62 protein-coding genes and 6 pseudogenes (2 of these 68 cut by a window edge) are annotated in these 57671 nt (G+C 36.6%); 23 read left to right on the top strand and 45 right to left on the bottom strand.

Going from position 1 to position 57671, the window contains the following annotated elements:
- The 3 genes from FA727_RS19660 to FA727_RS19650 all read left to right on the top strand — a co-directional run.
- Positions 1-550 carry the 3' end of a tyrosine-type recombinase/integrase gene (locus tag FA727_RS19660; RefSeq protein ID WP_246010485.1) on the top strand. It extends 1313 nt beyond the left edge of the window, so the window shows 550 of its 1863 coding nt (coding positions 1314-1863); its start codon lies beyond the left edge, outside the window; it ends in the stop codon at positions 548-550.
- A complete protein-coding gene (locus tag FA727_RS19655) occupies positions 543-926 on the top strand; it encodes a DUF6262 family protein (RefSeq protein WP_061794293.1) in 384 nt (127 codons plus the stop codon). The genes FA727_RS19660 and FA727_RS19655 overlap by 8 nt, the downstream gene beginning before the upstream one ends.
- Before the next feature lie 196 nt (positions 927-1122).
- Positions 1123-1575: a YrvL family regulatory protein gene (locus FA727_RS19650; RefSeq protein WP_061794294.1), complete on the top strand. Its 453-nt coding sequence runs from the start codon at positions 1123-1125 to the stop codon at positions 1573-1575.
- 193 nt (positions 1576-1768) lie between these two features.
- On the opposite strand, the pseudogene FA727_RS19645 reads toward FA727_RS19650, so the two are convergent.
- Positions 1769-4051, bottom strand: a pseudogene (locus tag FA727_RS19645) (Tn3 family transposase); the annotation flags it as partial.
- Positions 4052-4197: 146 nt separating this feature from the next.
- On the opposite strand from FA727_RS19645, the gene FA727_RS19640 reads away from it, so the two are divergent.
- Complete coding sequence (locus tag FA727_RS19640) at positions 4198-4773, top strand: recombinase family protein (protein WP_001169292.1); 576 nt, start codon at positions 4198-4200, stop codon at positions 4771-4773.
- Positions 4774-5027: 254 nt separating this feature from the next.
- On the opposite strand, the gene FA727_RS19635 is transcribed toward FA727_RS19640, so the two are convergent.
- Entirely contained in the window at positions 5028-5480 is a 453-nt protein-coding gene (locus FA727_RS19635; protein ID WP_126411083.1) for a hypothetical protein, read from the bottom strand.
- Positions 5481-5991: 511 nt separating this feature from the next.
- On the opposite strand from FA727_RS19635, the gene FA727_RS24820 reads away from it, so the two are divergent.
- From FA727_RS24820 to FA727_RS19620, 3 genes are read left to right on the top strand one after another with little or no spacing between them, the layout of a single operon-like run.
- Positions 5992-6147: a hypothetical protein gene (locus tag FA727_RS24820; RefSeq protein WP_246041973.1), complete on the top strand. Its 156-nt coding sequence runs from the start codon at positions 5992-5994 to the stop codon at positions 6145-6147.
- Positions 6080-7114, top strand: coding sequence for a spore germination protein (locus tag FA727_RS19625; protein WP_231120556.1), 1035 nt, complete (start codon positions 6080-6082; stop codon positions 7112-7114). The genes FA727_RS24820 and FA727_RS19625 overlap by 68 nt, the downstream gene beginning before the upstream one ends.
- Positions 7115-7128: 14 nt before the next feature.
- Entirely contained in the window at positions 7129-8274 is a 1146-nt protein-coding gene (locus FA727_RS19620; protein ID WP_126410777.1) for a Ger(x)C family spore germination protein, read from the top strand.
- 120 nt (positions 8275-8394) lie between these two features.
- On the opposite strand, the pseudogene FA727_RS19615 reads toward FA727_RS19620, so the two are convergent.
- The 3 genes and pseudogenes from FA727_RS19615 to FA727_RS19605 all read right to left on the bottom strand — a co-directional run.
- Positions 8395-9219, bottom strand: a pseudogene (locus FA727_RS19615) (LTA synthase family protein); the annotation flags it as partial.
- Positions 9220-9349: 130 nt separating this feature from the next.
- A complete protein-coding gene (locus FA727_RS19610; protein ID WP_126410715.1) occupies positions 9350-9769 on the bottom strand; it encodes a universal stress protein in 420 nt (139 codons plus the stop codon).
- Between the two features lie 20 nt (positions 9770-9789).
- A complete protein-coding gene (locus FA727_RS19605) occupies positions 9790-11253 on the bottom strand; it encodes a SulP family inorganic anion transporter (protein WP_126410716.1) in 1464 nt (487 codons plus the stop codon).
- Between the two features lie 182 nt (positions 11254-11435).
- Between FA727_RS19605 and FA727_RS19600 the strand changes: the two genes are divergently transcribed.
- A complete protein-coding gene (locus tag FA727_RS19600) occupies positions 11436-11978 on the top strand; it encodes a recombinase family protein (RefSeq protein WP_126410717.1) in 543 nt (180 codons plus the stop codon).
- A gap of 191 nt (positions 11979-12169) precedes the next feature.
- On the opposite strand, the gene FA727_RS19595 is transcribed toward FA727_RS19600, so the two are convergent.
- From FA727_RS19595 to FA727_RS19570, 6 genes are all read right to left on the bottom strand, one after another.
- Positions 12170-13000, bottom strand: coding sequence for an ATP-dependent DNA ligase (locus FA727_RS19595; protein WP_126410718.1), 831 nt, complete (start codon positions 12998-13000; stop codon positions 12170-12172).
- A 127-nt stretch (positions 13001-13127) separates the two neighbouring features.
- Positions 13128-13307, bottom strand: a complete 180-nt coding sequence (locus FA727_RS19590) for a hypothetical protein (protein WP_126410719.1) — start codon at positions 13305-13307, stop codon at positions 13128-13130.
- A gap of 143 nt (positions 13308-13450) precedes the next feature.
- On the bottom strand, positions 13451-14587 hold the full coding sequence (locus FA727_RS19585) for a cation:proton antiporter (RefSeq protein ID WP_136833194.1): 1137 nt from the start codon (positions 14585-14587) through the stop codon (positions 13451-13453).
- Positions 14588-14897: 310 nt separating this feature from the next.
- On the bottom strand, positions 14898-15485 hold the full coding sequence (locus tag FA727_RS19580; RefSeq protein ID WP_126410721.1) for a hypothetical protein: 588 nt from the start codon (positions 15483-15485) through the stop codon (positions 14898-14900).
- Between the two features lie 332 nt (positions 15486-15817).
- The gene (locus FA727_RS19575) at positions 15818-16312 is read right to left on the bottom strand and encodes a toxin-antitoxin system TumE family protein (RefSeq protein ID WP_126410722.1); all 495 of its coding nucleotides are present in this window, start codon (positions 16310-16312) and stop codon (positions 15818-15820) included.
- Positions 16305-17045, bottom strand: coding sequence for a hypothetical protein (locus tag FA727_RS19570; protein WP_126410723.1), 741 nt, complete (start codon positions 17043-17045; stop codon positions 16305-16307). The genes FA727_RS19575 and FA727_RS19570 overlap by 8 nt, the downstream gene beginning before the upstream one ends.
- Before the next feature lie 284 nt (positions 17046-17329).
- On the opposite strand from FA727_RS19570, the gene FA727_RS19565 reads away from it, so the two are divergent.
- On the top strand, positions 17330-17968 hold the full coding sequence (locus FA727_RS19565; RefSeq protein ID WP_126410724.1) for a recombinase family protein: 639 nt from the start codon (positions 17330-17332) through the stop codon (positions 17966-17968).
- A gap of 66 nt (positions 17969-18034) precedes the next feature.
- Here the strand turns inward: FA727_RS19565 and FA727_RS19560 are convergent.
- Together FA727_RS19560 and FA727_RS19555 are read right to left on the bottom strand one after the other, a co-directional pair.
- Positions 18035-18529 (bottom strand): annotated as a pseudogene (locus FA727_RS19560) (Tn3 family transposase); the annotation flags it as partial.
- A gap of 121 nt (positions 18530-18650) precedes the next feature.
- The gene (locus FA727_RS19555) at positions 18651-19211 is read right to left on the bottom strand and encodes a recombinase family protein (protein WP_072501987.1); all 561 of its coding nucleotides are present in this window, start codon (positions 19209-19211) and stop codon (positions 18651-18653) included.
- A gap of 739 nt (positions 19212-19950) precedes the next feature.
- Here FA727_RS19555 and FA727_RS19550 point away from each other — a divergent pair.
- Positions 19951-21090, top strand: coding sequence for a zinc-dependent alcohol dehydrogenase (locus FA727_RS19550; RefSeq protein ID WP_066154501.1), 1140 nt, complete (start codon positions 19951-19953; stop codon positions 21088-21090).
- Positions 21091-21275: 185 nt separating this feature from the next.
- On the opposite strand, the gene FA727_RS19545 is transcribed toward FA727_RS19550, so the two are convergent.
- From FA727_RS19545 to FA727_RS19515, 8 genes are all read right to left on the bottom strand, one after another.
- The gene (locus tag FA727_RS19545; protein ID WP_072501989.1) at positions 21276-24224 is read right to left on the bottom strand and encodes a Tn3 family transposase; all 2949 of its coding nucleotides are present in this window, start codon (positions 24222-24224) and stop codon (positions 21276-21278) included.
- An 89-nt stretch (positions 24225-24313) separates the two neighbouring features.
- Complete coding sequence (locus FA727_RS19540) at positions 24314-24880, bottom strand: recombinase family protein (protein ID WP_066154495.1); 567 nt, start codon at positions 24878-24880, stop codon at positions 24314-24316.
- Positions 24881-25084: 204 nt separating this feature from the next.
- Positions 25085-26422: a glucose-6-phosphate isomerase gene (locus tag FA727_RS19535; RefSeq protein WP_066154493.1), complete on the bottom strand. Its 1338-nt coding sequence runs from the start codon at positions 26420-26422 to the stop codon at positions 25085-25087.
- Positions 26423-26662: 240 nt separating this feature from the next.
- Entirely contained in the window at positions 26663-27154 is a 492-nt protein-coding gene (locus FA727_RS19530) for a hypothetical protein (RefSeq protein WP_031538332.1), read from the bottom strand.
- Between the two features lie 346 nt (positions 27155-27500).
- Positions 27501-28394 (bottom strand): phosphogluconate dehydrogenase (NAD(+)-dependent, decarboxylating), encoded by an 894-nt coding sequence (gene gnd / locus FA727_RS19525; protein WP_031538333.1) that lies wholly within the window; start codon positions 28392-28394, stop codon positions 27501-27503.
- Positions 28395-28592: 198 nt separating this feature from the next.
- Positions 28593-30065 (bottom strand): glucose-6-phosphate dehydrogenase, encoded by a 1473-nt coding sequence (gene zwf / locus FA727_RS19520; protein ID WP_066154490.1) that lies wholly within the window; start codon positions 30063-30065, stop codon positions 28593-28595.
- Between the two features lie 96 nt (positions 30066-30161).
- Positions 30162-30326, bottom strand: a complete 165-nt coding sequence (locus FA727_RS24150) for a hypothetical protein (protein WP_153246161.1) — start codon at positions 30324-30326, stop codon at positions 30162-30164.
- A 461-nt stretch (positions 30327-30787) separates the two neighbouring features.
- Entirely contained in the window at positions 30788-31153 is a 366-nt protein-coding gene (locus tag FA727_RS19515) for a winged helix-turn-helix transcriptional regulator (protein WP_031538335.1), read from the bottom strand.
- 204 nt (positions 31154-31357) lie between these two features.
- Between FA727_RS19515 and hxlA the strand changes: the two genes are divergently transcribed.
- The 5 genes and pseudogenes from hxlA (at position 31358) to FA727_RS19490 (ending at position 35175) form a co-directional block, all read left to right on the top strand.
- Entirely contained in the window at positions 31358-31996 is a 639-nt protein-coding gene (gene hxlA / locus FA727_RS19510) for a 3-hexulose-6-phosphate synthase (protein WP_066154434.1), read from the top strand.
- A gap of 2 nt (positions 31997-31998) precedes the next feature.
- Positions 31999-32556, top strand: coding sequence for a 6-phospho-3-hexuloisomerase (gene hxlB / locus FA727_RS19505; RefSeq protein ID WP_066154431.1), 558 nt, complete (start codon positions 31999-32001; stop codon positions 32554-32556).
- 358 nt (positions 32557-32914) lie between these two features.
- Positions 32915-33902 (top strand): annotated as a pseudogene (locus FA727_RS19500) (Gfo/Idh/MocA family protein).
- Between the two features lie 591 nt (positions 33903-34493).
- Positions 34494-34904, top strand: a complete 411-nt coding sequence (locus FA727_RS19495; RefSeq protein ID WP_136833193.1) for a DUF2538 family protein — start codon at positions 34494-34496, stop codon at positions 34902-34904.
- 58 nt (positions 34905-34962) lie between these two features.
- The gene (locus FA727_RS19490) at positions 34963-35175 is read left to right on the top strand and encodes a hypothetical protein (protein ID WP_136833192.1); all 213 of its coding nucleotides are present in this window, start codon (positions 34963-34965) and stop codon (positions 35173-35175) included.
- 440 nt (positions 35176-35615) lie between these two features.
- On the opposite strand, the pseudogene FA727_RS19485 reads toward FA727_RS19490, so the two are convergent.
- The 5 genes and pseudogenes from FA727_RS19485 to merR2 form a co-directional block, all read right to left on the bottom strand.
- Positions 35616-35741: pseudogene (locus FA727_RS19485) on the bottom strand (hypothetical protein); the annotation flags it as partial.
- Positions 35689-35829 carry a hypothetical protein gene (locus FA727_RS24480; protein ID WP_162493026.1) on the bottom strand — a complete coding sequence of 47 codons (141 nt, stop codon included), beginning with the start codon at positions 35827-35829 and terminating at the stop codon, positions 35689-35691. The pseudogene FA727_RS19485 and the gene FA727_RS24480, both read right to left, overlap by 53 nt.
- Before the next feature lie 326 nt (positions 35830-36155).
- Positions 36156-36812, bottom strand: a complete 657-nt coding sequence (locus tag FA727_RS19480; RefSeq protein ID WP_000845541.1) for an organomercurial lyase MerB1 — start codon at positions 36810-36812, stop codon at positions 36156-36158.
- A gap of 149 nt (positions 36813-36961) precedes the next feature.
- Entirely contained in the window at positions 36962-37591 is a 630-nt protein-coding gene (merB2, locus tag FA727_RS19475; protein ID WP_000792368.1) for an organomercurial lyase MerB2, read from the bottom strand.
- A complete protein-coding gene (merR2, locus tag FA727_RS19470) occupies positions 37588-37977 on the bottom strand; it encodes a mercury resistance transcriptional regulator MerR2 (protein ID WP_000389892.1) in 390 nt (129 codons plus the stop codon). The genes merB2 and merR2 overlap by 4 nt, the downstream gene beginning before the upstream one ends.
- A gap of 306 nt (positions 37978-38283) precedes the next feature.
- On the opposite strand from merR2, the gene FA727_RS24145 reads away from it, so the two are divergent.
- Entirely contained in the window at positions 38284-38442 is a 159-nt protein-coding gene (locus tag FA727_RS24145; protein ID WP_002020010.1) for a hypothetical protein, read from the top strand.
- Positions 38443-38877: 435 nt separating this feature from the next.
- On the opposite strand, the gene merA is transcribed toward FA727_RS24145, so the two are convergent.
- The 7 genes and pseudogenes from merA to FA727_RS19440 all read right to left on the bottom strand — a co-directional run bounded on the left by merA (position 38878) and on the right by FA727_RS19440 (position 42971).
- Positions 38878-40536, bottom strand: coding sequence for a mercury(II) reductase (gene merA, locus FA727_RS19465; protein WP_029343397.1), 1659 nt, complete (start codon positions 40534-40536; stop codon positions 38878-38880).
- A gap of 57 nt (positions 40537-40593) precedes the next feature.
- Positions 40594-40773: pseudogene (locus FA727_RS25485) on the bottom strand (heavy-metal-associated domain-containing protein); the annotation flags it as partial.
- Between the two features lie 18 nt (positions 40774-40791).
- On the bottom strand, positions 40792-41166 hold the full coding sequence (gene merP / locus FA727_RS19460; protein ID WP_000867937.1) for a mercury resistance system substrate-binding protein MerP: 375 nt from the start codon (positions 41164-41166) through the stop codon (positions 40792-40794).
- Positions 41167-41189: 23 nt separating this feature from the next.
- Complete coding sequence (gene merT / locus FA727_RS19455; RefSeq protein WP_000660891.1) at positions 41190-41486, bottom strand: mercuric transport protein MerT; 297 nt, start codon at positions 41484-41486, stop codon at positions 41190-41192.
- Positions 41483-41770, bottom strand: a complete 288-nt coding sequence (merE, locus tag FA727_RS19450) for a mercury resistance MerE (protein ID WP_254912385.1) — start codon at positions 41768-41770, stop codon at positions 41483-41485. The genes merT and merE overlap by 4 nt, the downstream gene beginning before the upstream one ends.
- Positions 41767-42165, bottom strand: a complete 399-nt coding sequence (gene merR1 / locus FA727_RS19445; RefSeq protein WP_000672080.1) for a mercury resistance transcriptional regulator MerR1 — start codon at positions 42163-42165, stop codon at positions 41767-41769. Before merR1 ends, merE begins: the two co-directional genes overlap by 4 nt.
- Before the next feature lie 77 nt (positions 42166-42242).
- The gene (locus tag FA727_RS19440; protein ID WP_001073002.1) at positions 42243-42971 is read right to left on the bottom strand and encodes an organomercurial lyase MerB3; all 729 of its coding nucleotides are present in this window, start codon (positions 42969-42971) and stop codon (positions 42243-42245) included.
- A gap of 432 nt (positions 42972-43403) precedes the next feature.
- Between FA727_RS19440 and FA727_RS19435 the strand changes: the two genes are divergently transcribed.
- The 6 genes from FA727_RS19435 to FA727_RS19410 all read left to right on the top strand — a co-directional run bounded on the left by FA727_RS19435 (position 43404) and on the right by FA727_RS19410 (position 50582).
- Positions 43404-43961, top strand: coding sequence for a recombinase family protein (locus FA727_RS19435; protein ID WP_029343401.1), 558 nt, complete (start codon positions 43404-43406; stop codon positions 43959-43961).
- A gap of 14 nt (positions 43962-43975) precedes the next feature.
- Positions 43976-46927 carry a Tn3 family transposase gene (locus FA727_RS19430; protein ID WP_063477658.1) on the top strand — a complete coding sequence of 984 codons (2952 nt, stop codon included), beginning with the start codon at positions 43976-43978 and terminating at the stop codon, positions 46925-46927.
- 57 nt (positions 46928-46984) lie between these two features.
- On the top strand, positions 46985-47569 hold the full coding sequence (locus tag FA727_RS19425) for a recombinase family protein (RefSeq protein WP_136833191.1): 585 nt from the start codon (positions 46985-46987) through the stop codon (positions 47567-47569).
- Between the two features lie 258 nt (positions 47570-47827).
- Positions 47828-48196, top strand: a complete 369-nt coding sequence (locus FA727_RS19420) for an ArsR/SmtB family transcription factor (RefSeq protein ID WP_136833190.1) — start codon at positions 47828-47830, stop codon at positions 48194-48196.
- Positions 48189-50318, top strand: a complete 2130-nt coding sequence (locus tag FA727_RS19415) for a heavy metal translocating P-type ATPase (RefSeq protein WP_136833189.1) — start codon at positions 48189-48191, stop codon at positions 50316-50318. Before FA727_RS19420 ends, FA727_RS19415 begins: the two co-directional genes overlap by 8 nt.
- 63 nt (positions 50319-50381) lie before the next feature.
- Positions 50382-50582 carry a hypothetical protein gene (locus FA727_RS19410; RefSeq protein WP_126410725.1) on the top strand — a complete coding sequence of 67 codons (201 nt, stop codon included), beginning with the start codon at positions 50382-50384 and terminating at the stop codon, positions 50580-50582.
- A 348-nt stretch (positions 50583-50930) separates the two neighbouring features.
- Here the strand turns inward: FA727_RS19410 and FA727_RS19405 are convergent, their stop codons facing one another.
- From FA727_RS19405 to FA727_RS19360, 11 genes are all read right to left on the bottom strand, one after another.
- Positions 50931-51224 carry a BRCT domain-containing protein gene (locus FA727_RS19405; protein WP_126410726.1) on the bottom strand — a complete coding sequence of 98 codons (294 nt, stop codon included), beginning with the start codon at positions 51222-51224 and terminating at the stop codon, positions 50931-50933.
- A 17-nt stretch (positions 51225-51241) separates the two neighbouring features.
- Entirely contained in the window at positions 51242-51610 is a 369-nt protein-coding gene (locus FA727_RS19400; RefSeq protein WP_126410727.1) for a DUF2538 family protein, read from the bottom strand.
- 72 nt (positions 51611-51682) lie between these two features.
- Positions 51683-51877 carry a DUF2187 family protein gene (locus FA727_RS19395; protein ID WP_126410728.1) on the bottom strand — a complete coding sequence of 65 codons (195 nt, stop codon included), beginning with the start codon at positions 51875-51877 and terminating at the stop codon, positions 51683-51685.
- Between the two features lie 97 nt (positions 51878-51974).
- Complete coding sequence (locus FA727_RS19390) at positions 51975-52166, bottom strand: aspartyl-phosphate phosphatase Spo0E family protein (protein ID WP_246010469.1); 192 nt, start codon at positions 52164-52166, stop codon at positions 51975-51977.
- Positions 52167-52238: 72 nt separating this feature from the next.
- Positions 52239-52532: a hypothetical protein gene (locus FA727_RS19385; protein ID WP_158318921.1), complete on the bottom strand. Its 294-nt coding sequence runs from the start codon at positions 52530-52532 to the stop codon at positions 52239-52241.
- A 26-nt stretch (positions 52533-52558) separates the two neighbouring features.
- Positions 52559-53518, bottom strand: a complete 960-nt coding sequence (locus FA727_RS19380) for a MerR family transcriptional regulator (protein ID WP_126410731.1) — start codon at positions 53516-53518, stop codon at positions 52559-52561.
- A 28-nt stretch (positions 53519-53546) separates the two neighbouring features.
- The gene (locus FA727_RS19375; RefSeq protein ID WP_126410732.1) at positions 53547-53846 is read right to left on the bottom strand and encodes a hypothetical protein; all 300 of its coding nucleotides are present in this window, start codon (positions 53844-53846) and stop codon (positions 53547-53549) included.
- Positions 53847-53918: 72 nt separating this feature from the next.
- On the bottom strand, positions 53919-54518 hold the full coding sequence (locus FA727_RS19370; protein WP_126410733.1) for a hypothetical protein: 600 nt from the start codon (positions 54516-54518) through the stop codon (positions 53919-53921).
- A gap of 354 nt (positions 54519-54872) precedes the next feature.
- The gene (locus FA727_RS19365; RefSeq protein WP_158318920.1) at positions 54873-55109 is read right to left on the bottom strand and encodes a hypothetical protein; all 237 of its coding nucleotides are present in this window, start codon (positions 55107-55109) and stop codon (positions 54873-54875) included.
- A gap of 81 nt (positions 55110-55190) precedes the next feature.
- Positions 55191-55358, bottom strand: coding sequence for a hypothetical protein (locus FA727_RS24475; RefSeq protein WP_170209293.1), 168 nt, complete (start codon positions 55356-55358; stop codon positions 55191-55193).
- A 128-nt stretch (positions 55359-55486) separates the two neighbouring features.
- Positions 55487-55780, bottom strand: coding sequence for a type II toxin-antitoxin system RelE family toxin (locus tag FA727_RS19360; RefSeq protein ID WP_158318919.1), 294 nt, complete (start codon positions 55778-55780; stop codon positions 55487-55489).
- 498 nt (positions 55781-56278) lie between these two features.
- Between FA727_RS19360 and FA727_RS19355 the strand changes: the two genes are divergently transcribed.
- Positions 56279-57394, top strand: a complete 1116-nt coding sequence (locus tag FA727_RS19355; RefSeq protein WP_136833188.1) for a tyrosine-type recombinase/integrase — start codon at positions 56279-56281, stop codon at positions 57392-57394.
- Positions 57395-57514: 120 nt separating this feature from the next.
- Here the strand turns inward: FA727_RS19355 and FA727_RS19350 are convergent, their stop codons facing one another.
- A protein-coding gene (locus FA727_RS19350) for a hypothetical protein (RefSeq protein ID WP_136833187.1) crosses the window boundary here: on the bottom strand, positions 57515-57671 show its 3' portion. It continues 125 nt past the right edge of the window; 157 of the gene's 282 nt are visible here — the last part of the coding sequence; its start codon lies beyond the right edge, outside the window; it ends in the stop codon at positions 57515-57517.

The raw sequence follows: 57671 nt of genomic DNA, 5'->3' as shown, positions 1-57671 counted from the left end.
TCAAAAACTGATGGCTCATGCCAGTCCTGAAATGACGTTAGTCTATGCCCAAATTCATGATCAAACACTCCGTGATGAATGGGAAAAGGCTCGCGATATTGGCGCAGTAAGACTAGATACACATGGAGAAGTTATTGTCGCTAATTTAGCTCAACAGGCTGAAGAAAACGGAGTTGAACTGGAATGGATACGTCATAACATGGACTCCATTCGTTTAGATCATGGGTTTTGTGTAAAAAGCCCTAAACTTCATTGTGATTTTCTTGAACAGACATTAGAACCACCCTGTATTAAAAACAACTGCCGAAGTTTTCACGTTGACAAGACGTTTCTCGACTATTACCAAGAACAGATATCTAAAATGGAAGCTGATATTGGAGTATACAAAAAATCCGGAAGGTTACGTTCCGTTGAGTTAATTGAGCCCAAATTAAAAAGATATAAAGAATTAGCAAATGGTTTACTACATACTGGTGGTATCTTTGGTTTAGATAAAACCAGGCGTGAGTATGTTGGAGATGAACGTGAGAAGGTGATGCAAAATGTCTAATGAAAACCCAAATACCGAAGGTATTATAAAACATGCAAAGTTAAAAACGGAAAAGACCATTCAAAAAGTTGAAGAAGCGATCAAAAAGATGATAAAAAAACAAATAAAAATCAATTTTAACTCTGTTTCTGCAGAATCAGGGGTTTCAAAAGCATTTCTATACAGAAATACAGAACTCCGAGAACGAATCGAAACACTTCGCAATCAACAAGAAGGTCTCCCTTCAATAAAACAAGCTAAAAGAAATATGAGTGACGCATCTAAAGATGTAATTATTTCTTCCTTACGGAAGAGAATCAAAGATTTAGAGAAGGAAAATAAAGAAATTAAAGAACAAATGAAAATTAAATTTGGGAAGATTTATGAGGGAATTTAAGATCTACGATTTTCCCTCCCTGTTTGATTTTCTGTGTAATATGACAATGCCGTTAAAAGATAAGTTGTATTCAGCAATCGGGCCATTTTCTGGAACAATAGCTTTAAAGAAAATTGAATATAATGATAAAATTTAAGAGAGGTTGTGAAGCGTTGTACTTAAATTAACGGGCAAATTTAGGAAGGAGTCGTTTAAGATAAATAAAATTAAAACAATAGTTATCTGTACATCTATCGTACTAATAATTTTGTTTGGTATTACCTTTTTTGAATACATATTTTTAAGGTTACTCGGATTACAATATAATTCAATCAGTGCTTTAGTATTTTTCTTTGTTATGTATGTATTCCTTGAAATACCTCTCTCACTCATTACAAATGCGATACCAAAAGCTTTGAGATCTGTTGGTATTATTCAATCAAGCAACGGCTGGTTGTCATTTATTTTGAATACAGGTCTCACTTTTGTGTTAATGGAGTTACTCGATACATTTATGGTGAATATTGAGATTGCTTCGCAAGGTTCACTCATATTTGCATTGATTTCTGGATTTTTTAATTGGACATTAAGAGAAAATGATAAAGAACCACCAGATATTGATAGCAAAGACTTCAAGGAAATAGAGAATAAATTTGGCTCTCAAAAGTAAAGGAAGCGTTAGTAATAACTAAAGATTAATTTTGAAGCTTTATTATTTTTTAAAATCTTCCACAATCGAGCGCGATTGTGAAAGATAATGGCTAACGACTTTAAATCGTTAGTCATTTTTAAATCTTTCGTTAAGTACATGTCTACAATGAAAGAACACATAATAATTTTAATTTTTTTACAAAAAGGTATTGATAACCGGCCGTGTCTGTATAATGCTCTTCTATATTTAGATCCGTCTCATGGTGCAACAATCCATCCAAAACATGAATAGCATCCCTTGAATTTGTATGTATAATCTTTGTGTAATAAGAAGAGAATTGATCACTAGTAAAACGGTAGATAGTGGCTCCTTTTCCAGTCCCGTAATGTGGGTTTGCATCTGCATGCAGTGATGAAACACCTAGTTGCATTCTCATACCATCTGACGAGGATGTTGTACCGTCGCCCCAATAGGAGGACAACTGTAATTTATGATGGAAATTTACTAAAATGGCTTGGGCTTTATTCATTGCATCTTCATACATGCGCCATTGAGATACATTGGCTAGTTGCTTATATGTAAGTCCGGGTGTGGCTTCGGCCATCTTGCTCAAGCCAATATTCATTCCCATTCCTAAAAGGGCAGCCATGATAATGATTGTTTCTTCTTTATCTGGTTTTCGATTATTGGAAGCATGGGTGAATTGCTCATGAAATCCTGTTATATGAGCAACATCCATGAGTAAATCGGTTAATTTTATTCTTGGTAGCATCTGATAAAGGCCTGCACTAAACTTTTTTGCTTCTTCTGGAACATCTTTTTCTAAGCGTGCAAGTGACAGTTTTCCTTTTTCAAGAGAAACTCCATCCAACTTGTTGGAATTGGCAGCTAACCATTTTAACCTTTCATTAAGGCTGCTGGTTCTCTCCGTTATATAATCTTCGAATGATAAACTAACTGATAATCTCGTATTCCCCTTCGATTGATTCCATGTATCTTCCGAAAACAAATATTCCTCAAAATCCCTATATTGTCTGCTGCCAACAATGGAAACATCTCCTGCCCGAACATGCTCCCGAAGTTCTGTTAAAACAGCCATTTCATAGTAATGACGATTAATTGTTGTACCATCATCCTCGTATAAATGCTTTTTCCATCGTTTTGAAATAAAATCCACGGGTGAGTCATCAGGTACTTTTCGCTTTCCGGATTCGTTCATTCCTCGGATAATCTCAACAGCCTGTAAAAGTGGCTCATTTGCCTTTGTAGAATGAAATCCCAATACTCTTAATAGCGTTGGCGTATATTTTCTTAGTGAATAAAACCGTTTTTGTAGTAAGTCCAAATAATCATAGTCGGCAGGACGTGCAAGCTCCTGAGCCTCTTCTACTGAAGAGACAAAGGTATTCCATTCAATAACTGATTCTAAAACCTTAAAAACGTCTAATTTTTCCTCTCTTGCTTTAATTAATGCTTGTCCGATGTTCGTAAAGTGTATAACTTTCTCATTTAGCTTTTTACCGTTTTGTTTCTGGATTTCCTCTTGAGCCTTACGGCCTTTTGATAACAAACTAAGTATTTGCCTATCATGAATTTCAAACGCTTTATCTGTTAGCTCCTGAGTAAGTTGTAATAAATAGACGGCTAATATCGAATAACGTTTATTTTCTTGAAAGTCACGGAATGCATACGGCTCGTATCTTGAACCTAAGCGAGAAAGCTGTAATAGACGATTACGATTCAAATGGCTAATTTGTACCGTTTCTAATTCCATTCCTCTTATGTATTCAAGTCGTTCTATTACTCTTAGAAATGTTTCGGGTGAAGGATGACCCGGTGGTTCCTTTAACCAACCCAATATCGTTTTATTGGATTCGGATGGATGCTGCGAAGTAATGATCTCTTTAAGCTTTTCTTTTTGCTCATTTGTAAGAGATTTACTAACCGTATTAAATAGCTTCTTTTCAGCCATTGCCCTTGCTTCCCACACCATTCTTTCAAGTGTAGTGATAGCAGGCAGTATGATTTTGTTTTTTCTTAGAAAATCTATACATTCATGCAGTAGATGAATGGCATCACCATTTTCCAAAGCTAATTGATGAAGATGCTTAAATGTCATTCGATATTCACTCAGGGTAAAAGTTACAAAGTCGTATTCACTTCGAATTTCTTTCAAATGATCCCAGAGTGTATTTTCCCTTTGAGGATAATGACTAAGCGAGGATGGACTAGCGCCGATCTGTTTCGATATATATTGTATGACCGAGTCTGGGATGCTTTTGATATGAGTGTATGGCCAACTGGGATACCGAAGAACAGCTAATTGAACGGCAAACCCTAAACGGTTTTCTTCCCTCCTTCGCTTATTAACTATTTCTAAATCACGTTTGGAAAAAGTGAAGTAGGTCCCTAATATCCATTCATCTTCAGGGATTTGCATAAAAGCCTGTCTCTGTTCCGGTGTAAGCAATTCTCTACCTCTCGCAATTTTCATTCAGTATCATCCCATTTCTGTATTTATCAATTTATTAGTTCAATTATATATCAATAGAGTGTACTCTATTGATACAAGTATAGTAGACTGATAAAATCATAGTTAAGAGTGTCTCATAAGACTTGTCTCAAAAACGAGGTGAAATTTTGCAGAAAATCGGTTATGTACGCGTCAGTTCGACTAGCCAAAATCCTTCAAGGCAATTTCGGCAATTGAACGAAATTGGAATGGATATTATTTATGAAGAAAAAATTTCAGGAGCCACAAAAGATCGTGAACAACTTCAAAAAATGTTAGAGGATTTACAGGAAGGTGACATTATTTATGTTACAGATTTAACTCGGATCACTCGAAGTACGCAAGATTTATTTGAATTGATTGATTTAATACGAAATAAAAAGGCAAGCTTAAAATCACTTAAGGATACATGGCTAGATTTATCAGAAGATAATCCATATAGCCAATTCTTAATTACGGTAATGGCTGGTGTTAACCAATTAGAGCGAGACCTTATTCGTATGCGTCAGCGTGAAGGAATTGAGCTCGCAAAGAAAGAAGGGAAGTTTAAAGGACGGTTAAAGAAATATCATAAAAATCACGCAGGAATGAATTATGCAGTAAAGCTATATAAAGAAGGAAATATGACTGTAAATCAAATTTGTGAAATTACAAATGTATCTAGAGCTTCTTTATATAGAAAGCTATCGGAAGGAAAAAAATAAGCATTCATTACTTATATTAAAAATTTCCGGGGATTGTGAAACAACGTACCTAACCAAGCAGGCTATTTCTATAAGGAAGTATCAATATTTGTTTATCTAACTAGGCACGATCATCAAAGGGTTCCGAGTACATTTTAACGGAGATATACGCTAAACTCAGATTTAAAGCAAGGCTGTATTTTTCGAGAACACTTTATAAAAAACAACCTTAGTCAATCACAAACGAAGGTTGTTTTTATAAAGTCATGGTCTAATTAAAACAATTGCTGTCCCAAGAGCATACTTGAGACTGAAAAGGCACCAGCAGGTGGTAAAACATTAGTATATACGGGAGGTCCCAAACGGGTTGTAAAGGTTGTAGCAATCCAATTTCCGTATTCACCAGCCAGTAAAGAGGGAGGTTTCATTATAAACCGTCCACTTAAAATGAAATGCCGAATGCTTATAGCGGTCTCATCAAATATTGTCAAGTTGCCAAAAAAGGAGGCATATGGTGAATCGAAACTTATTTGTTTAGCGCTTTCGTCCCAATACCCATTAATCGGAATAGGTATACCACGAAAATTAACTGTACCTACTACTTTGTTGTCTACAATGGAATCAATGGTAAGTATACCCCTAATAATGGATCTCCCCGCAATAGAAGCATCAATCCCCCATACGGATGGAAAGGGGATACTAACTTTGGCTGTCTTTGGAATTTTCAAAATTAACCTCTCCTTGATTATTTTATGTATGGATTGAGTTGTATTTAATCATAATCCTGTAGTAATGATACAGTATATGCACAGAGAATCACTTAGGTGTTTTGTTAAGAAAGAAGCATCAATAATCAATCAGCCTACTGTCTAGATGAACAAGAGTTTGCCTGACCCACGAAAAATATGGAACATTAATTGCTGCTGCTCATACATATGGTCTCGCATTTGGAAAATTTCTTAGCTTTAAAATAAATCATCTGATTCAATGAAATGTAATGCCTATCATCACCTATTTTTATATGTATCTCAGACGAATTCCTATACCTCCGTTACTCTTCGATCATATTTTATTTGTACGAGTTGGTGTAAAATGTTTAAATTATATTTAGATCCTGGTCACGGGAGAATGGACCCAGGAGCTATTGGCAATGGGATGCAGGAAAAAGAAATTACCTAAAATATTTCCCATAGCATCCGAAATCTCTTGGAAAACCATTATGAAGGCCTGCAAATTAAAATGAGTAGAACAGCAGATATTACGCGCAGCTTGAAAGAACGTACAGATGATGCGAATGCTTGCGGTACGGGGGCCAAAGGATGGATTTGTGGAAGAAGTGGGAGTCAATGTGGCGTTAATTCGGAAACGAATCAAATCAACCAGCATGGTTTATGAAACGAAAAAAGTAGGCGTTCGCACGAAAACAACCGTTGCAATTCTTTACATGCGTGACATTGTTGATCCTAAGATTGTTCAAGATGTAAAGAATAAATTAGATGATCTTCACATTGACGGAGCGTTTAGCGCCACCCAGCTAGAAGAATTAATGGAACCGACAAAAGCATTGTTTCCTTTGATGGGGTATACAGGCAGAGCAGACTTTACCGTGAACTGTATGCTCAATGGGCGTGTAGCGTTGATTGTGGATGGTACACCGGCTGCGTTGATTGCGCCTGCCAATTTATTTTTGCTTGTGAAAGCACCCGAAGATATCCACTTTACTGCTTTGGCAGCTACATTTGGTCAAACGCTTCGTTTACTTGGCTTGTCCGTATCGCTACTGCTTCCTGCATTTTTTGTTGCCATTCTTTCCTATCATCAAGATCAGCTGCCCTATTATCTACTTGCCACTTTGGGGATTAACCGGTTGGGAATCCCTTTTGATGTGGCAGTTGAAATGTTTATTGCACTTCTCTTCTTAGAAATCCTGCGGGAAGCTGGTATCCGATTGCCTTCTGCGGTCGGCTCCACGGTAACGGTTGTAGGAGGACTTATCCTGGGGGATGCGGCCATTCGTGCTGGATTCTTATCCCCAGGTATCGTTGTCATCGGAGCAATTACACAAATCTTTGGTTCAACTTTATCGAGCCTATCATTGGCTGGAACGATTAGTACCTTACGCTTTTTTCTTTTCATTCTGTCTGCCACGCTTGGCATTTATGGCTTCTTTCTTGGATTATTTATTGTGCTCAGCCATTTAGCCTCATTGCGTTCATGCGGCTTACCTTACTTGGCCCCAATATCACCTCCATTTAAAGACTTGGCCAACGCTTTGTTTCGATTACCTTGGCCATGGCGAAACACTCGACCGGACATGTTGAAGACACGAGATTCTACAAGGCAAGGGGACAGGCATAAATGAGGAGATATAAAAGTATGGTTGCACTTTTCCTTCTTCTCACCCTTACCGGTTGCTGGAGCAGATATGAAGTGCAAAACATGAACTATGCTACGGCTGTTGGAATAGACTATGTCGATGGCCAATACACCTTGTATGTGCAATTGCTTGATTTCTCGACAGTGGCCAAGCTGGAGGGACAGCAAAAAGCGGAGCAGCCCCCGGTTTGGGTGGGCAAAGGCGAAGGTTCCTCGTTTACGGAGGCGGCAAATGATTTGTACAGTACATCACAACAACGCTTAAACTGGGGACAAATCTCTGCCATTTTGTTCAGCGAGAGATTGATGAAGGAAAACAAAGTCGGAGAAGTGCTGGAATTGATCAACCGTTATCGTGAAATAAGGTACTTGGCCTGGCTGTTTAGCGCAAGAGAGCCTCCTGAAGAAATCTTGCTGGCAACCCCATTTTTTAGATTATCGCCAAATGCATCCATTCTTCACAATCCCGAGCAAAATTTCAGACAGCGTTCTATCCTTGCTCCGGTCCGCCTGCAACAATTTGTACTGGACTCAAACGAAAAGGCCAGAACCAGTTATATACCGGAATTATCGCTTCACAAAGGTCAATGGCAGGAAAGTAATAAACCAAAAGAGCTGCTTAGATATTCTGGCATACATGTATATGATCTACACAATTATTATGGACGAATGGATCTTAAGGATTTGTCGGGAATGCCCTGGCTAAGTACTCACACGATCCGAGTACCTCTTGATTTGTTTGCCGAAGAGAAGCTTGCGGCTATTCTTGTCGCAGAAAAACCCAAATATGAAGTGACTCCTATTGTGAAATTGAACAAGGCGTATTTCGATATTTCAGTAAAAGTGAAGGCAGGGATCAATGAATTGCATACGGACCTTACCGAAAAGGAACTCACACAAATGGCTCAGGAAAAAATAGAGGAGCAAATCCGCAAAACGTATCAAACTGCTTTTAAAGAGGGTATAGATATTTACAATTTGGGCGAATCTTTGTATCGCAAACATCCACATCAATGGAAGAGCATTGCCACAGGAAAACAGCAACTCGTTTTAAACCAAGATTCCCTGCGCCATGTAAAGGTTGAGGTGAATATTGTTTACCCTGGAAGATATAAATTACATGAACATGGTGAATCCACCTCGTGATTCTGGCAAGTGAAATTATTAACTCACCTTGCTTCTTCTGCTTAGAGTTGGGGAAGCAAGGTTTTTGTTTCCAAAAAAATAGTTTAACGTTGTAAATCCGCATTTTCCTGACGGAACCCCTATAAAATCATTAAGGAAAGGCGTAATCTCCTCTCCATTCAGTCTCTCATTAACCACAAAACTTTGGGTAGATTCCATTGAAACAAATATGACATTGCGCTTTTCTGCAATCCCGAACATCTTTTCATTTGGCTTTGGTTTGTTGGCCATCAAATAATTTTGAATTTCAGTCAGTTCATCACTGTTTGCCAGTGCCTTTTTTGTACTGGTACGAGTCTGCAGTACGCCATCATATATGTGGAAGTTAAAGATCCCTATATTTTTGACTAATATTTCCCTGTCAAACGAACGGGTTAATAATTGAGGGCGTTCCGATTCAGCGAGTCCTAGATTGATAATGAAAATTGCCGTAACCATCACGAAGTAAATCCAACTTTCTTTGACAGTAGCTTTTTGAACATCATTATTTCGCTTGCTTGCCCACCAAATTAAAAGAAACACGTCTATGAACAATAGCAAATATAAAGGATTTACCAGCTCTCCTATACTGCTTCCTAAGTCACCCATATTGCTCGATTGAAATAATACAGGAATAGTCAGAAAATCATTAAAGAACTTATAGAACATAACATTAGCAATTAAAACGAGAGTAGATACTATGCCTACACTAATGACATAAATATTCCTTGCCCTTTCCTTCATAAACAGACCCAATCCAAACAATAACAACAAGAAACTCAGTGGGTTGAGAAATAAAATGAAGGCTTGCATTCCATTTTCTATCTTTATATCAAAGCTAGTCTTATAAATTACATAGGTTTTTAACCACATAAATAAGGTTGCCATGAATAAGAAGGAGTACTTTTTAAGTAAATTTTTAACCATTTTTCCACCTCTTAATTATTTATCGCAAACACTTTATCCTCTTTACCCTACCATTAAAAGAAAAAGTTTCCGGTCACTATGAACTGGAGACTTTTTCACATTAATATTCTTCACCAATAGTAATACTTTTTTATTTTACGATTAGAACTGGACTGTTTACTCTTTTTACTACTTTATGGCTCACACTTCCTAATACCATTTCCTGCAAAGAATTTAGGCCGCGGCTTCCTATCACAATCAAATCAAACTCTCCTTGGTTTGCATATTCAACTATTGTAGGGCCGGGTTCACCATGCAATATCTTCACGTGGTAAGTCAATGAATTGGATTTTAGTTGCTCTTCAATGGGTAAAAGCTTCTTTCGCCTAGATAGTTCAAGTTCCTCTCTTCCCTGGGAGTGAAGAACATCTCTCTTTGTTTTTGAGAAGTCCGCTACATAAACCACTTCAATAAAGCATTCCTTGCATAAAGAAGCAATTTTTATTGATTCTTCAGTAGCTCTAATTGAATGCTCCGATCCATCCACAGCTAACAAAATCCTTTTGTACATGTTTCTCACTCCTATTAAAATTAATGGCCGGACAGCTTTGCATTTGAATTGTTATATATGGCCAGCTTATCAACAAGCTTTTGGCTGGCCGAATCCAAATTTTTGATGGTCACAACATTTTTATTCTCTCGATATTTAATTACCACTTTGTCAATCGCTCCTACTGCTGAATCATCCCAGATATGGGCGCCTGAGAAATCGATAATGATATTTTTATTTTCCGCAGAGAAATCAAAAGCTTCTAAAAACCCTTCTACAGATGCAAAGAACAACTGACCTTCCACCTGAAAAACCGTATTTTGCTTTTCTTGCTTTTTAGTTACCTTTATTGTTGAAATCTTAGCTACGAAGAATATGGCACTTAAAATGACACCGGCGATAACTCCTTTAGACAAATCATGAGTGGCAACTACGATAGCAACCGTTACCAGCATAACTACTGCATCACTTTTAGGAGCCTTTTTTAAATAAGAAAACGAAGTCCAATCAAATGTACCAATGGAGACCATAATCATAATGCCCACGAGAACCGACATTGGAATTCGAACCACTAAATCGCCTAAAACAATAATTAAAAACATTAAAAAGGCACCTGCAATAAGCGTTGATAGTCTGCCTCTCCCTCCAGATTTCACATTAATCACGGACTGTCCAATCATCGCGCAACCTGCCATCCCTCCAAAGAAGCCTGTAACGATGTTGGCAATTCCCTGTCCCTTTGACTCGCGAGTTTTATTACTTTCTGTGCCTGTCATATCATCAACAATAGATGCAGTTAATAAGGCCTCAAGCAACCCAACAATTGCTAAGGCTAAGGAATAAGGGAAAATAATTTGTAATGTTTCAAAAGTAAATGGAACGTCTGGAATGAAAAATGAAGGCAAGGATTGAGTGATCGCACCTAAATCACCGACAGTTCTCAAGTCGGCATTAGAAAAAATCGCCACAGCTGTTAACGCGATAATTGCGATTAATGGAGCTGGGACTACCTTGATAAATCTCGGCAATACATACACAATCACTAAAGTGATGGCAACAAAGACATAAGTCAAAGTTGAAATCCCGATAAAATGAGGAACCTGCGCCATAAAAATCAGTATGGCCAATGCATTTACAAAGCCAATCATCACGGCACGTGGGATAAATTTCATCACTTTGGCTACCTTAAACACACCAAATATCACTTGGATTATACCTGTTAAAATAGTGGCTGCCAGTAAATAATTAAGCCCATGCTCTTTAACCAACGGTACCATCAGTAATGCCATCGCACCGGTGGCAGCTGAAATCATTCCTGGCCTTCCACCCACAAACGCAATAATGACTGCAATACAGAAAGAAGCATATAATCCAACCATCGGATCAACACCTGCTATAATGGAGAAGGCGATAGCCTCTGGTATTAAGGCAAGAGCAACTACAATACCAGCAAGGACATCTCCTCTCACATTGGAGAACCATTCTTTCTTTAACTTCTCGACCATTATGTTTACACCTCAGTTTATATTTATTTTTTGACTTTTTAACTCTCATAAAAGTCGAATTTAAAACCCAATAAAATGAGTGTACCATCTTTTGTCCCAAAATTGAACCTTTTTGGTCCTTTTTTATAGTAATAACTTTATGGTATGATAAGGAAAAGCACGAACAGTTAGGAGAATATGACATGTTAATTGGTTATATGAGACCCCATCAACAAGACCTCAACTGTGAAATACAATTAAGCAACTTAAAAAAAATGAATTGTGAAATAATCATTGCAGAAGAACATTCATCTCCAAAAAAACGCACGCAACTTAAAAATTTAATCCACAATCTTAATAAGAATGACAAAGTAGTTGTGACAAGACTTTTTACTTTAGCTGATTCAACACGACATCTTGTAGAGTTACTAGAAGAGATTGAATCGAAAGGTGCTTATATTATCTCTCTTCATGAGAATATCGATACTAGTATCAAATCTGGATATCCATTCACTGAAATTGTGAAACATCTTGTTGAATTTCAAAGCGATGCAATAAGCGAAAAAACAAAAATAGGATTGTCAGAAGCCAAAGAGAAGGGTGTTAGTGCTGGTAGACCAAGAAAACCTGATAAAAATGTTCAACGCGCGATTGAAATGTATCAAAGTAAAAATTATAGCCTGTCACAAATAAAAGAAGAGACGGGGATTAGTAAATCCACCTTATATCGATACTTAGAAAATTAGATAAAAAAACGATCATGATAAGAAATTTCCTTACATGATCGTTTTTGATTGAACGAGACTATAACCACTTTCACAAATTACAAAACAATAACCAAACTTGCAAAAAGTGGGGTTATTTAGATAGCAAATATTAGCAACTGTTTCTGGATTGGTATACCCTAAAACAAAAACGCCTACCTAATTGATAGACGTCAAGATATATATTCAACGAATGACGGACTCCGTAAAAGCCCCGTCTTCGTGTAGTTCCTAAATTTAACCCGGCACTTGATTTTCGGTTCAATGAATGTAAACTTCTTATTTTCATCCACGATCAAATCTCTGTACTCACCATAGAATTGTTTCCGAGCAGCCGGTGTCATGAACTCCATTAAACCACCAGGCTTTAGCCTGCCATTTTCTTCAAAAGCCAGCAGCAACCCAAACTTATCTTTTCGCAAACCGGTAATCACCACATCAGTATATTGATAGTTAATTACCTTCAGCCAATCGTGTGATCTCTTCTTGATCTGATATTTGGAATCAGCTTTTTTAAGGACAATACCTTCAAGTCCGTTCTGTTTCACTAAATCGAAATAAGCTCGGCCATTCCCATGCAGCCATTGTACCTTTGAAATATGCTTTTCATTTTCCACTAGCGAATCAAGCAGCTCTTTTCTCTGCAGCAATGGCAGATGTGTCACTTTCTCACCCTTATGATAAAGAACATCAAATATACAATACTGAATGGTATGCTCCGATCGCTTCGACTGAAACCTTTCCATCATGGCCTCAAAATCTGGCTTGCCTTCTGAATCGGATACGATTATCTCTCCATCAAGGACTGTGCCATCAGGAATATTTAAATGCAGCAGCTCCGGGAACTTGGCGGTCACTTCGTTGTTATGTCGCGAATACAGCTTAATTTGGTTATTGAATTTGGTTAATATCAATCTGATCCCATCAAGTTTGAGTTCAGTGATGTATTTTTCATCGTCAAAAGGTTCGTCTGACTTTTCTAATAGCATTGGTGCAGCAAACACCTGATAATCACCTCTGATTAATAGTAGCACGACAGCTGCGATAATTCTGGTGAAAAGGTGTTTGTAAGTTATTCCTAGCTTTCCATTAATGACGAATCATTTGTATAGTGATATTTCAAGAATATTGCTATCTTTTTATTTGGTCTTTATTGGATTGGATATACCACATTGGAACTTCCATCAGTTTGCCTTCATCTTCCTCATGCCCTGTGGACAAAACCTCAAATACAATAGCATCTTCTTTAATTTCAACTACTTTAACACAAATTTCTTCAAATTTTAGTGTTTCACCTATTTTAAAGTCCATTTGATAAAAACTCCTTTTTGACTCCATAATTTTCTTAAACTATCCTGCCCCTTTAGTGGAACAAGAAAGATACAATACACATTATCTCTAGTAAACAGCCTCCAAGAATTCTTGGAGGCTTGACTTACAGATTATGCGATATTCTATGCTTTGCTTTTCGATTGAAAGAACCATTTCATCATTGGTGGAGTCACAATGGTGGAAACCAGTATTACGACGACAATCACAGCAAACATATCTTGTGAAAGTAAGTCAGATTCAAGTCCCAATGCTGCCAGAATCAATGCGACTTCTCCCCTTGAAACCATCGCTGCTCCGATTCCCAATGAGCTGTTCCAATTAAACCCAGCCCATTTTGCCCCGAGCGAAGCACCAACTAATTTGGTCATGATTGCGATAAGGCTTAAAACTGTAATTAAACCCAAATTTTCACCTATACCTGCAAATTGAGCTGTCACACCAATGGATGTGAAGAACACGGGAACAAAGATGGCGTAACTGATCGTCTCGACCTTTTCAAAAACTTCTCCCTTGAAGTTTGTCACGCTGATAGCAACACCTGCGATATAGGCTCCGATAATCGCAGCCACTCCCGTATATTCAGCGAGGAAAGCATAAACGAAGCAAATAATTAGGGCGGACGAGATCACCGTTTCCGAGTCTTTTAATGTTGAAAACTTTTTCAAGAACCACGGTACCAATTTCCATCCAATAAGAATCGCTCCAGCAAAGAATAGTACCTTTTTAAGCACGACTGTCGTCAAACTTACATCTCCGCCTGCAAAGCTCATTAAGAATGCCAAGGCAATGATTACAACTAAGTCGTCAATTACAGCAGCCCCTAAAATCGTGGTGCCTTCTCGGGTTTGCAATTGATTCATCTCCTTTAGAGCCTGCACGGAAATACTAACGCTGGTAGCAGAGAGCAGCAAACCGAGGAACCAAGATTCGAAAGTACCAAGGTTCAATGTGATGCCTGCTAAGTAACCAATTAACAGAGGAACTACGATACCGCCCAAACCTACATATGCGGAGGCTTTCCCGGTGCGTTTAAATTCATCCAGGTCCGTTTCTAAGCCAGCGATGAACATCAAAAGTATAACACCGATCTGACTAAATTCTGCCAGTGTTTCTGTTTCATTCACCAAGCCCAGGAAGGAGGGACCCAAGACAATTCCGATCAATAATTGTCCGAGAACTGCGGGCTGCCCCAATCTCACGCTCAAGCTCCCGGCTATTTTGGCTGTAACTATAATAATGGCTAACTGTAGTATTAACACCCATATTCCACCTTTCATCTTTATTATTTGTTTTATAACACACAGACATACAAAAAGAGCCTGTCACCAAGGGACATACGTATCCCTTGGTGACAGGCTCCTCCAAGTCATTGAAGTATTCAAATGTATTATTATTTATTATTATCTCATAATTTGATCAAATCCGTACCCTATTGCTTATCGCTCTTAAATGGGTATCCTTATTCAACTAACCTTCCCCGTTAGTTTAACAAAAAAGAGCTGCCACGATAACAGCTCTGATCTTAAACTCATGCACCCGTTTGTTTAAGTACTTCACATTCTTTATTCATTATCTCGACAGTCTATTATCACTATTGTTTCGATTCTTTATTCTTAAGATGCCAAGATAAACAAAGAGCATAGAACCTGCTAGTCCTATTGTGGCAGGCAGAATAATTGATTTTCCTGAATTACCAGCAAAAATTAAACTCCATCCTATTTTTCCGAATGCGATAAAAGTCATAACCGAAAAACCAAACCAGATGTTTCTCTGCCAAAAAGCAAGAGCTAGCAAGGTAAGTGACAGTGGAATGATTAATGTAACCAAAATCTTCACCATTCCCCAATCACTGGTCAGATAGCCTACTTCATATTGAAGGAATTCCTGTACATCAGCATTAACCGAACTCGGTTCAGGGAACCAAAACATGCTCGTAAAAATGCAAAACAGGGTACACGAAATCCCTGCCAAACTTCTTTTGAAAGCAAAGAAACAAAAAGGAATAATGAAAATCGGCCTGATAAACCATGAAAGTTGATTGTGATGCCGTGCGAATGCCCATTCAAGAAAATTACGATTTACTCCGAAAGCAATCAAGAAACCGACAGAAGCCAAAGCAAACAAAATAGCAAATGATTTATCATATTTTTTGAACATAACTATTCACCCCTTCCATTTACACTGAAGAAGAAGAAAGCACTTTAAATAGACATCAGTTCTTCCTTGTTACAAAAATACAATTCAGATTAACAATTGAAGGATAACAAAGAACGTTCAACCCTACCCAAAAAATACCATATGCGGCTGATTATATATACGAAATTGTTGCACTAACCTGCCTGTTAGTGGAAGAAGTATTTTTTGAACAACTATATTATTTTTTAAATGATTTTATTGTAAAATAAACAACTTTATTATCTCTGCACATCATTTCGGAGTAAATATCAAAAAAAGCACTCTTTCTACAGAGTAAGGGTGCTTTAACCTGTTTATAACTCGATATAAAATGTATGTGTTTCAATATACTCTTTATTTGACTCGATATAGTCAGTAATAATGCCAATCACTTCGTGTAGGTTTTCAATGCTTGTTTCTGTTCGCGGAACTGTATCACCCGGAACATTATGGTGATGAAAGGGATCTGTTTTTACATGTCTTGGTGGTTCTGGGTGTTCTTGTTTATCAAAAGAAGTAATATGTCTTTCGTGTTTACTCTTTCTGTTTCTTCCTTGAACAACAGGGTATTCCCAAGCATAACGATATTCTTCAATATCGCCTAAATCACTGTATTTTTCGTTTATAGATAAGACCGTTTCCCCGTAAATATTATGATTATTTAGTGGCAATGTAGCAACAACTCTTGCCTCTCCCTTTGCCTTTATTTCAGGTATCTTGTTGTGATTAAAGAGTTGAGGATTTGATTCGAAAAGGTCAGCAAAATATTGAACCCTTTCTATTTGCATTTGTTGTTTTGGGTTATTCATATTGTAGTTTGTTTAATTCTTCAAGAGCATCTCGCCAATCAAAATAATCATCAGGTTCATCAAGGGAATACGGATCATCTATATTTTCAAAAACTTCTTCAAATGTTCCATTGTAAATGTTCTGGAATTCGCTAATTTCATCCATCAGTTCTTTAATTACATCTTCTTTTATGCGATTACGTATACGATAGTGTTGATACAAAGCTTGAATTCGTGATGCCCAAACGCCGTTTTGCCAATAGAAAAAATTATGGAGAGGGTAACAACGATGACCTACGTCTGTAATCCTTTCCATACCAGTAGATACATACCGGCTTAGGGTAGCTTTAGATATACCTAATAACTTTTGAAGTTGGTGTGAAGTAATCAAGGCTTTACGATGGTAAATATACTCAAGCTTACCCCGTTCAGTAATTAATAGAAACATTTGGTCTAAAGCATATTTTGCTTTGGCAAAAGATTCTATAAGTGGGAGCCTAGTATCCTTTAGGATGTTATTCAATTCATCTGTCCATTTACTATAAAGAGCTTGTTCTTGAATGAAAACAGTGTCTTTGGCCGGAGTTATAGTAATAAGATACGAATGATATTTCATTTGCATCGCATATGCGTAATTTGAAACCAATTCAACAGCGCTTATATCTGGATGCTGGGTTAGCTTATTAACTAATTTGTTACTAAATTCTTCTCGAAACCCTGATGAATTTGCATTATCATTTTGCAAAGAAATCAATTCTATCCCTCCTTTCCTTTATTTTACCATACAATGAAACGAAATTGTATTTTTGTTTCATTATACTCATTTCTTTCCCTTTTTATGCTGCATATAACCAAAACATAAAGAATATTTTTATCTTAAAGATTTTGTTTATAAAGGTATACTTTTAGGACAAGTTATCATTCTATGTTAATAACGTTTGAAAACTCCTTAAATATTATTTTTTAAACGTTTATGTTATTACATAGATTTTATAAACATATTGGTATATAATGGTGAAGTAGGGAGAGTGAAAAAGGTTGACAAATTTCGGATATGTTCGAGTTAGTTCTAAAGATCAAAATGAAGCACGCCAAATACATAAAATGAAGGAATTGGGGATAGAAGAAAGATTTATCTTCATTGATAAATTATCCGGAAAAGATTTTGACAGACCGCAATATCTGTTATTAAAAAGATTTATCCAAAAAGGTGATTTAATTTACATCGATGCGTTAGACCGATTAGGACGCAACTATGATGGTATCCTTCAAGAATGGAAAGAAATCACTAGGATTTTGCAAGCAGACATAATTGTCCTGGAGAATGCCGAGCTTTTTGACAGTAGGAAATTTCGTTCAATGGGTGATATGGGGAAAATGCTTGAAGATCAATTTCTAAGTTTGCTTGCATATGCAGCCGAGCAAGAGAGGAAGAGAATACTTTTAAGACAAGCTGAAGGAATAGCTGCCGCAAAAGCTTCAGGGCAAACATTTGGTAGGCCTAGCATTAATTACATCAATCTCACAACGGAACAAAAATATTTAATTGAAAAGAATTATGAACGATGGAAATCGAAAAAAATTACTGCGGTTGAGTTTATGAAGCTGCTAGATCTGAAGAAAAATACTTTCTATAAAGTAATTAAACAATATGGGGTACGACCGAGATACATGTAAAAAAGGGTCATAGTATGGTATTGTTTACCATTTATAACCCTTTCTTGCTCTTTACTTTCTTATATACTATACAGGAATATCTTCCTCGATTGGTTGTGGAATATTTTCTAAATCGATCATATAGTCTCCGAAACGTTTTATATGCCTAGTCAGATAAGGGCTAAGCATGACAATATCTTCTTTTGAAAATACATAGCCTTCTTTAGAAAGTTCCCACAAAATAAGTGTTATATCACATACATTTTGGAATATTACTGCGTTGGCAACTAAATCATTATATTTAATTCGCTTTTCTTGTTCTTCTGGATCATTTTCTGAAATGATCCCATCGCCACCAAAAAATAGCCATTTGGAAAAGCCGTTATATGCTTCGACTTTGTTTGTACTAGCACCAATTTGCTCTCTTAGTTTTATATCAGAAATATATTTAAGCAAAAATACAGTTCTTACAATCCTTCCTAATTCCCTAAAAGCTTGATATAATCGGTTTTTTCTACTATAGTTACTTAGTTTTCTAAGTAGTGTAGAGGGTAATATTTTACCAGCTTTTATAGAAAGAACCTGTCACTTTAATCGGTAAATTGCACCTGTTTTAAGTGCTATTTTGCACTTCAAAATACGCCTATTCTAAACAATAAAAGCACTTATCCAAGCTGTGAGCTGGTAACAAGTGCTTTACGTTTTATTTTAGAGGTTTTTCCAAATAGCGATAAATGGTTGTTCGAGATACGCCCCATTTTTCCGCCACATCTTTAATTGATGTACCATTTTCAATGAGCGATTTCATCATTTCAATATCTTTCGCTTCCAGTTTCTCCGGACGTCCCCCAAGACGACCACGCGCTCTAGCTGCTGCTCGTCCTGCTGCTGAGCGTTCCTCGATCAGATTCCGTTCAAATTCTGCAAAGGCTGCGAAGAGGTGGAACATTAATTGCCCCGTTGCGTTGCTTTTGTCCATCGTTAGGTTTTCTTGCAGGCTGTGAAAGCCCACACCTCGTTCGTTCAAAGTATTCACAATCTGTATTAAGTCCTGCATGTTGCGACCAAGACGATCTAATCGCCAAACAACAATGGTATCGCCTTCACGTGCATATTGAAGTGCTTCCTCCAAGCCAGGGCGCTGCTTTTTCGCTCCACTCATCTTATCGTGAAAGATTTTTCCACAGCCATGTTGCGTTAACGCATCCATTTGTAAATCTAAATTTTGTAACCCTGTCGAAACGCGCGCATATCCAATTAACACCAGTAATCACTCTTTTCTCATTTTTCCTTTAAGTTCATTGTAACATAAGATAGAATTCAATATGTTATTGAACATAGAATAATGAACAGAGTTTTGTAACACCTATAGCCTTAAAAAACATTCATTTCAACGGATATCTGAGTGTGTTCAGAAAAGGACGAGTTTTAGAACACATAGAGTAGCATAAGTAGTGGTCATGTTAGATTTTGGAACATGAAGAGTAAAATAAAAAGCGCTGATAATTCCGAATAACCGGGTATGTACACTTTTTGCTTTTTATACAAAATGAGCAATAGATGTAAAAAAAACCCGTTGTTAGACGGATGCAGTAAATGGGGACCATCGCTGAGCTGTAATTTCTTGTATACATTAAAGTAGTAGTAACCGAAATGGCACAAGTCCCTATAGCTGCATAAACCAAAAATGTAGGGAGCCAAAGTCAAAACGCTTTCACATCTAAAACTTATAAATTTTTGACGCACAGATTTTTAGATTTATTTTAACTGTTCTCTCAAAGATTGTTGCTATCGTGCATAATTTAGGCATTTGAAAAGGCGTACCTCTGATAATAGATTAGTACGCCTTTTCCATCTCATTTTTAATGTCAAAGCGGGAGTCGAACTGAAGCAAACGTCCTATTTAGTCAAATAGAACTAAAAATAAATAAAAAAACATATAAATTTCTTCAATGGGTATATTATATACAAGTTATATCAATTTATAGTAGGAGGTTTTACTTGTGAAAGCAGTTACTTTTCAAGGTTCCAAGGATATGCAAGTGAAAGAAGTTCCAGATGCGAAGCTTCAACAAAAAGACGATATTGTCGTGCGCATTACATCAACAGCGATATGCGGATCTGACTTACATATTTATCAAGGTGCCCTGCCAGCTGAAAAAGATTACGTAGTTGGCCACGAGCCTATGGGTATTGTAGAAGAAGTAGGGCCAGAGGTAACAAAAGTGAAGAAAGGGGACAGAGTTGTCATACCGTTTAATATTTCGTGTGGCAGCTGTTTCTATTGTCAGCATGATTTGGAGAGCCAATGCGATAATTCTAATCCAAATCCAGAAATTGATACAGGCGGATATTTTGGATTTACGGAGCGTTACGGTAATCATCCAGGTGGACAAGCTGAATATTTGCGTGTTCCTTATGGGAATTTTATGCCTTTTGTAATTCCTGAATCTGTTGAACTTGAAGATGAAGCATTACTGTTTATGTCTGATGTACTACCAACTGCTTATTGGAGCATTGAAAGTGCAGGGGTAAAAAAAGGGGATACAGTTGCCGTACTCGGCTGTGGACCGGTTGGGTTAATGGCGCAAAAGTTTGCATGGATGAAAGGCGCAAAAAGAGTCATTGCGGTCGATAATCTTCCATATAGGCTTGAACGTGCCAAAAAAATGAACAATGTTGAAATTTATAATTTTGATGAATTTGATGATATGGGTTCCCATATTAAAGAAATCACAAATGGCGGTGTAGACGCAGTCATTGACTGCGTAGGGATGGATGGTAAAAAAACACCCCTCGAAGCTGCCGAACAAAAGATGAAGCTTATTGGTGGAACAATTAGCCCGATCAAAATCGGTATGAATGCTGTGAGAAAATTTGGAACGTTGCAGCTGACTGGGGTCTACGGGTCCAAATATAACCAGTTCCCTTTAGGGAATATATTTGAAAGAAATGTACAAATAAAAATGGGCCAAGCACCTGTCATACATTACATGCCAATGCTCTTTAAAATGATTACGTCGGGAGAGTTGGACCCAACAGAAATCGTCTCTCATAAAATGCGTCTAGACCAGGCGAGCGAAGCCTATCAAATCTTTAATGATCACGAAGATGAGTGTGTCAAAGTCATTCTTCAACCCTAATCTTACTATACACTTCCAGATTGTATTATAACCAATAGTATACTTTTTATCACTATGTAAAAGTAAAGTGTGTACTTACAAAATAATGCTATATTGGGGTACGACCGAGATACATGTAAAAAAGGGTCATAGTATGGTATTGTTTACCATTTATAACCCTTTCTTGCTCTTTACTTTCTTATATACTATACAGGAATATCTTCCTCGATTGGTTGTGGAATATTTTCTAAATCGATCATATAGTCTCCGAAACGTTTTATATGCCTAGTCAGATAAGGGCTAAGCATGACAATATCTTCTTTTGAAAATACATAGCCTTCTTTAGAAAGTTCCCACAAAATAAGTGTTATATCACATACATTTTGGAATATTACTGCGTTGGCAACTAAATCATTATATTTAATTCGCTTTTCTTGTTCTTCTGGATCATTTTCTGAAATGATCCCATCGCCACCAAAAAATAGCCATTTGGAAAAGCCGTTATATGCTTCGACTTTGTTTGTACTAGCACCAATTTGCTCTCTTAGTTTTATATCAGAAATATATTTAAGCAAAAATACAGTTCTTACAATCCTTCCTAATTCCCTAAAAGCTTGATATAATCGGTTTTTTCTACTATAGTTACTTAGTTTTCTAAGTAGTGTAGAGGGTAATATTTTACCAGCTTTTATAGAAAGAACCACTTGGAGCAGATCTTGCCAGTGTGTTTCAATTAGGTCCCAGTCAACGGTATCACTAAACAACTGATCAATGTGGTGATATTTTGTGTCCTTATCAGCCCTGTAAAATTTTAAATCCTTCCAATTTCGAATACGAGGCATTAAATTAATCCCCAATAAATGTGCAAGTGCAAAAACAGGCGTTGATTGACCTTGCGTATCAGCATGTAACGTATCGGGCTGAATGTCTGATTTATTTTTCAGCAAACCATCAATAATATAAACTGCTTCCCAAACTCCACATGGAATGAAGTGACTAAAGAGTGCAATATAAGTATCTGAAACATGATGATATGCAATCCCCCCATAACCTCCGTATCGAATGTGGTATTCAGAGATTAAGTTTTCTTCGTAGAGATCAAATTTTGTTCCATCTGCAGCAGCCGTTTTTCCATCACCCCATAGTCTAGGCAAACTAAATTGATTGTATTGATTTAAAATATTACGAATAGCTTCGTCTATTTTAGATGCATTAATATGTCGCCGATTTACAAATGAAATCATGTGTGGGGTTACTGCTTTTTTCATGTGCTTAGAAGTCTGTGTTGGTCCTAAATTACATCCGTATCCAAAAGAAGTAATGATATAACGTTCCATTGCATTTTCAAGCTTAGGATCTGAACCAGATAATGGTCCAAAATGCCGTGTCCAATTTGTCCAATGTTCTACATTACAAAGAATATCTAAGACATTTCGTTCAGGTAACCGTTGAGAAATAACTACCTCTAACGCCTTACTTGTCTGAGGTTGTTCTTTTCTCATTATTTTTCTCAACGTTGGTTCTCCATTTTCATTAATGATTACCTGGCCGTTATCAGGGTAGTTTAAATCTACTTTTTGTGCAGTATCTCCTAGCCAGAGCTTTAATTGTTGAACAAAATCCCCTGAATTTGAAGAAAAGCCAAGTTCCTTACAGTATTCATCTACCATAGGTTTACACTCATCCCAAGAAAGGAGCTGTTCACGGTAATCAGCAAAATTCTCTGATCCTTTTACACAAAGGTCTCCCGTTTTTAAATCGCTTGCAAGATAGGAAAAAATACAGATTTCAAGGTGTTTACGATGGATTAAGTTATTTTCTTTAGGTACATAAATCGTTTTTTTCCACTGTTCACTAGCAAATGAAAGATCCAAATCTATTTGTAGCTTTACAATTTTTCGGTTCTCATTATCACGTAAAAATTGTAAAGCTTCTAAAAGTGATTGATCCTGTGTGGTTGAATTAATTTCAATCATACTAATCAATCTAAAAAGAGTTTTCCTGTGGCTTTTATAGAACTTCCATAAAAGAGGAAGGTAGTTATTGCCATTATATGATGAAATTGATTCACAATCTTCTTTTAATGCGTCGATACCACCTCTTCTCCCTAATAACTCCCTTATTTTCTGACCAGTCAAGGTATCGTTCTCATTTATACTTGTGGCATTTAAGACTTCCGCCAAAACAGATATAAGATTTTCAGTTTTTGATCTATGTTTTTCTCGAAGAAGTTCTAGCTCCTCTTTGCCTTTGTTATGTATAGTTCTGACTCTTTTGAGAAACATCTCTACCAAACTATCTATAGCTGAAATTTTTGAGCGATAAATCATACAAAGTAGCAGCATATATCTTTTAGCTAAATTAAAGTCTTTTAATTCTGATGCATCAAGCGCTTTTGCTTCTAAAGCGAAGTGTTTAATTTTTAAATTTGGAATATCCTCTAGTAAGCTATCAATTTCTTCTATAAAATCAGTTAACAGAAGTAACCTATTTTGTATTTCTTTCATATGCGAAAGTGTTGCGCTTTTTGGAATTTCTTTTAATAAGTTATATTCAGAAGTCCGATTATCATTTTTAGTAACTAGTAATTGATCTAATTTTCGCTCAATTTCAGGAGTCAATTTTGAAAATACTGAATTAAATAACTGGTGATTCACTAATGTTCTTATACGACGAGCCAATCGATCTAATGTACTAAAAGCAGGTAATTCACACCTTTCTTTTATTAATATTTCAATGGATACGTTGATAAGATCGGCTGGATTGTCCATTACCTGTGTAGCCTTATAAATTGAAGTAGTTGCAATATGTAAGGCTTCTTTTCCATAAGGACGTACATTGAGGTAATCTCTAATTGCTTTTTGATGTCGGTAAATTGATTTACTATTGTAATTCGGTTCAACACTAGCAGAGAGATTCAAACAGGTCCGAATATGAATCATGATCTCTACAGGAATATCTTTCGGTGGAGGAAAGTAACCAAGTCGTTGGAAAGACTTTAACATAACTAATAGACTTAGAACTGAAACAGGTCCTCTAGCAACTTTATGCGCAAATTGGTTTTCTTCAGGTGTAGGGGAGTAAACATCACGAAGTTCTTTTGAAGTAGGACGTTTTTTAAATCTTGGATAAGCCGTACGTTCTATAGATGACAAATTACCAACTCCATTCAAATTAAGTTGGGGGTGGTGACAGAGTAGCTGCCCTAGTCCGTCACATAATTCCCTAAAAATATAAGAGATTATTAATTTGCTTCTACTAGTTTTCTTTTATTAATCGCTCGATATAATGATCCCTGTGAAAGTCCTGTACCTTCTACAATTTCTTTTACCGAGTATTCTTTACTGTCATACATCCTCAAGGCTATTTCAATTTTCCCTTGATCCACTTTAGGCCTTCCTAGTTTTTTTCCTCTTCTTTTACTCGCTTCTAACCCTTCTTTAACTCTTTCTACAATTAAATTTCTTTCTAACTCTGCGATGACACACATCATTTGAAACATGGCTTTTCCCGTTGATGTTCTTGTATCCATGTTCTCCTTAATAGAAACGAACTTTACACCAGTATCCTCGAATTGCTGAATAATAGAAAGAATATCAAGTGTTTTTCTCCCTAAGCGTGAAATACTTTCTACTACAACGGTATCACCTTTCCTTATTACATCTAGCAATGAGTTAAGTCCATCTCTATCCTTTGTAGTCCCAGTAAATTTCTCTTGAACCATTTTTTCACAGCCGTACTCAGAAAGTAATATAATTTGTCGGTCTAAATTTTGGTCAACTGTCGAAACTCGAGCATAACCGATTATCATAAAGAAGCCTCCTGCACAATTTAATAATCTAATTGTACAAGAGACATCATTTTTGTAAAAGTATTTGGTAAAACTTTTGGTAATTATTTTTGGTAACCTATAAAATTAGTAAAATCAAGCATCAGTATTTCTCATAAATATTGTTACAAAAAATATGGTTTTTGGTAACAATCTTTTTATTAATACAAAACCAATCAGATATAATTATTTTGATAAACGCTCCATGAGAGTAGCTTTTTCTGCTTCAAAACCAGGTTTGTCAAGTAAAGCAAACATATTCTTCTTGTATGCTTCGACTCCAGGCTGGTCAAATGGGTTAACTCCTAATAGATGGCCACTAATCCCACATGCCTTCTCAAAAAAGTAAACCATCTCACCGTAAGTGTATTCATTCATTTCATCCAGTTCAATCACGAGATTAGGTACTTCTCCATCTATATGGGCCATAAGGGTACCCTGAAATGCACTTTTGTTGACTTCATCCATCGTCTTACCTGCCAGGAAGTTTAATCCATCAATATTTTCTGGATCCTCCTGAATAGTCACTTCAATTCGAGGTTTCTTAATCTGTAAAACCGTTTCTAAAAGGTTTCGTCGACCTTCTTGTACATATTGCCCCATGGAATGCAAATCCGTTGAAAAATCAACGGAAGCAGGGAATAGCCCCTTTTGATCTTTTCCTTCACTTTCCCCAAACAGCTGCTTCCACCATTCCGATACGTAGTGAAGGGAGGGCTCATAGTTAACAAGCACTTCAATTGCTTTTCCCTTATTGTAGAGTACATTTCGGACCGCAGCATACTGATAGCTCTCATTTGTCAATAAATCAGGATTGTTGTATTTACGGGCTGCTGCTGCTGCCCCTTCCATCATATGATCAATATCAAGTCCTGCTACGGCAATTGGTAAGAGACCAACTGCTGTTAGCACAGAATACCTTCCACCTACATCATCCGGAATAACAAACGTTTCATATCCTTCTTTGTCCGCAAGCTTTTTTAATACGCCTTTTTCCTGATCTGTAGTGGCAAAAATACGTTTTCTCGCCTCTTCTTTTCCGTATTTTTTCTCCATATAGTCACGAAAAATACGGAAAGCAAGGGCTGGCTCTGTCGTTGTTCCTGATTTGGAAATGACGTTAACAGAGATATCTTTCCCCTCTAATAGTTCAAATAAATGAGATATATAAGTAGAACTGATATTGTGACCGGCAAAATACACTTTTGTCTTATCGTTCATTTGGTTATGAAAGCTATGGGACAAAGCTTCTATAGCTGATCTTGCACCCAAATACGAACCACCAATACCAATTACAACCATTGCGTCTGAATGTTTCTTGATTCTTTCAGCAGCTTGTTTAATTCTTTCAAATTCACTCTTATCATAGTTTAGTGGCAAATCGACCCAACCAAGATAATCAGAGCCGGGGCCTGTTTTTTCATGTAGCATTTTATGAGCCACTTTTACAAATTCACTTAGATTATCTACTTCACTCTTTTTCATAAATGCTAATGCATTGGAGTAATCAAACGAAATAGTCATACATTACTTCCCCTTTCAATCAAATTTAGCTTAGCTGCTTCAATCGGAGATCCTTCTCCGTAAAAAAGATCTCTCGGCATAGTAAAACGTTTCATGTTAGTGCATTCTCCTTTTCTACAGTATATAAGGGAAGTTTTTAAAAACACATTTAAACTCCCCCTTTTCAATTTTGAAAAATCCTTAGTGGGACCGTGTAATTATCAATAGCGTACATTAAAAGATAGTTAGTATTAAGAAAACTCAATGGTCCCTCTCTACATCGGCACTTAGTATGTCTTCTGTTTTGATTTCAAGTAATATTTCCAAGAATCTTATCGTTCCTAATACTTTTCGAGTGTCTCCCTCATTTTGAACATTCTCCATTTTCTTTTGTTGGATCAGTTCACTTATTACTTGCTTGAAAGCATTGGTTTTTATAAGCCATTCTCCAACCAGTAGCTTAGTTGAGTCTCTCTCGTGTTCGGTTTTGACAGCAAATAAACTTTCGGTATCTGTCTCTCTTAACGTGATTGAATTAAAATCTTCGCTCATTTGAATCCGAAAATAATTCCTTTCACTATCATAATATTTTCCGTCCCTTAGAAGAAAATACTCTATCCCTAATACTATTTCATAAAAGGGCTCATTATCTGATGGAGAATGGAGTTCTTTTACTTCGATATTCTTCACCATGTCTAAATAGGTTTCTAAACCATATTGTGTGTTAATGATTTTTGCATCCAATACGTTCATGATGTCACACCTCAATATTGTTTTATTTTTTTGGCTCTGTTAAACTTGTCTGTTGGCTCCAGGTGCTCGCTTTCCGCGGGCGAGCCGGGAGCCTCCTCGGCGCTGTGCGGCTGCGGGGTCTCCCTTGTCATGTTTTTCCCGCAGGACGTTGAATCATCATCCGTGAATAGGCACCGCACGAGAAAATGTGAATGCATTTTCGAGGAGTCTCGCTCCTTCCGCTTCAATCAACATAGTTAGCACTATCAACGACTTAAGTAAATCTACCAATTTTTGGGATATACCAAACTAAAAATCCAATGAATTTCCGGCTCATTTTAACGAAAGACATATACAGCAGATGACTTTATGATTTTTCCACAGCATGTCCGCCAAATTCATTACGAAGGGAAGCTACCACTTTACCTGTAAATGTATCATTGTCTAATGAACGGTAACGCATTAGTAAAGACATAGCGATAACAGGGGTAGCTGTTTGAAGATCCAAAGCGGTTTCAACTGTCCATTTCCCTTCCCCAGAAGAATGCATAATGCCCTTAATTTCATCTAATTTTGCATCTTTAGAAAATGCGCGTTCTGTCAATTCCATGAGCCATGAGCGGATGACAGAACCGTTATTCCACACCCGTGCCACTTTTTCATAGTCAAAATCGAAATCGCTTTTTTCCAGGACTTCGAATCCTTCACCAATGGCGGCCATCATTCCGTATTCTATTCCATTGTGGACCATTTTTAAGAAGTGGCCACTACCAGATTTCCCAGCATATAAATACCCATTATCTACAGCTGTATCTCTAAAAATCGGCTCGACAATGCTCCATGCTTCAGGATCTCCACCAATCATATAACAAGCACCATAGCGAGCACCTTCCATCCCCCCAGAAGTACCGGCATCCATAAAGCTCACTCCAACTTTCTTCAACTGTTCGTAACGACGAATGGATTCCTTATAATGCGAATTACCAGCTTCAATGACGATATCTCCTTCACTTAGAAATGGTGTGATTTCACTAATAACTGAATCAACGACTGAGTGTGGGACCATTATCCAAACAACTCGTGGCTTTTCTAATGATTGAACAAGATCTTGTAAACTGGATGCTCCTTCAACTCCGTATTTTTTAATTTCTTCAATAGTATTTGTATTTAGATCAAACGCCATTACACGGTGTTTATTGTCAATTAAGTTTTTTCCTAAGTTCATACCCATTTTCCCTAATCCAATTAATCCTACTTTCACTTGAGTTTCCTCCTTTAAATTACAAAAAATAGCCTGTATTATTATGCTACCCATTTGTTGTTCTTCATGGTCTCCTTATGGAACCATAAGGATTCAACAAATACTTTAAGTTCCTTGGGTAAATCGCGTAACAATTATCTGTCAAATCCAACCTCGGTTTGCTCTCTTCATACCAATAGCCTTCCAGGGAGGTGCGGATTAAACTCCCCCCCTAGTTTCCCACCATTTAAAACCATCCTCCTCCAATAATTGCGAAGCAGCTTGTGGCCCCATCGAACCGGCTTGATATAGGTGGAGTGGAAGGGCATTTTCCTCAAACGCCTCTAAAACGGGCTGTACCCATTTCCAAGATAATTCAACTTCGTCCCAATGAGCAAAGAAGGTAGAGTCCCCACGCAGAGCATCAAATATTAAGAGTTCATATGCTTCGGGCACGTCTTTTTTACTCGCTGAAAAATCAACAACAATAGGTTCTAATTTTCCATTTATCGGGTTTTTACTATTTAACTGCAACGAAACACCTTCATTAGGACTTACATTAATAACTAATAGATTGGGTTCAGCATTTTGGATTTCATTGGTATACAAATTCTTTAATGGGTTTTTGAATTCAATCACAATCCGCGTTAATTTTTCCGTCATTCTTTTTCCTGTCCGGATATAGAATGGGACCCCGTCCCAGAAGGAATTATCAATCCATAGACGAGCAGCGACGAATGTATCGTTTTTAGAAGAAGCATCAACGCCAGGTTCTTCTAAGTATCTGACTACTGGTGTACCGTTTATTTCACCTGATCCATATTGGCCACGAACGACGTGGATACCTACAGTATTTTTCTGTAATGGTCGCAGAGATTCCATAACTTTTCTTTTCTCATTACGGATATCTTTTGCACTAATCTGTTTTGGGAGATGCATGGCTGTCATCATCAACAGCTGTAGCATATGATTTTGAACCATATCACGAATAGCGCCTGCTTGGTCATAATAACCAGCCCTCTCTTCTACACCAACCGTTTCACTAGCCGTAATTTGCACATTGGCAATAAACCGATTGTTCCAAAGTGATTGCAGTACAGGATTGGCAAATTCCAAGGCTTCAAGGTTTTGAACCATTGGTTTTCCGAGATAATGGTCAATCCGAAAAATTTCGTCTTCTTCAAAAGCTTTGCTTAATTTTTCGTTTAAATCTTCAGCAGATTTTAAGTCATACCCAAATGGTTTTTCGATAATCAATCGTTTCCATCCCTTTGTCGAACCTAAGCCACTCTTCTTTATGTTTAAAGCAATTACATCAAAGAATTCAGGAGCAACAGAAAGATAAAACATTCGATTCTCTTCAATACTCTGGTCTTTTTCATTTTGTTGAACGACTTCAACTAACTTCTTATACCCTTCAGCATTCGTGAAATCTAATTGGCAATAACGAAATGCCTTTACAAACTCTTGTTTTTCGGATTTATCATTTATCAAGTGTCTAGAAAAAGTGTATAGCGAGTCTGTTACATGGTTTTGAAAATCAACATCAGACATTTCGTCTATTCCTACACCAATGATCAAAAAAGAATCTGGTAATTTTTGATTCAAATATAAATTAAACAAGGCAGGGTAGATTTTTCGCTTAGCTAAATCCCCAGTTGCCCCAAATAAGACAAACGTCATAGAATCCACTTTTCATTCCTCCACTTTTTCAAAGCATTTTTAAATGGAAAAATGCCTGATTTTCTTCGTTTTCCCTACAAAACAACAGGGATTTTCGCTATTGCGTTATCCTACTTTTGGATGTAAGATTCGTTTATTTCTCCCAGCTTGTCCGGTAATAATGATATCTCTTAATTGAGAATGTCCACATTTTGGACAGGTTTCATTATTTATGGTGATGGTTAGACATCTTTCACAAACTTTTCGCTGCTTAGTTTTGAACTTTCCCATGCGGACCTCTCCTTTCGTAAAAAGCAACAACATGTATAAATTATTAAATGAAGTTTCACTTCATCTCACCATACTTGTAGCAGTATTCCCTTAAGGTTTGGTAGTATTTTTTAAGCTCGCTATTACTTGAGCAAAATCAGTATATTACGTATGTTATACTTTTGAAAGTACGCACTTTATTAACATATAGATACATTCGTATAACATAGTGTTAAAAATAATACTATAAACTTGAATCCAATACCAAGCGTGAAAAGCCAAGGACAGCGATTATACAAGATTCGCTGCCCTTGGCTTTTTAGTAACTGATTCTTTTATTAAATGTTGTGTTTTTTCAACCTTTTAAATACGTAGAGATATAAAAAAACACGGACAGCATCTTTATTAAGATAGCTAACCGTGGTTTGTTAGTATATGAACTTTTTTACACTTTTTCGAACCTCTAGGAGAAACTCTTTTTTCTACTGAATAGACGATTTGTTTTCTGTTTCTTTTTCCAATACATTTTCAATATAATCTTTACCCCAGTCATACATAGCATCCAGAATAGGCATCAGACTTCTTCCATACTCAGTGAGTGAGTATTCAACTTTTGGTGGAACGACAGGATAGACTTCACGATGAACAATCAAATGGTCTTCAAGTTCGCGCAATTGATTAACAAGCATTCTTTGAGTGATACCCGGCATGAGGGCCTTTAGTTCACCAAAACGTTTGGTTCCTTCTTTTCCTAGATGCCACAATACCAACATTTTCCATTTTCCACCAATAATCGAAAGAGTCAATTCTTTTTCACAATTAAACACTTTTTCCCCAAGATTCGGCATTCATTTCACCTCCAACCCTTATTATGTCCCATAGTATACTTTTTGTTACTATATGATAAAAAAGTGCATACTTTTAATTTAGTAACATACCCAGTATACTGAGTATCATACCGTTAGTAAATAGCTATCAATTGGATACAATAACACTGTGCAAAAGAAAGCTATACGGCACAATTATACTATTATATAAGGAGCGAGTAATAAATGAAATTACAATTAGCATTAGATCTTGTAGATATTCCAGGAGCCATTGAATTGGTGAAAGAAGTAGAAAATCATATAGATGTTGTAGAAATCGGCACGCCGGTTGTGATTAATGAAGGCCTTAAAGCAGTAAAGGAAGTGAAAGCTGCCTTCCCTAACTTAACTGTATTAGCTGACCTTAAAATCATGGATGCAGCTGGATATGAAGTTAGCCAAGCATCTGCAGCAGGCGCTGACATCATCACCATTCTTGGTACAGCTGAAGACGAGTCCATTAAAGGTGCTGTAGAAGAAGCAAAAAAACAAGGTAAACAAATCCTTGCTGATATGATCGCAGTTAAAGACATTGAAGGTCGTGCGAAAGAACTGGATGAACTAGGAGTAGATTATATCTGCGTTCACACAGGTTATGACCTTCAAGCTGTAGGAAAAAATTCTTTCGAAGACCTTGCAACCATTAAGAGCGTTGTAAAAAATGCGAAAACTGCTATTGCAGGCGGAATCAAATTAGAAACACTTCCAGATGTGATTAAAGTACAACCAGATCTTGTCATCGTAGGTGGCGGTATCACAAGCAAAGACGATAAAAAAGCAGTTGCAGCTAAAATGCAAGAATTGATTAAACAAGGTTCATTATAACTATGAAAACTACTCAATATTTAGCTGAAGTCGTTCAAGAATTAAGTCGGACAGTCGACTTAATCTCTGACGAAGAAGCAGAGAAGTTGGTTAATAAGATTCTGGAATCCAAAAAAATCTTTGTTGCAGGTGCGGGCAGATCTGGATTTATGGGCAAATCTTTCGTGATGAGAATGATGCACATGGGGATCGATGCTTATGTAATCGGTGAAACTGTAACAGCAAATTTAGAAAAAGATGATTTGTTGATCATCGGTTCAGGTTCAGGTGAAACGAAAACCTTGGTTTCAATCGCTGAAAAAGCAAAAAGTTTAGGTGGGACGGTCGCAGCTGTAACGATTTCCCCTGACTCCACGATTGGAAAATTAGCTGATATTATCATTAAATTGCCTGGATCACCGAAAGATCAATCTGAAAGTGAATATAAGACCATACAACCAATGGGGTCACTTTTTGAGCAAACGATGTTATTATTTTATGATGCATTGATCTTGCGTTTTATGGAAAAAAAAGGCTTAGACTCTACTAAAATGTACGGCAAACATGCCAATCTCGAATAGAGTACACTTTAAAAAATATGGAAACATCGTAAAGACCGCATTTATTTCTTTTATGAATTGCGGTCTTTACTGCATATTACAAATAACACAGTCCATACAGGAAAGAAAAAATAGCCTCTGATTCAGTCCCTTCTATGGCCGGATCAGAGATCATTATTGGGTGGGGCACAGCCAAGAATTTAGCCATCACTCACAGTATGAGCCCTATTTGGGTTATCACCAATATTTCACTGGTAGGCCCCATGTCTATATAAGTTTTTTTATGGGAAAATAAAATCCTATTGGCGATGAAAAACGCTTCATAAGTGTAGTAAACAAAACTCTTCGTTTTATAAAACAAAGGAATGAGGTTGAATAAATGGTTCAATTCGGCGTAATCGGTACTAATTGGATTACAGAAAGATTACTTGAAGCAGCAAATGATGTAGAAGATTTTAAACTAACTGCTGTTTATTCTCGCACGATTAGTAGAGCAGAAGAATTTGCAAGTAAATATGGAGTAACAAAAATATTTACAAACCTAAAAGAAATGGCAGTTAGTCAAGAAATTGACGCGGTGTACATTGGCTACTCCCAATTCATATCACGCAGAACAAGCTATTTTATTTTTGCAAAATGGCAAACATGTGTTATGTGAAAAGCCACTGGCTGTTAATGCAACCGAAGTAGCGAGGATGATTCAAGCCGCAAAAGATCATAACGCCCTATTAATGGAAGCAATGAAATCAACCTTACTTCCAAACTTCAAGGTCATTCAAGATAATTTACATAAAATTGGTCCTATCCGTAGATACTTTGCAAGCTATTGTCAGTATTCATCTCGTTATGATAAATACAAAGAAGGAATTGTCCTTAATGCCTTCAATCCAGAGTTTGCGAACGGTTCATTAATGGACCTTGGTGTCTATTGTTTGTATCCACTTATTACATTATTTGGTGAACCAAAAGAAGTGAAGGCAACTGGCATTATGCTTGATTCGGGTGTGGATGGTGAAGGTAGCGTCATCTTAAAATATGATGATAAAGATGCGATTGTGATGTATTCCAAAATAACGAACTCTTATTTACCAAGCGAAATTCAAGGCGAAAAAGGAAGTATCATGATTGATAAGATTCATACGGCTGAAAAAGTAGAAATTCACTACACTGACGGCACGGTTGAACAATTAACAGTCGACCAATCTCATCCAGCTATGTATTACGAAGTGAAAGAATTTATTGAATTAATCAACCGAGGAAAAACAGAGTCTGATACTAACTCATATAAAAATTCATACACCACGATACAAGTGTTGGATAAAGTGAGAGATGAAATAGGTCTTGTATATCAAAGTGATCATAAGTGAAAAAACACAAAAACCCCTACAGCGACTTGTATTATTCTCTTGAGAAATTACGAATCTGGCCTGTTTGTCGAAGAATAAAAGAAATCGTTTTAGAACTTACCTAAACTATTTTGCATCCATTCTTTTTTATAAGAGCATTATAGCATTTTCTACCCGGCTAACAAATTTTAAAGGACTTTTGCTTATTATGCAAAGGTTCAATGCTCATTTTTTAAGATGTGTTTCTTCTTATTAATTTGTGATTTAGTTTAAGTATTCCTTAATAGGAGTAGCGACAATGACACTACCCCTATTAGGATCCTACCAACAACCGCACTTTTCTGACCCCACCCTACCCTACAGAGTAAAAAGGGTTGTAAATGTAAAAAAAATCCATGCTATGACCCTTTTTTACAAGTACCTCGGTCGTACCCCAATATGAAGAAACCCAGAGGCATGAGGTCAGTTGACTCGTTATGTGAAGGAGAATCTAAAGAGTATATCGAATGGTTGACTATGCCTACTGTAAATTGGCAGCAAGGAAAAATCCTGAAAATTGCACGGTAGGGATAAGGTTAAATAATAAAATAGAATAAGAGAGGGGCAACTAAAATGTATTTTATTAACGAACAGCATCAACAGAATTATATAAATTTAATGGCGGAATACGAATTAAAAAGGGGATCAGTAGACCGTCAATATGAAGCGAATATATATATAGCAGCGGTACCATATATTTTTGATTTAATTGACCTTGATAAGTTAAATAAGTCCGGCGGGCCTTTGTATCATTTAATGGAATGGGATGAGGAAAAAAAGAAACATGTTCCGGCTCACCCAGGACTCACAGGTTCGACTACGAAGTTATTGACCGTCGGACTATCCTTGTATAATGGCTATCCCACTGACCTGGATTATACGTATTCTCGGGAATTTGCTAACGTAATTATCCAGGCTATTAAAATACGGAATAATTTAGAAAATGCAGCAACTATATTCGAAGATTCTATTCGTGATGATTGATAGCTAATGAGGGATTTTGTTGAATGAATTACAAATCCTAAATAGGAGAGTGAATTTAATGGCAGTATCCAAAGAATCCATGCAAGCACGTGTAAATGAATTAACAGAAGAAATGAATAATGCAATTGAGCAAAAAGAAGTTATTTCTAAATATATAGAAAAACAAACAGAAGAAATCCCTCCAATCGTTGTAGATACTTTGAAAACCAAGATACGCAGATTAAAGATTACAGTCGAGGATTGCGAACTTAGACTTAAAAATTATGAGTAATTTATCGAAAGGTATGGTAAAGATTGAACTGTAAACATTGTGGTAACTACGATTTCATAGTTATAGAGGACAGAAAGGATAAGCACAAACCTAGACAAAAACAATGCACCAAATGTGGTTATCTTTCAATTAGTTTTACCTTTAAAATAAATAAGGACGAATAACAGCATTTATTCGTCTTTTTTTCATTTTATCCGGAAAAATCACACGAGTTCCTGAATTATCAGCTGAAATTTTCCGAACGATCGTAACGCACATTTTCTGGCCATAACCTTTAAACACGAATATCTATTTTGGAATGGAACAAGGAGAGAATTTATTGAATTATTTATTTTTGATAATTGGGGTCTTACCAACAAAACGCGGAAAACATACGCTAAGAGAATTTTGGGAGGAAAAAAGCCGATTTTCCCTACCTAAGGAATCATCGGCCTTTAGTATTATTGAATAAGAGGGCGTAGTGAATATAAACTTGCTACTTTCTTCATATCAAATGTGTATTCGCCAAGAAAATTAATATGTTCCCATCCCAATGGAGAAATATGTTTTAGCAGGTCTTCTCGTAAACTTATATTTGTACACAGCTGCCCTATCTTTTTCAATCCCTAGTCGTACGAGGGAACATCCGCAAGCAGGACAGATTAATGTTTGCATATTTTTCCCTCCTAGAATGATGAATTTTTTTATTCAATACCTCCATGATTTATGGATTTTAACTGTATTTTTGTACTGTTTTTCCGTCTTTAAAGCCTTCAATCGTAGCATCGAATAAATACTCCGGTACCATGGCATATACGGATCGGCTCCTTAGTACAGAAATACCGGGTATTTTTGTAGGTTTTACCACCTTTGCATACTTCGCGTAGTTAGCGGTCAGAGATATAAGAAATCAGGTATAAAAGAGGGAAACCTGTCCTGAGCTGGCCCTGGGTTTCATCTTTCAGACCTGTGGCTCCTTCTGGTATCGTGGTTACTTGCGACTAAATGTCACAGCATGACCCATTGGCAGGTCTAGATTCCTCGTAACGCGTCCCCATTAGGCGACCCAGTTCAAAGGCATCTTCTACAGATAACACTTTTCCCCCTGGATGTTGGTCAAGCCAGTCTTCGGCTGCATTCGGTGAGCTGAAGAAATGGACTTCGTTGCAGAATGCCGTACGAATCGAGGACATATCATCTGGCGTCACGATTGAGACAACGGCAGTGGAAGGTTCCACGCTTACAATGTGGTCCGGTTCCACATTCAACCGTATAGGTTCTCCGGTGCTGTGACAGGGTGACTCGATGTTGACCGAACGACCGATGAGTGCTGGAAATATAAGTGTGTCAAGGGCGCACCAGGCATATAGTTGCTTCCCATCAACCGTAAAGTGGTGAGGGGTAGGGATAAGGGTAAGACCTAAACCAACGACACGGCCTTGTTCGTCGATTTCCACGCTTGGCAGAGACTGGAGAACTTTCTTCACCTCTTCAACAGGTTTTCCGGTCGTTGTCGCCATATCTTCAATGGTGACAGACTCCCCCCCTGCTAGCATTTGTAACAACGGGCGAAACAGCCACTTCATGGATTCTCCTCCCTCTCCCTTGTTCGACTGTTGGTCAAGTCGGGTTACGATTTCCTGAATTTCAGTTTTCATGTCTTTTTCCTCCTTTGTTATTTTTTGTTCCTATTATTATTTTCGATATTACTTTTCATTACCTAAAAACTCCATTTGTTGGACTAATTGACCGATAAAAGCATCCTTTTCATAGCTTGTCTGATTTTTGAAACTTCATGGGCTCTACCCTATGATAAAAATTTTTTCAATTCGTTTCCAAAAGAGAGAGCTTGTTCCAAAGTCATAATTTCCCCTTGCAATTTTGGATGTTCTTCTTTCCACTTGTTTGCATGCTCAACTGAGCTAAAATAGTGAATTTGTTTACATGTTCCTCCGGCCCATGGAGCCTCAGAATCAAACGGCACTGTCCAGATTACTGTTGAATCAGGAGTTGTTTTTGCTAATTTTCCATTTCGGACAGTTACCTCAATCGGTTCACCTGTGTACGCACAACGGGAATGTATATCGACATCAGCAACCAGAGCAGTTGACAGCTCCAATGTCGATATTGCACACCAGGCAAATAAAGTTCGTCCTCCTAAATGAATCTGGTTAGTAGTCGGTATAATCGATAAGCCCAATGCCCCTACTATTTTTTGATCCGCCTCCCGAACGATCATCTGCCGTTGGGCTAATATCTTCACTACTGACTGAACTGTTTTTGTATTAATTCCCGTTTGATTTATTAAAGAACTTTCTGTAACTGCCTGCCCATCACGAATGGAGAAAAAAATTGTCCGAAGAATAGGCACTGATTCTTTAGGCAGCTTAGCTAACAATAGTTCATAAAATTTTTTGAGTTCTGTTTTATTCTTCATTGTTTAAATCCCTCCATTTGATTGAATGCCTCTTTCGGGGAATCAAGGTACGATTCAATGTGTTTACGCAACTTTTGTAGTTCGTTGATTTGTTCGTCTATCTTGGTCAGTTTATCTTTTAACAAATGTTGTAGATGCGGTTCTATCTCCACCGTATTTTTTTCGAAAATCACTATTAAATCTTTCATTTCCTCCAGTGATACGCCTAATGATCGGAGTTGTTTAATACCATTGATACAAAACACATGCTCTTGGTTATAAACGCGGTAATTACCTTCGCTACGCTTTATAGAAGGCAGTATCAATTCCTTTTCTTCATACAGTCGAATGGCTTTTCGACTGACTCCTGTTTGTTGGGCTAGTTGACCAATCGTTAAATCCTCCATTATCTCCCCCCTTTTCGTTAACTGGAAGACCATCACTGAATTAACTAGAGTTTACAACGTTCACCTTAGGGGAAGGTCAAGTGCAATTTTATAATTTAAATACAAAGTTTAATCAGGAGATAGAAGTAACATCATCTTTAAAATGGTGTTATTGCAACATTTCTATAATAAACTCGACATGAAAACCGTTTCCTTGATACTAGCGAGTATTATATGGTAACCCAAGGCTACCTTCGCGAATGGGTTTGCTTGGGGTAATGTAATTTATACATTCAGATTTTAAAGAATCTTCAATTAAAACAACTTATGGAAATCTATCGTCGGGATGTATGCGAACCCAATCTAACAGAGTTATATCAAATTTTAATTCGTCTTGGTTACACTGTTCCAGCTCCATATAATGCTATTTCGGAATCAAAAACAGTTAAGGAACTAGGAGATATTCAAACGCCTGTTTATAGATGACCAGAAGATACTCATTGGACATTATTTCGCCGTACAGGGATTTATGGACTTTGGAATACTGGGGCAATTTCGAGCCATCGAGCAGACGTAAGTGATGCATTTATTCGTAATTATCATCGTGCAAATCGTTGCACCTAGCCACTGACTCAATGGCTGTTAAAAAGGGATTTATTCCTCTGCCACCATTAGTCATTCCTCGATAATTTGTAGAGAAACTCAATCCTTTTTATTAAGTAAGTTTTATAGATTTCAATAGCAAGAAGACTTAACCAAAGTGCACAGATTGTTGACATAATAAACCGTGTAAAACAAATATGCTATATAAATATTTCATTTCCTTAAACAGTTTAAAGTTAATTTGGCAAAGTACGGAAAACCTTATTCATAAAACAGAAAAAAGATTCCTGAGCAATAATCAGGAATCTTTTTTCTAACTTATCCAGCACAGCAAGATAATTTCGAAACATCTTTATCAAAAGTTAGGACAGCCAGCTTCAATCCTTCTGCCATTGTTAGATATGGAGCCATCGTTTCTCTCAGATCTCCAACAGTTAAACCGAATTTCACAGCTAATGTTGCTGCATAAATTACGTCTCCTGCGTTTTCTGCCACTACATGCGCCCCTAACACTTTCAATGTTTTCGCGTCTGCCACTAATTTGAAAACACCTGTTGTTTCCCGATTAACGAGCGCTCTTGGAACAGCATCCAACGGCAATACCGATGTTTTCACTTCATATCCTTTTTCTTTTGCCTGTTGCTCCGTTAAACCAACCGTTGCAATCGATGGAGAAGTAAACGTAACGCCTGGAACCACTTCTAAATTGACCTTTTGATTTAGTCCTCCGATTGCATTACGAGCAGCAAGTCCACCTTCATAAGCAGCTACATAAACAAATTGGGGACCGAGAGTGACATCTCCAGCTGAATAAATTCGGGAATTGGTCGTTTTAAGATAATCATCAATGACAATTTCACCACGGGAACCAACTTCAACGCCTGCTGCATGTAAGTTTAATGATTCTGTATTTGGTTTTCTTCCAGTGGCAATTAGCAATTGTTCTGCTTCAATAATTCGCTTTTTACCATTTATCTCAACATGAACTTTTTTAATGTCTCCATCTTGCTCAACTCGTTCATAGGTTGCACCTGTTACTAAATTAATTCCCTGTTCTGTTAAGGCCTTAGTAATGGCTTCTGAAATTTCAGGATCGTATTCTTTTAATAGACGCTCGCTTCTTTGAATCAAAGTGACTTCTGACCCGAGGTTATGAAATAGTTGTCCTAATTCCATGCCGATATATCCTGAACCAATTACGGTAAGACGATTTGGAACCTTCTTTAATTCCAATAAGCTAGTGCTTGTTAAATAATCTACTTCATCTAATCCGGGAATATTAGGTGCAGTTGAAGAAGCACCTGTAGCTATTAAAAATCTTTTGGCTGTGATTTGATTGCCATTTACTTCAACTGTATTTTCATTTACGAATTTTGCTTCACCTTTTATTAATTCAAAACCATAATCATCAATTAAATTCACATATTTTTCATTTCGCATCTCGGTTACTAAATCATTCTTTTGTTTTACTAATGGCGCTAAATCAACATTTGAAGCCGAAGTGTGTAATCCCACAAATGGATTATTTTTTGCTAGATGATTGATTTCCCCTGCTCTTAATAAGGTCTTAGAAGGAACGCATCCGACATTAACGCAAGTTCCACCCACCGTTCCACGCTCAATCATAGCCACTTTTGCGTTCAAAGCAACGGCTTCAATGGCAGATGAAAAGGCAGCTCCACCAGAACCGATGATGATGTAATCATAATCATAGTTACCTTCATCATTTAAACTTACATCTGTCCTTTTTTCCGATTGCACTTGTATTTCTTCTGCTTCGCCCGGTTGATATTGTGCGTCAGTAATCGCTGTTTTCGCGATATCAATGTCTACATCATACGGTAGTTCAAACAGTGCTTCTCCGCGACGAAAGTCTACTTCAATCCCTTTTGCACCTGCATTTTCAAGAGCAACCGCAATATGTTCTTCACAACCAGTGCAGGTCATTCCTTCAACGTTTAGCCGATATTTTTTCAATAAATTCGTCTTTTGTTCCGATTGAAATTCTTCTGCTTCGCCCGGGTGATAGTTTGCGTCAGCAATCGCATTTTTCGCGTCTTCAACTTTCACGTCATCAGGAAGCTCAAATACAGCTTCTCCACGGCGAAAATCTACTTCAATCGCTTTTGCACCCATGTTTTCAAGAGCGACAGCTACATGCTGTTCACAACCCGAACATGTCATTCCTTGCACGTTCACTCGATATTTTTTCATGGTAAAAATATCCTCCTTTTATTCGACGGGGAGACCCAAGTCTGAAACCTCCGTCTTAATTGCATCTAAATTGGTTTTCGTATCATCAAAAGAAACCGTTACTTCCGCGGTGCTTCCATTAACTTTAATGGCTGTTTTGCCAGCACCTTCAACCTGTGCAATGGCATCTTCCACAACTGATGGCGGGCAGCAATCCATCCCTGCTATAACCATGAATGTCCCCGTCTTCTCAGCTTCAGTAATAGCTTTTACATCCTTCTCTGAATTCATAGCAGTTGTTTTCACTTCACTCTTAGATACTTCAGTTTTTTGGACTTCTTGTTCGTTACTGCATGCACTAACCACTAGCATAAGGGATAGCAACATCATAATCCTGATTATTTGTACTTTCACATAATACACCCCATTTTTTATAGTCAACTTTCAACTGAAAATAAGAAAAGAAACATGGTAAAAACAAGGAACGTTGTAATCCATAAGCCAATGACAGAACTTTTCCTTTTACCCTTTCTTCCATAAACCATATAAAAGGAGTACGCAAGAAGGACAATGGTAACGATGCTGAACAATAACCGATACTTCAACGAGTAGAATGCGATTGCGCCTGCAAACCCAGTGAGTCCAAGGGGAATCAAGATTAGTGGACCCAGGCAACAACCCGCCATAACAAAAGCTGAAAATACAGTGGCTACTTGTGAAACTTTTTCTTTCATGACTTGAACTTCTCCATGCTGCAACAATCATGTGTGGTTGTATCTTTCTTTGTTTCCTCTTTTGTTTCTGGATCAAGTTTTCTCCAGCCCTTGAAAAGAGCGAAAACGAATAACAGACCCATCATGATGAAAATAACATTTTTAAATTCCGTGAAGTATGATCCCAGTGCTGTTCCTGCAATCAACGGAAGTAGTAAAAACAGATGACACGGGCATGTGATGAGTGCGACAAGAAACCAACCTGAACTTTTTATTATGTTTTTCATTTCTGTTTCACCTCTTATTTCTTCATCAGTGTTTCAATAATGGGGCATTCGTAAATATCTTTGTTTTCGGGACATCTTTCTTTAAGATCCATCAGCATTCGTTCAATCCTTTTAAGATCTTCAATTTTACGTTGAATGTCCTCTATCTTCAAAATAGTGAAATCATACATATCACGACACTTCGCTTCATCGCGATCGACAACCCCTAGCAATTTATCAATTTCATTTAAGGTAAATCCTAATTCCTGCATTCGTTTTATGAAATGCAATCGATCGACCGTTTGTTGGGAATACATTCGGTATCCTTTTTCCGTACGTTCAGGCTCTGGAATTAAGCCTAAACGCTCATAATATCGAATGGTCTCCTTGTTAACACCGCACTTGTCAGCCAGTTCTCCGATACGAAATTTCATACGTCTCACCTCACTTACAGCATAAACCACGTACCTTAGTACAGGGTAAATATATAGTTTACTTCATTCATGAGATTTTACTTACCCTTAGAGCCAGATAACGTGCCGCCAAAAACAGCAGCCCCAACCTCAAAGGCTTCCGCAAGAGTCAGCTTGTCCTTCGCCGTTGTTGAATTCTTTTCATTCGCTTTTTGCCAATGTTCCTCAGAACAATAAAATTGAATGGCTGGGCAACAGCTGGTAGAAATGGACGTTGGCTCATTCGATTCGCAAGAAGAATCGCAGCATGCGTTGGTATCGGCAGCATCCGTTGTTCCCAAGCCTACAACCACGGTATCAGGATTGGCAACGGGCATGTTGTTTTTCACATCGATGGTAATCTTTTCACCGCAAAATGCACATTCCGATTCAATAACGGCATCTGTAAACATCGATGGAATGCCAAGGGCATCAATCGCACACATGGAATAAGCTGGCAACATTCCAGCCAATGTAACACGGTGTGGAGTCGGAACTCCTGAAAAAGGATACGCCACGTTCACATCCCCAGAGTTTTGGTCCCAGTGAATTAAATCCAATTCCCTTAAACGTTGAAGAGCAGATTGGACATCAATTTGTTCCTCTGTTGCAGTTAAATCATTGATGTTGACGATTTTTCCCTCAGCCATGAAAAGAAGAATGTCTAAACGGATACTATTTTCTGAAGGAGACAATAAACGGATTTTTCCCTCAAATCCTTCTTCTGGCAAACCAAGTGATTGTAACACCTTGTCCTTTAACGAAGTATTCAAATGATTTTGATTCATGTTGCTGCCTCCTCTATTTGATCTGCAATTATTTACAGGAATTTTTCTTCCTAGTACAGAATAAACCCTGTACCATAGTACAGGGTCAAGTATGATTTATTATTTTATCTTCTAAAACTAAACTATCCCATTAGTTAAGTATAACCTTACCATCTATTCTGAAATTTAACATAGATATCCAATTTTCTTTAAAAGTGTTGTTCCACAATCTGGCCCGATTATTGAACAAAATTAAAAAAGCCATTTAATTCATTAGTTCATGGACAAATCACCATAAACGACCGTTTTTGGTTATGAATAGAGAACTTCTCTAAAAACCTTAAAAACTACTTAAATACATAACCAAAAATATAACCAAAATCAAAAGACCAATATATCTATTTAAAACCCCTTTTTGGTATAGTTAACATATTAGAAAAGGGGAGATTTGTGTTGAAATTTGGATATGCACGCGTAAGTACACAAGATCAATCATTATCATTACAACTCGATGCATTAGCTCACTACGGAGTGGATCAGATTTTTGAAGAAAAAGAATCAGGAAAAATGAAAAATCGACCTCAATTAGATGAACTACTTAAAGTTTTACGTAAAGATGACACGGTCATTGTTTATAAATTAGATCGTATCAGTCGTAGTACCAAACATTTAATTGAGCTTATGGAATATTTCGAATCAAAGGAAATTCATTTTGTTTCCATACAAGACAAGATCGATACCACAACTGCTATGGGACGGTTCTTTTTCAGAATGTTAGCCAGCATAGCAGAATTAGAACGAGATATTATTAGTGAACGAACGAAGGATGGATTGACGGCTGCTAGAGCTAGGGGAAGAAACGGAGGCAGACCGAAGGTTGATTTAAAGAAAATAGAACTTGCTATAAAAATGTATGAAAGCAAAGATTACTCTTTATCTCAAATTAAGACGGCAACAGGCATTGGAGCGACAACCTTATATCGTTATCTAGAAAAGAAAAAAGATATCTAGCAAGGAGTTGTAGCATGAGAGGGAAAGAATTACTAACAGAAGATCAAAGAACGGAATTTGTACGAATTCCAGCTGATATGAGCGAAAGTGAACTAGAAACTTATTATACTTTTTCACAATATGACCTTGAAATTATTAAACGACACAGAAGAGATCATAATCGATTAGGCTTTGCTGTTCAATTATGTGTTCTACGCTATCCTGGATGGTCCCTTTCAGATGTTGGACCTATTCCAGATTACATAATCGAATACATAGCTAGCCAAATAGATGTTAATCCTAATTCATTTTCTTTATATGCCCAACGAGAGCCAACTAAACATGAGCATATGGAAGAAATCCGTCAAGTTTATGGTTATCAAAATTTTTCCTTAGGGAACTATCGCAAGGCAGCTCAGTTTCTTTTGAATCATGCCCTTCAAAATGGAAATTCAATGTATCTTCTTCGTACAGCACAAGAAGAACTACGTAATCAGAAAATTATTCTCCCTGGCATGACTACTATAGAAAGGCTTGTTTGGGAAACTCGTCAACGAGCAGAGGAAAGGATTTTTAAATCATTAACTTGTACTCTTTCCAAATGGCAAAAACAAAAGTTAGATAAACTTATAGATCCATTTGTAGACAATAGAAAAACCCCTTTAGCATGGCTGAGGGAGCTTCCCGGCCAATCTTCACCTGAAGCCTTTTTAAAAGTCATAAAGCGCTTAGAATATATTCGAGAATTAAAATTAGAAATAAATACAGAACAAATCCATCCCAATCGGTTACTTCAATTATCTCGTATTGGAGCACGGTATGAACCACACTCATTTCGAAGATTTAAAGAAATGAAGAAATATGCAATTCTTGTTGCCTATCTAGTAACACTAAGCCAAGATCTAATTGACCAAGCAATTGAAATTCATGATAGACAAATGATGATTTTACAATCAAAGGGTCGTAAAACACAAGAGGAAATGCAAAAAGAAAATGGAAAAGCAGTGAATGAAAAAGTCGTGCATTTTGCAGATATTGGTGCTGCACTTATTCAAGCACGAAATGAAGGGCTTGATCCATTTAATGCTATTGAAATGATTATGCCGTGGGATAAAATTGTTTCTTCCGTTGAAGAAGCCCAAAAATTAGCCCGACCGATGGATTACGATTATCTAGATTTGTTAGAAAATCGGTTTTCTTATCTAAGAAAATATACTCCTACTTTTCTTAAATCTCTTGAATTTCGTTCTACACAAGGTACAGAGCCATTATTGCAAGCCCTAAAAACGCTAAATGAAATAAATGAATCTGGTAAAAGAAAAATTCCAAATGATGCCCCGGTAGATTTTATTCCTAAACGTTGGAAGAAGCATGTTTATGGTGATGATGGAATAATTAACCGGCACTATTATGAGATGGCTGCACTAACAGAGTTGAAAAATCATATTCGTTCAGGCGACATATCCGTAGTCGGTAGTAGACTTCATAAAGATTTTGAAGAGTATCTTGTTCCTAAAAAAGATTGGACAACAACTCGTCTTACGGAAACTAAACTAGCCGTTCGTTCATCGGCAGATGAATATATTGAGGAAAGAAGAAAGTCACTAGCTCAACGCCTTACATGGGTTTCAAATAATCTTGATTCTCTAGAAGGAGTAAATATCGAAAAGGCTAAGATCCGAGTGGACCGTTTGGAGAAGAATACACCCGAAGAAGCGAGAGCTTTTAGCCTGTCTTTATATAATATGTTGCCAAGAATAAAGCTCACTGATCTTTTAATGGAGGTAGCACACTGGACAGGATTTGATGAAATGTTGATACATGCCTCAACCAATCGCCCACCAAAGGGAGAGGAAAAAGTAGTTCTCATGGCTGCTCTCATGGCGATGGGAACTAACATAGGTCTTACTAAAATGGCAGAAGCGACACCAGGAGTTACCTATCATCAAATGGCTAATGCAGCGCAATGGCGTTTATTCGATGATGCTATAAGTCGTGCACAAGCGACATTAGTAAATTTTCAACATAAGCTTAAACTAGCTTCCTATTGGGGAGATGGAAGTACCTCTTCCTCTGATGGAATGCGCGTACAGGTTGGTGTTTCATCGTTACATGCCGATGCCAATCCACACTATGGGTCTGGAAAAGGGGCAACCATTTATCGATTTACCAGTGATCAATTTTCAAGTTTTTATACGAAAGTCATTAATACCAATGCTCGTGATGCTGTACACGTTATCGATGGATTACTTCATCATGAGACAGATTTAAATATTGAAGAGCATTTTACAGATACAGCTGGCTACGCCGACTCAGTATTTGGATTGAGTCATTTACTAGGATTTCGTTTTGCACCAAGGCTACGTGATTTAGCTGACTCTAAGCTATTCACCATCCAAACGCCGAATGAATTCCCAAAACTAGAAAATATACTCCGTGGTCGTATTAATACTAAAATTATTCAAGAGAATTTTGATGACGTATTACGTGTAGCTCATTCTATTCGAGAAGGAAAAGTGTCTGGTTCACTTATTATGGGGAAATTAGGGTCATATGCGAGACAAAATAAACTTGCAACTACTTTGCGAGAAATGGGGAGAATCGAAAAGACCATTTTTATTTTGGATTACATATCTAACGAAACACTACGCCGTCGAATTCAGCGAGGACTAAATAAAGGGGAAGCCATGAATGGGTTAGCAAGAGCCTTATTCTTTGGAAAACGAGGTGAGTTACGAGAACGAGGAATACAAGACCAACTACAACGTGCAAGTGCTTTAAATATTCTAATAAATGCTATTAGCGTATGGAATACCGTTTATCTTACAGAAGCAACAAAATTATTGAAGGAAAAGGGGAATTTGAGAGAAGATTTACTTAAACATGTTTCTCCGTTAGGATGGGAACACATTAATTTTCTTGGTGAATACAACTTTGATGCAAGTAAAGTAGCAAGTCTACATTCACTACGCCCTCTTATTCAATAATACTAAAAGCCGATGATTCCTTAGCGTAGGAAAAATCGGCTTTCTTTATGTCGAAATTTGCTTAGCGTATGTTTTCCGCGTTTTGTTGGTAGGACCCCAACTAGCCAAAACCCTTCGAGACAATTTCAGCAGCTAAGCGAATTCGGAATGGATATTATATACGAAGAAAAAGTTTCTGGGGCAACGAAGGAACGTGAGCAACTTCAAAAAATGTTAGAGGACTTACAAGATGGTGACACCATTTATGTTACAGATTTAACTCGAATTACTCGTAGTACACAAGATTTATTTGAATTGATCGATTACATACGAGGGAAAAAAGCCAGCTTAAAATCACTCAAGGATACATGGCTAGATTTATCAGAGGATAATCCATACAGTCAATTCTTAATTACAGTAATGGCTGGTGTTAACCAGTTAGAGAGAGATCTTATCCGTATGCGTCAACGTGAAGGGATTGAGCTGGCTAAGAAAGAAGGAAAGTTTAAAGGTCGAATAAAGAAATATCATAAAAATCATGCGGGAATGAATTATGCAGTAAAGCTATATAAAGAAGGAAATATGACTGTAAATCAAATTTGTGAAATTACAAATGTGTCTAGGGCTTCATTATATAGAAAGCTATCGGAAGAGAACAAATAGTTCAGTCCTATTCCATTAAATGGCCAGATTATGAAGTAACCCCTTTAAAGAAAATCAGTTCCTTATCCTATGTTTTAAAGGAGATTATGAATTATGTACTTAAAGTCTTATGCAGTTTGGATATTTTGTTATTAGAATTGGGTACTCCAATTCTTTTTTTATGATTTTTTTTACTCATTCAAACAAACACTTGAATGAATGAATAAAAATGGTTATACTATATTCAAACAAACACTTGAATGATATTGGGGTGAGAATATGATGAAGAAAGATACTTGTGAAATTTATTGTTATGACGAAGAAAAGGTCAATCGAATACAAGGTAATTTACAGACAGTAGATATTTCTAGTGTTGCCCAAATGTTAAAAGCTATTGCAGATGAAAATAGAGCAAAAATTACCTATGCTTTGTGTCAAGATGACGAACTGTGTGTGTGTGATATAGCAAATATTATAGGTGTTACGGTTGCAAATGCCTCTCATCACCTGCGAACGCTCCATAAGCAAGGAATTGTTAAGTTTCGAAAAGAGGGAAAACTTGCATTTTATTCATTAGATGATGAGCATATCAGACAAATTATGATGATTGCATTAGCACATAAGAAAGAGGTGAAGAGCAATGTCTAGTGGGAAAGTAAAACTGTCTGAAGAAGAAATGAAAGCCTATCGTGTTCAAGGATTTACTTGTACTAACTGTGCAGCCATTTTTGAAAATAATGTTAAAGAACTTCCCGGTGTTCAGGATGCGAAAGTAAATTTCGGAGCATCTAAAGTTTATGTTAAAGGGACGACAACCATTGAAGAATTAGAAAAAGCAGGAGCATTTGAAAATTTAAAAATTCGAGATGAAAAAGAACAAAGGATAGAACGAGAACCTTTTTGGAAGCAGAAAGAAAACATAAAGGTATATATATCAGCTCTTTTACTTGTAGTTAGCTGGTTCTTAGGAGAGCAGTATGGTGAGGAGCATGTTCTACCGACAATTGGTTATGCAGCGTCCATTTTAATCGGTGGATATTCGTTATTCATTAAAGGTCTCAAAAATCTAAGCAGATTAAATTTCGATATGAATACGCTTATGACTATTGCCATTATAGGAGCTGCAATCATTGGTGAATGGGGTGAAGGGGCAACCGTTGTTATCCTATTTGCGATTAGTGAAGCATTAGAGCGTTATTCAATGGATAAAGCACGTCAATCTATTGAATCTTTAATGGATATTGCCCCAAAAGAAGCGTTAATTCGACGAGGCAATGAAGAAATGATGATTCATGTTGATGATATTCAAGTTGGAGATATCATGATTGTTAAGCCCGGTCAAAAGTTAGCAATGGATGGAGTAGTGGTTAAAGGTACATCGACATTAAATCAGGCTGCGATTACAGGTGAAAGTGTCCCAGTAACGAAAACCACAAATGATGAAGTATTTGCAGGAACCTTGAATGAAGAAGGGTTACTTGAGGTTAAAGTAACAAAACGGGTTGAAGATACTACTCTTTCAAAAATCATTCACTTGGTAGAAGAAGCCCAAGCAGAACGGGCCCCTTCTCAAGCGTTTGTCGATAAATTTGCAAAATACTATACACCAGCTATTGTGATACTAGCTCTTTTAATTGCTGTAGTTCCACCATTATTTGGGGGAGACTGGAGCCAATGGATTTATCAAGGATTAGCTGTATTAGTGGTTGGTTGTCCTTGTGCCTTAGTAGTCTCAACTCCAGTTGCTGTTGTTACAGCAATAGGAAATGCAGCGAAAAATGGTGTTTTAATTAAAGGTGGTATCCATTTAGAAGAAGCAGGACACTTAAAAGCGATTGCCTTTGATAAAACAGGAACATTAACAAAAGGGATTCCTGCTGTAACAGACATTGTGACATATGCTGGAAATGAAAATGAATTAATGACCATAACAGCAGCTATTGAAAAAGGATCGCAGCATCCACTTGCTTCAGCAATTATGAGAAAAGCAGAAGAAAATGGATCAGACTTTAATGATGTAATGGTTGAAGACTTCCAATCCATTACGGGTAAAGGTGTAAAAGCCAAAGTAAATAACGAAATATATTATGTCGGAAGCCCAGCACTTTTTGAAGAATTACATGGAAGCATTGAAAGTGATAGAAAACAAAAGATTACAGAAATGCAGATCCAAGGAAAAACCGTGATGGTGCTAGGAACGAAAAAAGAGATTCTTTCGTTAATTGCTGTAGCTGATGAAATTAGGGAAACATCAAAAGAAGTTATCGGGAAATTGAATAATATTGGAATTGAAACAGTAATGCTTACAGGTGATAATCAGAGAACTGCAACTGCAATTGGAAAACAAATTGGTGTTTCTGATATTAGAGCTGATTTACTTCCAGAGGATAAGTTGAATTTCATTAAAGAACTTCGAGAAAAACATCAAAGTGTAGGAATGGTCGGAGATGGCGTGAACGATGCTCCAGCACTTGCAGCATCTACCGTTGGTGTAGCGATGGGTGGTGCTGGAACTGATACAGCTTTAGAAACGGCTGACATCGCATTAATGTCTGATGATTTGAGTAGATTACCATATACAATAAAATTAAGCCGTAAGGCTTTAGCAATCATCAAGCAAAACATTACCTTCTCTTTGGCGATTAAATTAGTGGCATTACTGTTGGTCATGCCCGGTTGGTTAACACTTTGGATAGCGATATTTGCTGATATGGGAGCAACTTTACTTGTAACATTAAACAGTTTACGCTTATTGAAAATCAAAGAATAGGTTCTAAAATGGGCTTCAACAATTGGATGCGATAATTGAACTGATTAAAAGGAGGTTTTCAAAATGGTCATACAATCAAATATGTCACCCAAAGCTATTACTGAAGTTTGGGAAAGTACAACGGATGTTTTTAAAGAACACAATATTCCACTGACTGAAAAAACTTTAGTTACATTGGTTGAAGCCGATGCATTGACTTCCCTACTTCAAGAACTCAATGCTATTGTTGGAAGTTCAACGGCAACTTGTATAGAAGGTGGCTGACAAATGCCATCAAAAAAGGAGTAGTCTACTCCTTTCATCATATATATTTTAATTATACAACTAAAGGACGCTTTAACTGAGCAACGAAAAAAGCCAAATTTCTCAATGGATGTTGAGAAATTTGGCTTTTTAGTATGAGAAATTCCTTAGCGTTGTAAATCCGCATTTTCCTGACGCTACCCCTATAAACATAATAATCACCTATTACCATTCTAAAAGCATAAGTAATAAAGTTCATTGGTAATTGAAGGGAAGTCATAAAAAAAGTGTAATAATCCTTTGGGGACTATTACACTTAATTCTAATCCATCGCTATTCTCCACTAGGAGGTATAATCTTAATTTGTTTTTACATTTCAAGTAGTTCTAAAAACTCTTGTTCGTTAATGATTTTAAGTTTAACACCATTTGTAATATACTTCTCTGCTTTTTTTAATTTCGTACTTTTAGTTCCCTTAATGAAGTTCTGAAAGTCTTCTAGACCTGCAACAACATAGGTTGTTTTCTTGGTAACATAATCGTTGCATTTTCCACTACGAAGAAGAACCTCTTTTATTGCTTCTTTTCTCACTAAAAATGATAATTTTCCAGTAAAGACGAACGTTTCATCCTTTAAAGATAGGGACTTGAACTTTCCAGTCATATAATCACCAAACTACATTAAACTAACTTATTTCGAATTTTAAATGCTTGAATAAAGACCTGGGCAAACTCTGTACTATTTGAATAATCTAAATCACAAGGATTTCCGTTATATAGACTAAATCCTGCTTGTACTAGCCATGTAGTTGATCCAGTCAATCCAGCGTGACTTGGTACCATTATTCCTTTATTTTCATCGAATCTCATTAAAGATACTAGTGGACCGTTATATGGCTTAAAATCACTTTCGTCAATCAACTCGTAAATGTAAGGAACAGCTGCTATATAAATATTTGATTCATATTGACTGCTCTTACCAGGTGTAATGCCATAAATCTGCATTAGTTTCTCGAAATTTTCTTTGTGTTCTTCATTAATAAAATACATTTAAGTCCCCCCACCAATTGATTTAATATGTTTGTTTCCATTAGGAATTTTATTTAATTCAAATTAACAAAACTATTGTTTAGATAGCACCTTGTATTTAGAGTGATTCACAATAGTTCTAGTATTTTCTAAATTAAGCTCCTTACTGGAATCTAAACTGATTTCAACTAATACACTATTTTCTCTAATCATTGTTACATTTCCTTCAACAGTAATCCCTTTTCTTGAAAATTGTATCGTATCTCCAATTTTTGCTTTTGTAGACATAAACATCAAACTCCAATCTCGTAAGTTCTTATATCCAGTTCATTGGTTTCTCTTCGCAAAAACTACCAACACATTCTCTTTAACTATTTCTCTATGTCTATCCAATCTCCACTTTTTGTCCAACGTTTCCCTTTTTAGATTCCTCACTTCTATTCAGGAGATTCAAACATTGATCGAGCTCCTTTGAATATTGAATTGTTTTTTCATGCGTAAGTCCATATTCAAGACCAGCGCCAATCATTTGTTGACGCTTTTTTTCTATAGCGCGCATTACCTCGTTATTTTCCATCTTTAATATCACTTCTCCTTCTAAATGCATGAAAGTCATCGCTCATTGATGTAATTCATGTAGAGAATAAGCTTAAAACGGAAGCGGCCCTTCATATTCGTTCAATATATGAAAGTTGGAAATACGGGAAGGATTAATAATGTCACCATTTGAAATATCGACTAAGGCATATCCAAATTCCGAACGTAACTTTTCTAATGAATCCTGGTAGATCCCTTTAATTTTGCTAATTTCCTCAGCATTATAGGGTAACTTTCCCACTGTTTGTTGATTTTTCCATAAAAATAAAGCCCGTATAATTGTACAAAAATTAATTAATATATCACTAGATTCAACTTTAAGTGCAAGGATCACACTATTTCCCATAAGAATCTTCTGGAATTTATACATGGTTAAAAACCCTCTTTCTGAATTGATTTCACTCCACGTACAACAGCTTCAATTAATTGTTCTTGCGTTGTCATAGAACGGAGATTAGCCAACTTCTCCACTTCTGCGTGCAGTTCATTCGGTAGATGAATATACTGACTAACTATTCCTGATTCTAATTTCACTTCACCATTTAAGTAATGTATTTCACCCTCAATTACATAACGTTGCAAGAGGTCAAAATACTCTTTATTTAATTTCACCCTTGCTTGACGGCAGCGCACCAGGTAGTCCCCTTCAGCTCGTTCAAAAACTTGAATATTTTTCGGGCCTAATTCACTGATTAATTCATATAAAAGGTCATAAGTTATATGCTCGCTTTTTCTTGGAATCGGTAAACGGAATACGATAAATCCCTTTTTTGGATTGTATGGTTTATGTGGCCACTCGTCCGATGTTAACAGTATTTCTTGTTCATCCGGATGGATCAATCCTCCATCAGCTTTCAAAAGAGTAATAGTAGATGTATTTACTATTCTTACCGTTTCATCATGATAAGGAATAAGGTCAAACAGTCGCATACGATTCTTATATAAATGAAGCTTTTCTCCATATTTAGCAATGCTCTTATGTGTTCTAGTGTGAAGATGCTCTTTGAAGTCGATACAATCTTTTTCATTGAATCGTCTTTCAGTTTTATTTCCAATTTGAACAAGTTTACTATCAATTTTCTCTGCAAGAGCTAAACTATTAAGATATTGAGGTGTAACACCGACAATTTGAGCTGCTTTACGTAAAGAAATTCCTTCTAATTTCAGTTTTTCTTTTGCCCTTTTTACTTCATCTTCAGAAAAGCGGTATCCACCATCCCTTCTAAACGTATCTTGATTCGCTGGCGATAGAACTCCAATTTTAATAAGATAGCGCACTTGGCGTTCCGTACGATCAAGTTCTTTTGATGCTTGTGAAAGTGTAAGATACATGGCTTTTCCCTCTCTTTATCCGTGCAATTTAATATAAATTCGTTACTACCTCTTTAGGGTATAAATAATCTAAATCGACTAGATCAGTTCTATCATACACAGGAATATAACATTCATCCCCGAGCCCATATACGCTAAATACATATCCTGCTGGTTCTTCATTTTGCTCAACAGGGAAACCTAACAATGCTGTTCTAGTTTCCGATAGAAAAACCCGCTTTTCGTCCTTCCCTAAGGAAAGATTGTGCCACTCATTACCGTCGAAGTACGGCTTTTCAAAGAAGATAACTGCCTCTAATGTAATAAATAAAATAGGTGTATTTGTCATATTATATCTCCTTTTAGTTCCACATATATAATAGAAGAAACTAGGGAGAAAATCTCCCTAAGATCCTTAAATCTATTTTGAAAGTAACGCTCTTGCTTCTTCTTCCGTATCGCAAAGAAGATGGAATCGATTAGCTTTCAAATTGTAGTATTTAACTTGTTTAGTAACGGAAAGCTCAAATACGTGCTTCGATGCGGAAGTTGATTTCCCGATAATAACTTTCTTCACTTTATCACCAACAGGAAGATATGCATTGTCACCCACGCTCCACTCCTTCATTTCCTTCATAACAGCGGGACGTTCATTCCAAACAGTACCTATTAGCGATTCATCAACTACGGCTTCTAATCCAATGGGAACAATATTTAATTTTCTTCCATCACTTAACGCTATAGATACCGGATGCTTTCTTGATAACTTAACTTCAAAAATATAACCTAATTCTCCATTATAACGAATCATTCTTCCAGGCTCGCAATCCTCTTGACTTAATGTCAAACCATCTGTAATCGAGTAGCGATATCTAGGGAATTTTTCTTGCATCTGAGCAATAACTTGCGGTTCAGCTAGTTTCAATGTTTCTTGATCACTAGCTCCTATTGGTGTAAAGACGGTAACTTGAATTGGCATTAACTCTAATCGTACCGTTTTTTTCATCAACTTCATATTCATATTCATTCCTCCTAGTGTGTGTTGTTACTTATTATCTAGTGCATATCCTGTGTTTTTAAATCTACAATCACTTCCTCGAATGATTTTAGATTTACAAGAGGCAAAATGTATTTTGAGAATAACTCTATATATTGGTGACCCTTCATGGTGTACTCAAACAGCTATCTTCATGTTGAAACCTCCTTTCTTAGTTCAGATTGAAATACTTATTGTAGTCCTTAATGTAAGGAACGACCTACCTACTTTAAGAATTGTTAAAAGGGATTTCTTAGTGTAGAAGAATAATAAAGTTGTTTAAGTTTCGAAATGCAACTCAACATTCATTAAGTTTCATATTAGCTTCGGAATGTGCCATTAGTTTACTAGTTTTCCCTTAGAATTTTTCCATGAAAAAGGAGAAGAAAACCTATATTTTCTATATTTTCCTGATTCAACTTCATAGTTATAATGCCGTTCATATTTTTCAGTGGAAGTCTCTTTATCCTTTTTCATAATTGTGACTTCTCCAGTAAAATCAGGATAATTAGAAACAAAAAGCTGCATTACCTTATTATTTTTTTCTTCTTTCTCAACTTCTGTTATAAAAGCCATTCTGTTTGTAATCATTTTAACGTACATTTTTTCACCGCCTTTTCTTACTGAACTTCATCGTTCTTTATCGAAACATATCTATCATTTTGTTCGTTTCGCTTTGTTGAATCGCGCTCTGAACCGTTCTAAAACCCAGTCCCTTTCGTAATGGTTTTCATCTGCAACTTCATCACAAGTCTGTATTACTTCTTCTACGAGTTCATCAATACGTTTAATCGCTTGTTTATAGAGCGTACTTTCATCTGTCATGTTTTCACTTCCTTTGCTAATCTAGTACAAAATCAACAGCTAGAAATAAGGGTTTTAACCTTTGCATTTTTTAAATCTGTACCTTGCTTCAAAGACCTCAATCAATTATTCCATGAGACTTCCTTCCATTAAGCTGCAAACCATTCTTCAGGATTACAAGAGTAGGACTTTGAATCACGATTTTCTACTTTACCAATGTAAATCACCTTATCGTTATCATCGATTTTATAGAATACTCTTGCTCTTTTACATTTCACACGCTTCACTTCTTTATTTCGGTTTAAGCCGCCGTACTGAAGGGAAGTAGGACGCGGGTCTTCAGAAAGTACCCTAATCGCCTCTTCGATCATTGCCTTCTCCTTTTTATTAAACTTTGATAATTCCTTTTCTACTCTTCTAGACGAAAATTTTACAAGATACATTTTATATACTCCTCTCATATTTATTTATGCTGTATCTACTGCTTTCGACAAATTTAAGTATTTTATCTTTTTAGTAGAGATAAAGAGGTTCTTATTTTTTACAAGGACGATTTGAAAAATATGGAATATTTACTCCGTATGAAATTCAGCTTCTGTGATTTCTGGAACCGATTGAAATTTTCTTATACTGCCACCACCTTATAACCATTTATTTCAAATTTCGCGGATTATATACATTATATACATATATATGTATATCGTAATATCTTGACTAAATATTACCACCTCTTCGCTGGAAATACAACCCATAATTTAATTAAAATATATAAAAAATTACAACATGGTATATAACCTTTAAAAATATAACATTTTTCTATGTTTTATCTTTTCTGATAGTGGTTTAATTAAATATAAGAGATTCTTAATTGGCTAATCTATCATTCAAAAAAACTGTAAATTAATTACATAATTTATCTGATTTTCTAAAGAGGTGGAAAAATGACAGAAATTGGATTTTTCGGCAACTTTGAGCTCGCACTTTCAAATGGTGAATATTGGAAAAATGAAAAGCTGTTCCATGAAATTGAAAAACGCGGATTTTCAAATTTCAATTGGACAGAAATACCAGATGATGTTCTTCTTTACATTTTTATTCACGATCAACCTACTATCGGGGAAAAACGGAAGGATGCAACTAAAAAAGAATATTTACGTGACTTAAATCAATTTCTATCTTATCTATACAATCCCGCTAACAATTTACCTTCTCTAAGAGAACTGAAACCTGAAGACCTTCTTGGTTATCAACGATACCTGGAAGGAAAATATAAAAAGACCACACTTTTACGAAAAACATCAGTGGTGAAACATTTCTTCAGGTACTTAGCAAGTAAGGAAATACTAGAGAGGGATATAACCTTGCAGCTAAAGAGACCTAAAACAAAATACGAGGAGTTGGTTAATCGAGATTTATTTGATCATGAAGTACGACAACTCCTGGACTATTTTAAAATAGCAGATTGGTTTGCTTATTCTATGGTTTTTTCATTGGTGACAACAGGTATGCGTATAATGGAGTTTTCTACTGCTAAATGGAGAAATCTTCGTTATGAAGAAAGAGTGGGACTACACGTCCTGACGGTACTAGGTAAAGGGGATAAAGAAAGAGACATTATTATATTTGATGATGTATTAGAAGTAATCAAAGAAAACCGTAGAAGAAAGAATTTAAACGTTACTGTAGGAGCTCTTGATGATACAGCATTCTTCCCTAAACCGGATGGAACTCATTACCATAGCACCTATCTTAGTAATGAATTCACAAGATTGGTTAGCAATGCCCCCTTTGATTTCATAAAGGATCGTTTTGTTAAAGAGGAGCTTTCAGCTACTGAAGGAAAGCATATCAAATATAGAATTACACCTCACACTTGTAGGCACTATACAGCTGCCTTTTTTATGGATAAAGGAATCGATATAAAATCCATTCAAGATTTGCTAGGTCATGCATCCATGCATACAACGGACAGATATTTAAGAAGGAAGCGTAGTATAGAACAGCATGCTGCAGTAAAATTAGGAGAAAAATCATTCATCAATTCATTAACAAACTAGCTACAAAAAAATAAAAGGAGCAGGTCATATAATTGGCCACTCCTTTTATTTATGGTGTTCATAAATAATAAATTCATTTAATAATCAATAAAGTCGCTTAATTATTGAAATGCGACTTAACTAATTAACCATTCCACTTTTTATAGCAGATATTTCATTTCCATCTATTACTACTTTACTTTGATACTCAAAAACTTTTCCTTTACTATCTTTAAAATTTTCAGTTTCTATTTCAAAAATTTGTTTTTCCTTCTTCGCCTTTAATAGTAAGTTTGTT

The organism is Robertmurraya kyonggiensis, assembly GCF_005116465.1.
GTDB classification, from domain to species: Bacteria; Bacillota; Bacilli; order Bacillales; family Cytobacillaceae; genus Robertmurraya; species Robertmurraya kyonggiensis.
The sequence above is the reverse complement of the archived record's forward strand: the minus strand, read 5'-3'. Positions and strand labels throughout refer to the sequence as shown.

Bases quoted from the DNA above. Each gene is read 5' to 3' on its own strand.
- FA727_RS19605 (WP_126410716.1), bottom strand. From the start codon at position 11,253: ATGGTCGAGAAGTTAAAGAAAGAATGGTTCTCCAATGTGAGAGGAGAT.
- FA727_RS19415 (WP_136833189.1), top strand. From the start codon at position 48,189: ATGTCTAGTGGGAAAGTAAAACTGTCTGAAGAAGAAATGAAAGCCTAT.
- FA727_RS19540 (WP_066154495.1), bottom strand. From the start codon at position 24,880: ATGATAATCGGTTATGCTCGAGTTTCGACAGTTGACCAAAATTTAGAC.
- FA727_RS19655 (WP_061794293.1), top strand. From the start codon at position 543: ATGTCTAATGAAAACCCAAATACCGAAGGTATTATAAAACATGCAAAG.
- FA727_RS19590 (WP_126410719.1), bottom strand. From the start codon at position 13,307: ATGGACTTTAAAATAGGTGAAACACTAAAATTTGAAGAAATTTGTGTT.
- merR1 (WP_000672080.1), bottom strand. From the start codon at position 42,165: ATGAAATTTCGTATCGGAGAACTGGCTGACAAGTGCGGTGTTAACAAG.
- FA727_RS19365 (WP_158318920.1), bottom strand. From the start codon at position 55,109: ATGGCTTTTATAACAGAAGTTGAGAAAGAAGAAAAAAATAATAAGGTA.
- FA727_RS19490 (WP_136833192.1), top strand. From the start codon at position 34,963: ATGGCAGTATCCAAAGAATCCATGCAAGCACGTGTAAATGAATTAACA.
- FA727_RS19380 (WP_126410731.1), bottom strand. From the start codon at position 53,518: ATGTATCTTACACTTTCACAAGCATCAAAAGAACTTGATCGTACGGAA.
- FA727_RS19410 (WP_126410725.1), top strand. From the start codon at position 50,382: ATGGTCATACAATCAAATATGTCACCCAAAGCTATTACTGAAGTTTGG.
- merR2 (WP_000389892.1), bottom strand. From the start codon at position 37,977: ATGGAGGATTTAACGATTGGTCAACTAGCCCAACAAACAGGAGTCAGT.
- FA727_RS19610 (WP_126410715.1), bottom strand. From the start codon at position 9,769: ATGTACAAAAGGATTTTGTTAGCTGTGGATGGATCGGAGCATTCAATT.
- FA727_RS19620 (WP_126410777.1), top strand. From the start codon at position 7,129: ATGGTTGCACTTTTCCTTCTTCTCACCCTTACCGGTTGCTGGAGCAGA.
- hxlA (WP_066154434.1), top strand. From the start codon at position 31,358: ATGAAATTACAATTAGCATTAGATCTTGTAGATATTCCAGGAGCCATT.
- merT (WP_000660891.1), bottom strand. From the start codon at position 41,486: ATGAAAGAAAAAGTTTCACAAGTAGCCACTGTATTTTCAGCTTTTGTT.
- FA727_RS19405 (WP_126410726.1), bottom strand. From the start codon at position 51,224: ATGACTGGAAAGTTCAAGTCCCTATCTTTAAAGGATGAAACGTTCGTC.
- FA727_RS19400 (WP_126410727.1), bottom strand. From the start codon at position 51,610: ATGTATTTTATTAATGAAGAACACAAAGAAAATTTCGAGAAACTAATG.
- FA727_RS19580 (WP_126410721.1), bottom strand. From the start codon at position 15,485: ATGTTCAAAAAATATGATAAATCATTTGCTATTTTGTTTGCTTTGGCT.
- FA727_RS19420 (WP_136833190.1), top strand. From the start codon at position 47,828: ATGATGAAGAAAGATACTTGTGAAATTTATTGTTATGACGAAGAAAAG.
- FA727_RS24820 (WP_246041973.1), top strand. From the start codon at position 5,992: ATGAGTAGAACAGCAGATATTACGCGCAGCTTGAAAGAACGTACAGAT.
- FA727_RS19495 (WP_136833193.1), top strand. From the start codon at position 34,494: ATGTATTTTATTAACGAACAGCATCAACAGAATTATATAAATTTAATG.
- FA727_RS19600 (WP_126410717.1), top strand. From the start codon at position 11,436: ATGTTAATTGGTTATATGAGACCCCATCAACAAGACCTCAACTGTGAA.
- hxlB (WP_066154431.1), top strand. From the start codon at position 31,999: ATGAAAACTACTCAATATTTAGCTGAAGTCGTTCAAGAATTAAGTCGG.
- FA727_RS19480 (WP_000845541.1), bottom strand. From the start codon at position 36,812: ATGAAAACTGAAATTCAGGAAATCGTAACCCGACTTGACCAACAGTCG.
- FA727_RS19385 (WP_158318921.1), bottom strand. From the start codon at position 52,532: ATGGGAAATAGTGTGATCCTTGCACTTAAAGTTGAATCTAGTGATATA.
- FA727_RS19390 (WP_246010469.1), bottom strand. From the start codon at position 52,166: ATGGAAAATAACGAGGTAATGCGCGCTATAGAAAAAAAGCGTCAACAA.
- FA727_RS19515 (WP_031538335.1), bottom strand. From the start codon at position 31,153: ATGCCGAATCTTGGGGAAAAAGTGTTTAATTGTGAAAAAGAATTGACT.
- FA727_RS19575 (WP_126410722.1), bottom strand. From the start codon at position 16,312: ATGAATAACCCAAAACAACAAATGCAAATAGAAAGGGTTCAATATTTT.
- FA727_RS19370 (WP_126410733.1), bottom strand. From the start codon at position 54,518: ATGAATATGAAGTTGATGAAAAAAACGGTACGATTAGAGTTAATGCCA.
- FA727_RS24475 (WP_170209293.1), bottom strand. From the start codon at position 55,358: ATGACAGATGAAAGTACGCTCTATAAACAAGCGATTAAACGTATTGAT.
- FA727_RS24480 (WP_162493026.1), bottom strand. From the start codon at position 35,829: ATGCAAACATTAATCTGTCCTGCTTGCGGATGTTCCCTCGTACGACTA.
- FA727_RS19535 (WP_066154493.1), bottom strand. From the start codon at position 26,422: ATGACTATTTCGTTTGATTACTCCAATGCATTAGCATTTATGAAAAAG.
- FA727_RS19440 (WP_001073002.1), bottom strand. From the start codon at position 42,971: ATGAATCAAAATCATTTGAATACTTCGTTAAAGGACAAGGTGTTACAA.
- FA727_RS19355 (WP_136833188.1), top strand. From the start codon at position 56,279: ATGACAGAAATTGGATTTTTCGGCAACTTTGAGCTCGCACTTTCAAAT.
- FA727_RS24145 (WP_002020010.1), top strand. From the start codon at position 38,284: ATGGAAATCTATCGTCGGGATGTATGCGAACCCAATCTAACAGAGTTA.
- FA727_RS19360 (WP_158318919.1), bottom strand. From the start codon at position 55,780: ATGTATCTTGTAAAATTTTCGTCTAGAAGAGTAGAAAAGGAATTATCA.
- FA727_RS19430 (WP_063477658.1), top strand. From the start codon at position 43,976: ATGAGAGGGAAAGAATTACTAACAGAAGATCAAAGAACGGAATTTGTA.
- merB2 (WP_000792368.1), bottom strand. From the start codon at position 37,591: ATGAAGAATAAAACAGAACTCAAAAAATTTTATGAACTATTGTTAGCT.
- FA727_RS19375 (WP_126410732.1), bottom strand. From the start codon at position 53,846: ATGACAAATACACCTATTTTATTTATTACATTAGAGGCAGTTATCTTC.
- FA727_RS19395 (WP_126410728.1), bottom strand. From the start codon at position 51,877: ATGTCTACAAAAGCAAAAATTGGAGATACGATACAATTTTCAAGAAAA.
- FA727_RS24150 (WP_153246161.1), bottom strand. From the start codon at position 30,326: ATGGGAAAGTTCAAAACTAAGCAGCGAAAAGTTTGTGAAAGATGTCTA.
- FA727_RS19530 (WP_031538332.1), bottom strand. From the start codon at position 27,154: ATGAACGTATTGGATGCAAAAATCATTAACACACAATATGGTTTAGAA.